Origin of the sequence: Hydrogenophaga sp. (assembly GCF_019264445.1) — a bacterium.
In the GTDB taxonomy this organism is placed as follows: domain Bacteria; phylum Pseudomonadota; class Gammaproteobacteria; order Burkholderiales; family Burkholderiaceae_C; genus Hydrogenophaga.
In genome coordinates this window covers 1-54,420 of the sequence record NZ_JAHVAB010000062.1, presented here as the reverse complement: position 1 = coordinate 54,420, position 54,420 = coordinate 1, and the positions used below count along the sequence as shown (strand labels likewise).

At 64.4% G+C, this 54,420-nt stretch carries 58 protein-coding genes, 1 tRNA gene, 1 pseudogene and 1 riboswitch (1 of these 61 only partly in view); of the genes and pseudogenes, 21 read left to right on the top strand and 39 right to left on the bottom strand.

The genetic code is table 11. The annotated features are described in order from the left end of the window. Positions 1-999: the 5' portion of a quinolinate synthase NadA gene (gene nadA / locus KXJ60_RS12910; RefSeq protein WP_291128105.1), read on the bottom strand. The gene continues 114 nt to the left of window position 1, outside the view; 999 of the gene's 1,113 nt are visible here — the first part of the coding sequence; the start codon lies at positions 997-999; its stop codon lies off the left edge, out of view. A gap of 27 nt (positions 1,000-1,026) precedes the next feature. Then, positions 1,027-1,890, bottom strand: coding sequence for a carboxylating nicotinate-nucleotide diphosphorylase (gene nadC / locus KXJ60_RS12905; RefSeq protein ID WP_291128102.1), 864 nt, complete (start codon positions 1,888-1,890; stop codon positions 1,027-1,029). Positions 1,891-1,963: 73 nt separating this feature from the next. Here nadC and panB point away from each other — a divergent pair, with 73 nt between their 5' ends. From panB to KXJ60_RS12890, 3 genes are read left to right on the top strand one after another with little or no spacing between them, the layout of a single operon-like run. Further along, on the top strand, positions 1,964-2,851 hold the full coding sequence (panB, locus tag KXJ60_RS12900) for a 3-methyl-2-oxobutanoate hydroxymethyltransferase (protein ID WP_291128099.1): 888 nt from the start codon (positions 1,964-1,966) through the stop codon (positions 2,849-2,851). 31 nt (positions 2,852-2,882) lie between these two features. Then, positions 2,883-3,734: a pantoate--beta-alanine ligase gene (gene panC / locus KXJ60_RS12895; protein ID WP_291128096.1), complete on the top strand. Its 852-nt coding sequence runs from the start codon at positions 2,883-2,885 to the stop codon at positions 3,732-3,734. A 15-nt stretch (positions 3,735-3,749) separates the two neighbouring features. Continuing rightward, a complete protein-coding gene (locus KXJ60_RS12890; protein ID WP_291128093.1) occupies positions 3,750-4,001 on the top strand; it encodes a DUF1272 domain-containing protein in 252 nt (83 codons plus the stop codon). Here KXJ60_RS12890 and KXJ60_RS12885 read toward each other — a convergent pair whose 3' ends face one another. The 4 genes from KXJ60_RS12885 to KXJ60_RS12870 form a co-directional block, all read right to left on the bottom strand. Beyond that, on the bottom strand, positions 4,002-5,033 hold the full coding sequence (locus KXJ60_RS12885) for an NAD(P)H-dependent glycerol-3-phosphate dehydrogenase (RefSeq protein ID WP_291128090.1): 1,032 nt from the start codon (positions 5,031-5,033) through the stop codon (positions 4,002-4,004). Between the two features lie 19 nt (positions 5,034-5,052). Further along, positions 5,053-5,511: a protein-export chaperone SecB gene (gene secB, locus KXJ60_RS12880; RefSeq protein ID WP_291128087.1), complete on the bottom strand. Its 459-nt coding sequence runs from the start codon at positions 5,509-5,511 to the stop codon at positions 5,053-5,055. A 111-nt stretch (positions 5,512-5,622) separates the two neighbouring features. Beyond that, complete coding sequence (grxC, locus tag KXJ60_RS12875) at positions 5,623-5,880, bottom strand: glutaredoxin 3 (RefSeq protein ID WP_291128084.1); 258 nt, start codon at positions 5,878-5,880, stop codon at positions 5,623-5,625. A 40-nt stretch (positions 5,881-5,920) separates the two neighbouring features. After that, entirely contained in the window at positions 5,921-6,331 is a 411-nt protein-coding gene (locus KXJ60_RS12870; protein ID WP_291128081.1) for a rhodanese-like domain-containing protein, read from the bottom strand. A 148-nt stretch (positions 6,332-6,479) separates the two neighbouring features. Between KXJ60_RS12870 and gpmA the strand changes: the two genes are divergently transcribed. From gpmA to KXJ60_RS12855, 3 genes are all read left to right on the top strand, one after another. Then, positions 6,480-7,223: a 2,3-diphosphoglycerate-dependent phosphoglycerate mutase gene (gene gpmA, locus KXJ60_RS12865; protein WP_291128078.1), complete on the top strand. Its 744-nt coding sequence runs from the start codon at positions 6,480-6,482 to the stop codon at positions 7,221-7,223. A gap of 151 nt (positions 7,224-7,374) precedes the next feature. Further along, positions 7,375-8,856 carry a S41 family peptidase gene (locus KXJ60_RS12860; RefSeq protein WP_291128206.1) on the top strand — a complete coding sequence of 494 codons (1,482 nt, stop codon included), beginning with the start codon at positions 7,375-7,377 and terminating at the stop codon, positions 8,854-8,856. 42 nt (positions 8,857-8,898) lie between these two features. After that, entirely contained in the window at positions 8,899-9,651 is a 753-nt protein-coding gene (locus KXJ60_RS12855; protein WP_291128075.1) for a HesA/MoeB/ThiF family protein, read from the top strand. Between the two features lie 9 nt (positions 9,652-9,660). Here the strand turns inward: KXJ60_RS12855 and KXJ60_RS12850 are convergent, their stop codons facing one another. From KXJ60_RS12850 to KXJ60_RS12730, 26 genes are all read right to left on the bottom strand, one after another. Continuing rightward, the gene (locus KXJ60_RS12850) at positions 9,661-10,218 is read right to left on the bottom strand and encodes a thermonuclease family protein (RefSeq protein ID WP_291128072.1); all 558 of its coding nucleotides are present in this window, start codon (positions 10,216-10,218) and stop codon (positions 9,661-9,663) included. Beyond that, the gene (locus KXJ60_RS12845) at positions 10,218-10,439 is read right to left on the bottom strand and encodes a hypothetical protein (RefSeq protein ID WP_291128069.1); all 222 of its coding nucleotides are present in this window, start codon (positions 10,437-10,439) and stop codon (positions 10,218-10,220) included. The genes KXJ60_RS12850 and KXJ60_RS12845 overlap by 1 nt, the downstream gene beginning before the upstream one ends. A gap of 102 nt (positions 10,440-10,541) precedes the next feature. Next, entirely contained in the window at positions 10,542-11,447 is a 906-nt protein-coding gene (locus KXJ60_RS12840; protein ID WP_366018455.1) for an MBL fold metallo-hydrolase, read from the bottom strand. 309 nt (positions 11,448-11,756) lie between these two features. Further along, positions 11,757-12,275: a 6,7-dimethyl-8-ribityllumazine synthase gene (locus KXJ60_RS12835; RefSeq protein WP_291128062.1), complete on the bottom strand. Its 519-nt coding sequence runs from the start codon at positions 12,273-12,275 to the stop codon at positions 11,757-11,759. Positions 12,276-12,365: 90 nt separating this feature from the next. After that, positions 12,366-12,535, bottom strand: a riboswitch (FMN riboswitch). A gap of 77 nt (positions 12,536-12,612) precedes the next feature. Continuing rightward, positions 12,613-13,458, bottom strand: coding sequence for a DUF429 domain-containing protein (locus KXJ60_RS12830; RefSeq protein WP_291128059.1), 846 nt, complete (start codon positions 13,456-13,458; stop codon positions 12,613-12,615). Position 13,459: 1 nt separating this feature from the next. Continuing rightward, the gene (locus KXJ60_RS12825; protein ID WP_291128056.1) at positions 13,460-14,341 is read right to left on the bottom strand and encodes a DMT family transporter; all 882 of its coding nucleotides are present in this window, start codon (positions 14,339-14,341) and stop codon (positions 13,460-13,462) included. Positions 14,342-14,423: 82 nt separating this feature from the next. Next, positions 14,424-14,849, bottom strand: coding sequence for a BLUF domain-containing protein (locus tag KXJ60_RS12820; RefSeq protein ID WP_291128053.1), 426 nt, complete (start codon positions 14,847-14,849; stop codon positions 14,424-14,426). 8 nt (positions 14,850-14,857) lie between these two features. Then, positions 14,858-15,568, bottom strand: coding sequence for a GTP cyclohydrolase I (gene folE, locus KXJ60_RS12815; protein ID WP_291128050.1), 711 nt, complete (start codon positions 15,566-15,568; stop codon positions 14,858-14,860). Positions 15,569-15,653: 85 nt separating this feature from the next. After that, complete coding sequence (locus tag KXJ60_RS12810) at positions 15,654-17,426, bottom strand: ATP-dependent DNA ligase (RefSeq protein WP_291128047.1); 1,773 nt, start codon at positions 17,424-17,426, stop codon at positions 15,654-15,656. After that, entirely contained in the window at positions 17,423-18,442 is a 1,020-nt protein-coding gene (locus KXJ60_RS12805; RefSeq protein WP_291128043.1) for a ligase-associated DNA damage response exonuclease, read from the bottom strand. The genes KXJ60_RS12810 and KXJ60_RS12805 overlap by 4 nt, the downstream gene beginning before the upstream one ends. Before the next feature lie 7 nt (positions 18,443-18,449). Further along, positions 18,450-19,709 (bottom strand): cardiolipin synthase ClsB, encoded by a 1,260-nt coding sequence (gene clsB / locus KXJ60_RS12800; RefSeq protein WP_291128203.1) that lies wholly within the window; start codon positions 19,707-19,709, stop codon positions 18,450-18,452. Positions 19,710-19,756: 47 nt separating this feature from the next. Next, a complete protein-coding gene (locus tag KXJ60_RS12795) occupies positions 19,757-20,485 on the bottom strand; it encodes an endonuclease/exonuclease/phosphatase family protein (RefSeq protein ID WP_291128040.1) in 729 nt (242 codons plus the stop codon). A gap of 60 nt (positions 20,486-20,545) precedes the next feature. Further along, positions 20,546-21,871 (bottom strand): DUF4347 domain-containing protein, encoded by a 1,326-nt coding sequence (locus tag KXJ60_RS12790; protein WP_291128037.1) that lies wholly within the window; start codon positions 21,869-21,871, stop codon positions 20,546-20,548. 178 nt (positions 21,872-22,049) lie between these two features. After that, a complete protein-coding gene (gene nudB, locus KXJ60_RS12785; RefSeq protein WP_291128034.1) occupies positions 22,050-22,493 on the bottom strand; it encodes a dihydroneopterin triphosphate diphosphatase in 444 nt (147 codons plus the stop codon). Between the two features lie 16 nt (positions 22,494-22,509). Beyond that, positions 22,510-22,806: a YqjK family protein gene (locus tag KXJ60_RS21685; protein ID WP_366018449.1), complete on the bottom strand. Its 297-nt coding sequence runs from the start codon at positions 22,804-22,806 to the stop codon at positions 22,510-22,512. Further along, complete coding sequence (locus KXJ60_RS12780; RefSeq protein ID WP_291128031.1) at positions 22,803-23,189, bottom strand: phage holin family protein; 387 nt, start codon at positions 23,187-23,189, stop codon at positions 22,803-22,805. Before KXJ60_RS12780 ends, KXJ60_RS21685 begins: the two co-directional genes overlap by 4 nt. A 13-nt stretch (positions 23,190-23,202) precedes the next feature. Beyond that, a complete protein-coding gene (locus KXJ60_RS12775) occupies positions 23,203-23,523 on the bottom strand; it encodes a YqjD family protein (protein ID WP_291128028.1) in 321 nt (106 codons plus the stop codon). 138 nt (positions 23,524-23,661) lie between these two features. Then, positions 23,662-25,464 (bottom strand): aspartate--tRNA ligase, encoded by a 1,803-nt coding sequence (aspS, locus tag KXJ60_RS12770; protein ID WP_291128025.1) that lies wholly within the window; start codon positions 25,462-25,464, stop codon positions 23,662-23,664. A 48-nt stretch (positions 25,465-25,512) separates the two neighbouring features. Next, a complete protein-coding gene (locus KXJ60_RS12765) occupies positions 25,513-26,190 on the bottom strand; it encodes a DUF502 domain-containing protein (RefSeq protein WP_291128022.1) in 678 nt (225 codons plus the stop codon). Between the two features lie 12 nt (positions 26,191-26,202). Further along, positions 26,203-26,544: an FmdB family zinc ribbon protein gene (locus tag KXJ60_RS12760; RefSeq protein ID WP_291128019.1), complete on the bottom strand. Its 342-nt coding sequence runs from the start codon at positions 26,542-26,544 to the stop codon at positions 26,203-26,205. Between the two features lie 142 nt (positions 26,545-26,686). Further along, positions 26,687-28,252, bottom strand: coding sequence for a ubiquinone biosynthesis regulatory protein kinase UbiB (ubiB, locus tag KXJ60_RS12755; protein ID WP_291128016.1), 1,566 nt, complete (start codon positions 28,250-28,252; stop codon positions 26,687-26,689). Next, complete coding sequence (locus KXJ60_RS12750) at positions 28,249-28,884, bottom strand: hypothetical protein (protein ID WP_291128013.1); 636 nt, start codon at positions 28,882-28,884, stop codon at positions 28,249-28,251. Before KXJ60_RS12750 ends, ubiB begins: the two co-directional genes overlap by 4 nt. A 42-nt stretch (positions 28,885-28,926) precedes the next feature. Continuing rightward, complete coding sequence (locus KXJ60_RS12745; RefSeq protein ID WP_291128010.1) at positions 28,927-29,910, bottom strand: Tim44-like domain-containing protein; 984 nt, start codon at positions 29,908-29,910, stop codon at positions 28,927-28,929. Between the two features lie 42 nt (positions 29,911-29,952). Beyond that, entirely contained in the window at positions 29,953-30,684 is a 732-nt protein-coding gene (ubiE, locus tag KXJ60_RS12740) for a bifunctional demethylmenaquinone methyltransferase/2-methoxy-6-polyprenyl-1,4-benzoquinol methylase UbiE (protein ID WP_291128007.1), read from the bottom strand. Positions 30,685-30,702: 18 nt separating this feature from the next. Then, positions 30,703-31,116 carry a DUF971 domain-containing protein gene (locus tag KXJ60_RS12735; RefSeq protein ID WP_291128005.1) on the bottom strand — a complete coding sequence of 138 codons (414 nt, stop codon included), beginning with the start codon at positions 31,114-31,116 and terminating at the stop codon, positions 30,703-30,705. A 23-nt stretch (positions 31,117-31,139) separates the two neighbouring features. After that, positions 31,140-35,018 (bottom strand): FAD/FMN-binding oxidoreductase, encoded by a 3,879-nt coding sequence (locus KXJ60_RS12730; protein WP_291128003.1) that lies wholly within the window; start codon positions 35,016-35,018, stop codon positions 31,140-31,142. Positions 35,019-35,193: 175 nt separating this feature from the next. Between KXJ60_RS12730 and ugpB the strand changes: the two genes are divergently transcribed. The 5 genes from ugpB (at position 35,194) to ugpQ (ending at position 40,154) form a co-directional block, all read left to right on the top strand. After that, positions 35,194-36,519 carry a sn-glycerol-3-phosphate ABC transporter substrate-binding protein UgpB gene (gene ugpB, locus KXJ60_RS12725; RefSeq protein ID WP_291128001.1) on the top strand — a complete coding sequence of 442 codons (1,326 nt, stop codon included), beginning with the start codon at positions 35,194-35,196 and terminating at the stop codon, positions 36,517-36,519. A gap of 116 nt (positions 36,520-36,635) precedes the next feature. Then, positions 36,636-37,517 carry a sn-glycerol-3-phosphate ABC transporter permease UgpA gene (ugpA, locus tag KXJ60_RS12720; RefSeq protein ID WP_291127999.1) on the top strand — a complete coding sequence of 294 codons (882 nt, stop codon included), beginning with the start codon at positions 36,636-36,638 and terminating at the stop codon, positions 37,515-37,517. A 1-nt stretch (position 37,518) separates the two neighbouring features. After that, a complete protein-coding gene (gene ugpE / locus KXJ60_RS12715; RefSeq protein ID WP_291127998.1) occupies positions 37,519-38,370 on the top strand; it encodes a sn-glycerol-3-phosphate ABC transporter permease UgpE in 852 nt (283 codons plus the stop codon). Positions 38,371-38,394: 24 nt separating this feature from the next. Beyond that, positions 38,395-39,399 (top strand): sn-glycerol-3-phosphate ABC transporter ATP-binding protein UgpC, encoded by a 1,005-nt coding sequence (gene ugpC, locus KXJ60_RS12710; protein WP_291127995.1) that lies wholly within the window; start codon positions 38,395-38,397, stop codon positions 39,397-39,399. Continuing rightward, on the top strand, positions 39,396-40,154 hold the full coding sequence (gene ugpQ / locus KXJ60_RS12705) for a glycerophosphodiester phosphodiesterase (protein WP_291127992.1): 759 nt from the start codon (positions 39,396-39,398) through the stop codon (positions 40,152-40,154). Before ugpC ends, ugpQ begins: the two co-directional genes overlap by 4 nt. 10 nt (positions 40,155-40,164) lie before the next feature. Here ugpQ and KXJ60_RS12700 read toward each other — a convergent pair whose 3' ends face one another. Next, positions 40,165-40,434 carry a hypothetical protein gene (locus KXJ60_RS12700; protein WP_291127989.1) on the bottom strand — a complete coding sequence of 90 codons (270 nt, stop codon included), beginning with the start codon at positions 40,432-40,434 and terminating at the stop codon, positions 40,165-40,167. A 48-nt stretch (positions 40,435-40,482) separates the two neighbouring features. Between KXJ60_RS12700 and hemA the strand changes: the two genes are divergently transcribed. From hemA to KXJ60_RS12675, 5 genes are all read left to right on the top strand, one after another. Further along, positions 40,483-41,781: a glutamyl-tRNA reductase gene (gene hemA, locus KXJ60_RS12695; RefSeq protein WP_291127987.1), complete on the top strand. Its 1,299-nt coding sequence runs from the start codon at positions 40,483-40,485 to the stop codon at positions 41,779-41,781. A 67-nt stretch (positions 41,782-41,848) separates the two neighbouring features. Beyond that, a complete protein-coding gene (gene prfA, locus KXJ60_RS12690) occupies positions 41,849-42,937 on the top strand; it encodes a peptide chain release factor 1 (RefSeq protein ID WP_291127984.1) in 1,089 nt (362 codons plus the stop codon). Next, the gene (gene prmC / locus KXJ60_RS12685; RefSeq protein ID WP_291127981.1) at positions 42,934-43,776 is read left to right on the top strand and encodes a peptide chain release factor N(5)-glutamine methyltransferase; all 843 of its coding nucleotides are present in this window, start codon (positions 42,934-42,936) and stop codon (positions 43,774-43,776) included. The genes prfA and prmC overlap by 4 nt, the downstream gene beginning before the upstream one ends. A 54-nt stretch (positions 43,777-43,830) precedes the next feature. Continuing rightward, positions 43,831-44,154 carry a Grx4 family monothiol glutaredoxin gene (grxD, locus tag KXJ60_RS12680; RefSeq protein WP_291127978.1) on the top strand — a complete coding sequence of 108 codons (324 nt, stop codon included), beginning with the start codon at positions 43,831-43,833 and terminating at the stop codon, positions 44,152-44,154. Between the two features lie 182 nt (positions 44,155-44,336). Next, on the top strand, positions 44,337-45,341 hold the full coding sequence (locus tag KXJ60_RS12675; RefSeq protein ID WP_291127975.1) for an AAA family ATPase: 1,005 nt from the start codon (positions 44,337-44,339) through the stop codon (positions 45,339-45,341). A gap of 7 nt (positions 45,342-45,348) precedes the next feature. Here KXJ60_RS12675 and KXJ60_RS12670 read toward each other — a convergent pair whose 3' ends face one another. Both KXJ60_RS12670 and KXJ60_RS12665 read right to left on the bottom strand, forming a co-directional pair. After that, a complete protein-coding gene (locus tag KXJ60_RS12670; RefSeq protein ID WP_291127972.1) occupies positions 45,349-45,978 on the bottom strand; it encodes a lytic transglycosylase domain-containing protein in 630 nt (209 codons plus the stop codon). Further along, positions 45,975-47,720: a proline--tRNA ligase gene (locus tag KXJ60_RS12665; protein WP_291127968.1), complete on the bottom strand. Its 1,746-nt coding sequence runs from the start codon at positions 47,718-47,720 to the stop codon at positions 45,975-45,977. Before KXJ60_RS12665 ends, KXJ60_RS12670 begins: the two co-directional genes overlap by 4 nt. A 177-nt stretch (positions 47,721-47,897) precedes the next feature. Here KXJ60_RS12665 and KXJ60_RS12660 point away from each other — a divergent pair, with 177 nt between their 5' ends. Together KXJ60_RS12660 and KXJ60_RS12655 are read left to right on the top strand one after the other, a co-directional pair. Beyond that, positions 47,898-48,539: an RNA pyrophosphohydrolase gene (locus tag KXJ60_RS12660; RefSeq protein WP_291127965.1), complete on the top strand. Its 642-nt coding sequence runs from the start codon at positions 47,898-47,900 to the stop codon at positions 48,537-48,539. Beyond that, positions 48,536-49,066 (top strand): CNP1-like family protein, encoded by a 531-nt coding sequence (locus KXJ60_RS12655; protein ID WP_291127962.1) that lies wholly within the window; start codon positions 48,536-48,538, stop codon positions 49,064-49,066. Before KXJ60_RS12660 ends, KXJ60_RS12655 begins: the two co-directional genes overlap by 4 nt. A 24-nt stretch (positions 49,067-49,090) precedes the next feature. Here the strand turns inward: KXJ60_RS12655 and proB are convergent, their stop codons facing one another. The 4 genes from proB to rplU all read right to left on the bottom strand — a co-directional run bounded on the left by proB (position 49,091) and on the right by rplU (position 52,081). After that, positions 49,091-50,236: a glutamate 5-kinase gene (gene proB, locus KXJ60_RS12650; protein WP_291128200.1), complete on the bottom strand. Its 1,146-nt coding sequence runs from the start codon at positions 50,234-50,236 to the stop codon at positions 49,091-49,093. A 55-nt stretch (positions 50,237-50,291) separates the two neighbouring features. Then, positions 50,292-51,365 (bottom strand): Obg family GTPase CgtA, encoded by a 1,074-nt coding sequence (cgtA, locus tag KXJ60_RS12645; protein WP_291127959.1) that lies wholly within the window; start codon positions 51,363-51,365, stop codon positions 50,292-50,294. Positions 51,366-51,498: 133 nt separating this feature from the next. Then, positions 51,499-51,756, bottom strand: a complete 258-nt coding sequence (gene rpmA / locus KXJ60_RS12640) for a 50S ribosomal protein L27 (RefSeq protein WP_291127956.1) — start codon at positions 51,754-51,756, stop codon at positions 51,499-51,501. A gap of 13 nt (positions 51,757-51,769) precedes the next feature. Next, complete coding sequence (gene rplU, locus KXJ60_RS12635; RefSeq protein ID WP_291127953.1) at positions 51,770-52,081, bottom strand: 50S ribosomal protein L21; 312 nt, start codon at positions 52,079-52,081, stop codon at positions 51,770-51,772. 258 nt (positions 52,082-52,339) lie between these two features. Between rplU and KXJ60_RS12630 the strand changes: the two genes are divergently transcribed. From KXJ60_RS12630 to KXJ60_RS12620, 3 genes and pseudogenes are all read left to right on the top strand, one after another. Continuing rightward, the gene (locus tag KXJ60_RS12630) at positions 52,340-53,269 is read left to right on the top strand and encodes a polyprenyl synthetase family protein (protein ID WP_291128197.1); all 930 of its coding nucleotides are present in this window, start codon (positions 52,340-52,342) and stop codon (positions 53,267-53,269) included. Positions 53,270-53,317: 48 nt separating this feature from the next. Continuing rightward, positions 53,318-53,394: transfer RNA gene (locus KXJ60_RS12625), tRNA-Pro, on the top strand. A gap of 177 nt (positions 53,395-53,571) precedes the next feature. Continuing rightward, positions 53,572-54,420: pseudogene (locus tag KXJ60_RS12620) on the top strand (site-specific integrase); the annotation flags it as partial.

The window sequence follows — 54,420 nt, the reverse complement described above, 5'->3', positions numbered from 1 at the left end:
ATCGACGTGGATTTCGTTGAGCCCTTTTTCCAGAATCTGCGCGACACCGGCCAGGCCGTTCATGGCCATCCAGGGGCAGTGTGCGCAGCTTTTGCAGGTGGCGCTGTTGCCGGCGGTCGGCGCCTCGATGAACACCTTGCCCGGGTTCTGCTGGCGCAGCATGTGCATCATGCCGTTGTCGGTGGCGACGATGAACTCGGGCGCGTCCAGCGTGCGCGCGGCCTTCAGGATGGCCGAGGTCGAGCCCACGGCATCCGCCAGCGCAATCACGTCGGCCGGGCTTTCCGGGTGCACCAGCACCTTGGCAAGGGGATGCTCCTTCTTCAGGGCCTCGAGCTCGAAGGCCTTGAACTCGTCGTGCACGATGCACGACCCGGTCCACATCACCATGTCGGCACCCGTCTCGCGCTGGATGTAGGCGCCCAGGTGCTTGTCCGGCGCCCACAGGATCTTGTGGCCCTTGTCCTTGAGCGCGCGCACGATGTCGAGCGCGCAGCTGGACGTGACCAGCCAGTCCGCCCGCGCCTTCACGGCCGCGCTGGTGTTGGCGTAGACCACCACGGTGCGGTCCGGGTGCGCATCACAGAAAGCGCTGAACTCGTCGATCGGGCAGCCCAGGTCCAGTGAGCAGTTGGCATCCAGGTCGGGCATGAGCACCGTTTTCTCCGGGCTCAGGATCTTGGCGGTCTCGCCCATGAAGCGCACACCCGAGACCACCAGCGTGGTGGCCGCGTGGTCGCGGCCGAAGCGGGCCATCTCCAGCGAGTCGCTCACGATGCCGCCGGTTTCAATGGCCAGGTCTTGCAGGTCCGGGTGCACGTAGTAGTGCGACACCATCACCGCGTTGCGCGCTTTGAGCAGCTGGCGAATGCGCTCCTTGAGTGCCGCGCGCTGCCTGGGGCCAGGCTCGACCGGCACGCGCGCCCAGGCGTGTTGCGTGGGGCACGCCGGCTGCTCGTATTCCACGTCAATGACGGCGCTGGAGTCGGGGGTGTTCATGTCGGTCAATCGTGGTGGTCCAGCGCTTCAGAGCGTCTGGAATCGCATGGAGAAGTCGGTGGCCTTGACGTCTTTGGTCAGGCCGCCGATGGAAATGCGGTCGACCCCGGTTTCTGCAAGGCCGCGCACGGCGTCCAGATTCACGCCCCCGGAGATTTCGAGCACCGCGCGCCCGGCGTTGCGCGCCACGGCGGCCTGCAGCGTGGGAATGTCCATGTTGTCCAGCAGCACCATGGTGGCGCCACAGGCCAGCGCTTCATCGAGTTGCGCCAGCGTTTCCACTTCAATCTCCACGAAGCGCGCCTGGGGTGCGGTGTCCCGTACGCGCTGCAGCACCTGGGCCACGCCACCTGCTGCCGCAATGTGGTTTTCCTTGATCAGCACGGCGTCATAAAGACCGATGCGGTGGTTCACGCCGCCGCCCGTCTTCACCGCGTACTTCTGCGCCAGGCGCAGACCCGGCAGCGTCTTGCGCGTGTCCACGATCTGTGCGCGCGTGCCGGCCACGGCATCGACGAAGGTCGCGGTCTTGGTGGCCACGGCCGTGAGCAGTTGCAGAAAATTCAGCGCCGTGCGCTCGGCGGTGAGCAGCGGCTGGGCACGCCCTTCGATGGTGAGCACGGTCTGGTCGGCGGTGCAACGCTGGCCTTCGCCCACGTGCCATGTCAACCGGGCCTGTGGATCCAGCGCGTGCACGGCCGCTTCCACCCATGGCGTGCCGCAGATCAGCGCGGCCTCGCGCGCCAGAATGCGCGCGCTCGCCGGGCGCTCCCCATCCACCAGCGCAGCGGTCAGATCGCCGCTTCCCACGTCTTCGGCCAGCGCCTGCACCACATCGCGCCGGGCCAGTTCCTGCACGTCGGCCAGGGTGAATTCAGAGAGGTGTTTCATGGGGCGCAAGCATAGCGGTTTGGACTATAGTCCCCGATTCTCACCCACCCCCCCAACCCTGCGGGATCCCCACATGAGCACCCCCACCACCTCTGCGCCCATGGCCACACCCTACGGCACGTTGCCTGCGGCATCGCCGTTGCCACAACGCAAGCCGGTGAGCCTGCCCCGGCTGAACGAGATGCGCGAGCGCGGCGAGAAGATCACCATGCTCACTGCCTACGACGCCACGTTTGCCGCTGTGGCCGATGCCGCTGGTGTGGAGTGCATCCTCGTGGGCGATTCACTGGGCATGGTGTGCCAGGGCCTGGCCAGCACGGCCGGCGTGACGCTGGAGACCATGGCGTATCACGTGGAGAGCGTGGCGCGCGGGCTTCGTCGGGTGCAAGGCACGGCATGGCTGCTGGGCGACCTGCCCTTTGGCAGCTACCACGAATCCAGAGAACAGGCGATGCGCAGCGCGGCCCAACTGGTCCACGCAGGTGCGCACATGGTCAAGCTCGAAGGCGGCGGCTGGACGGCGGATACCGTGCGCTTTCTCGTCGAGCGCGGCATCCCGGTGTGTGCCCACCTCGGGCTCACGCCGCAAACGGTGCACGCCCTGGGCGGCTACCGGGTGCAAGGGCGTGGCGACGCAGCGGCGCTCACGCTCAAGCGCCACGCGCTGGAGCTGCAAGATGCCGGCGCCACCATGCTGGTGCTTGAAATGGTGCCCGCCGCCCTGTCGGCCGAGATCACCCAGCAACTGCCGCACTGCCACACGATCGGCATCGGCGCCGGCAAAGGCACGGCGGGCCAGGTGCTCGTGATGCACGACATGCTGGGCGTCAACCTGGGCAAGAACCCGAAGTTCGTTCGCAACTTCATGGAGGGCGCCAGCAGCGTGCGGGACGCCATGGCCGCCTACGTGAGTGCCGTCAAGGACGGCAGCTTCCCCGACGACAGCCTGCACGCCTGGTGAACCGCTCACGCCTCAGAACAGCACGGCCCTCATGAAAATCGTCCACACCATCGAAGCGCTGCGTGAAACCCTGCAGCCCTTCAACGCGCCCACCCTCGTGCCCACCATGGGCAACCTGCACGAGGGTCATCTGGACCTGGTGCGCACCGCCAGGCCGCTGGGCGATGTGACCATCGCCAGCGTCTTTGTGAACCGGCTGCAGTTTGCGCCCCACGAAGACTTCGACACCTATCCCCGCACCCTGCAGGCCGACTGCGACAAGCTCGCCGCCGCGGGGTGTGACGTGGTGTTCGCGCCATCAGAAAAAGAGCTGTACCCCGAGCCTCAGGGCTTCAAGGTGCAGCCTCCCGGTGAGCTGGCCGACATCCTGGAAGGCCATTTCCGCCCGGGCTTCTTCACCGGCGTCTGCACCGTCGTGATGAAGCTGTTCCAGTGCGTGCTGACCGAAGCCAAGGGCCCGCGCCATGCGGTGTTCGGGCAGAAGGACTACCAGCAGCAAATGGTGATCCGGCGCATGGTGCAGCAGTTTGCGCTGCCCGTCGGCATCGTGAGCGTGCCCACGCGGCGAGCGGCCGACGGCCTGGCCCTGAGCTCGCGCAACGGCTACCTGAGCGACACCGAGCGCGCCGAAGCGGTGCAACTCTCGCTGGCGCTGCGCGCACTGGGGCGAGACGCGCTGGCCGCTGCAGACGGCCTGACTCGCCACCTGCCCGCGCTGGAGGAACGCGCCATGAAAGCGCTGGCCGCGCGTGGCTGGCAGCCGGACTACCTCACCGTGCGCCGTCGCGCCGACCTGCAAACTCCCCAGGCGGGTGATCCGCTCGTGGTGCTGGGCGCTGCGCGACTGGGCAAGACGCGCCTGATCGACAACTTCGAGATCTGATGCCTGGAGGCGACGATGCTGCAACTGCGACCGAACTGCGAATGCTGCAACCGCGATCTGCCCAACGAGAGCACCGAAGCGCGCATCTGCACCTTTGAGTGCACCTTCTGCAGCGACTGTGCGGACACGCGGCTGCACCACACATGCCCGAACTGCGGTGGTGAACTGGTGCGCCGCCCACGCCGGCCCGCCGCCGCGCTGGCTCGCCACCCGGCTTCTGCCGAACGCGTGTTCAAGCCAGCAGGCTGCGCCCCGACGGCGGCCTGACTACAGGCCCTCGTCCTTGGGATCGCGCCCCATGAGCGCGGCCACGGCCTGCGCAGGGCGAAGCCGGCCTTCCAGCAAGGCCACCACCGCCTCGCTGATCGGCATGTCCACACCCAGCAAGCGGGCGCGCTGCACCACCGTGCGGGCGCTGTACACACCCTCGGCCACGTGACCCAACGAGTCCAGCGCCTGCTGCAGTGTCATGCCCTGCGACAGCAACTGCCCCACGCGGCGGTTGCGCGACAGGTCGCCGGTCGCCGTGAGCACCAGATCGCCCAACCCGGACAGCCCCATGAAGGTGTCGGCGCGCGCGCCGAGCGCCAGGCCCAGACGCGTCATTTCCGCGAGCCCCCGCGTGACCAGGGCAGCACGGGCGTTCAAGCCCAGATCCAGGCCATCGCACAGGCCCGTGGCAATCGCCAGCACGTTTTTCACGGCGCCCCCCACTTCCACGCCCACGATGTCGTCGTTGGCGTACACGCGCAAGGCGGGTCCATGAAAAGCCGCGACGAGCACGTCGCGCACGCTCGCATGTTCGCTGGCAGCCACCAGCGCCGTGGGCTGGCCCCGCGCCACTTCCTGCGCAAAACTCGGACCGCTGAGCACGCCGGCCTTGAGGCGAGGCGCCACCTGTGCGCGGATTTCGTGGCCCAGCAAGCCGCCGCTGCCGGCATCACCGTGCACCGGCGCTTCAAAACCCTTGCAGAGCCACGCCACCGGCGCAGGGTGCGCCGCCAGCAGCGCCAGCATGCCGCGCAGGCCCGCCATGGGCGTGCCAATGATCACGAGGTCGGCTTGCGCCAGCACCGCGCCAGACGAAGTGGCATCCAGCGGACGGCTGTCAATCGTCACGGTGGGCGGCAAGGCAACACCCGGGAGATAGCGCCGGTTTTCGCGCTGCTCGCGCATCTCGGCAGCCTGTCGGGCGTCGCGCGCCCACAGCGTCACCTGGCGGAATTGACCGTCTTGCGACGCAGCGCCGATGGCCAGTGCGGTGCCCCAGGCGCCCGCTCCGAGCACAACGATGTTCATCGGTCCTGGGCGGGACGGCTTACTGCGTGACGATGCGCGGGGCGTCTTCGCCGGCCTGGGCCTGTTGCTGCTCGTACATGGCCTGGAAGTTGATTTCTGCCAGGTGCACGGGCGGGAAGCCGCCGCGCTGAACAATGTCCGCCACGTTGCTGCGCAGGTACGGATAGACGATCTGCGGGCAGGCGATGCCCATGATCGGACCCATCTGTTCCTGCGGCAGGTTGCGGATTTCGAAGATGCCGGCCTGCTTGGCCTCCACCAGAAACACCGTCTTGTCCTTGATCTTCGTCGTCACGGTGGCGGTCACACACACCTCGTAAACGCCGTCGGCCACCGGGCTGGCTTCCACGCCGAGCTGGATATCCACCGTGGGCTGCTCCTGCTCCAGCAGGATGGCCGGGGAATTGGGCTGCTCCAGCGAGGCTTCCTTGAGGTAGACGCGTTGAATCTGAAAGATGGGATCCTGGTTTTCTGCCATGGTGGTGTCTCGAATGGGTCGGGATAGAAAAAACAAACCCGCCGGGGGAACGAGTCCCTGCGGCGGGCGCTGGGCCGATTATGTCAGCCCGGCAAGACCGTACCCGGCCACTCAGGCCTGCAACATCGGCACCAGACCACCACGCCCATCCAGCGCGTGCAGGTCGTCGCAACCGCCCACATGGGTGTTGCCAATGAAGATCTGGGGCACGCTAGTGCGACCGGTGAGTTGGGTCATCTGGGCGCGCAACTCGGGCTTGCCGTCCACAAACACCTCTTCAAGATCCACCACGCCCCGCCGATCCAGCAAGGCGCGGGCCCGGCTGCAATACGGGCAGTACGCGCTGGTGAACATCTTGACCTTGGCCATGTGCAGTTCCTGTCAATCGGGTGGAAAGTAGCCCGAATGATCAGGTTTTTTCCACGGGCAGGTTGGCGGCGCGCCACGCACCCATGCCACCCGTCAGGGATTGCGCGTTGTCGTAGCCCAGCTTCTTGGCGATGGCCACGCCTTTGTTGGCAGAGGCGCCGTTTGCACAGACCAGGATCACCTGGGTGGCCTTGTTCTTGACGGCACCGGGCAGCTTAGCCTCCAGGTCGGCCAGCGGCAGGTTCTTGGCGCCAATGATGTGGCCCGATGCGAAGCCGGCGGCATCTCGCACATCCACCACCACGGCTTTTTCGCGGTTCATCAGCTGAACCGCCTGGGCTGCATTGAGAGAACCCGCCCGGGCCCCCGAAGAGGCCAGCGGCCACAACAGAAAGGCACCAGATGTGATGGCCACGGCGAACAGAACCCAGTTTTCGAGGAAGAAACTCACAGAGACACCTTTCGAGTAAGCCGGCGATTTTAGAATGCCTGACTGCGCAGCGCCGGCCACGTCTGGCCAGCACCCGCAGGACCGGCCCGATTGTGTGGCCTGTCGCCCCCCTTCCAGCCCTTTCCGACCCTCAACGCACGCCCTTCCCATGTACAAACTCGTCCTGATTCGCCATGGCGAATCCACCTGGAATCTGGAAAACCGCTTCACCGGCTGGACCGACGTCGACCTCACGCCGACGGGGCTGGAGCAGGCCAAAAATGCGGGGCGCCTGCTCAAGGCCGAGGGCTACGACTTCGACCTGGCCTACACGAGCGTGCTCAAACGCGCCACGCGCACCCTGTGGCACGCCCTGGACGAAATGGACCGCACCTGGCTGCCCGTGGTGCACAGCTGGCGCCTCAACGAAAGGCACTACGGCGCCCTGCAGGGCCTGAACAAGGCCGACATGGCCAAGCAATACGGCGACGAGCAGGTGCTGGTCTGGCGCCGCAGCTACGACACGCCGCCACCCGCGCTGGAACCGACCGACCCCCGCAGCGAGCGCGGTGACCGCCGCTACGACCGCCTCAAGCCCGAGGAAGTGCCTTTGACCGAGTGCCTCAAGGACACCGTGGCACGTGTCTTGCCCTTCTGGAACGAAGCCATGGCGCCGGCCATCAAGGCCGGCAAGCGCGTGGTGGTGGCCGCACACGGCAACAGCATTCGCGCCCTGGTGAAGTACCTGGACGGCATTTCCGACAACGACATCGTGGGCGTGAACATCCCCAACGGCATTCCGCTGGTCTACGAACTCGACGCGAACCTGCAGCCCATCCGCCACCACTACCTGGGTGACGCCGAGGCTGCTGCCAAGGCCGCTGCCGCCGTGGCCGCGCAGGGCAAGGCCTGAAACCGTCGATTCGTCACGGCATCCCGGGAAACCCCGCGGTGAGCCTGGGGAACCGAAGCCGTTGGCGATGCTCCAAGGTGTATATTGGCCCGACAGGGTCACGCAGGCCCTGCACGGGCTTTTTTACTGGGGTATTTCGATGGCAAAACTGGTGAGTCACAAGCTGAAAATTGCAGGCTGGGTGGCGATTGGCGCGGTGGCTGGTGCACTGACCACGGTCCAGGTGCAGGCGGTCGCACGCGGCGCACTGGCACCCTTGCCCCTTGAGGAGCTGCAGCAGCTCGCCGCCGTTTTTGGCATGGTCAAGAGCGACTACGTCGAGCCGGTGGACGAGAAGAAGCTGATCTCCGAAGCCATCACCGGCATGGTGGCCAGCCTCGATCCGCACTCGCAGTATTTCGACAAGAAGTCCTTCAAGGAATTCCGCGAAGGCACCAGCGGGCGTTTCGTGGGTGTGGGCATCGAAATCACCATGGAAGACGGCCTGGTCAAGGTGGTCTCGCCCATTGAGGATTCCCCAGCCTTCCGTGCGGGCCTGAAGACCGGCGACCTGATCACCAAGATCGACGACACGCAAGTCAAGGGCCTGAGCATCAACGACGCCGTCAAGCTGATGCGCGGCGAACCGCGCACCAAGGTGCTGCTGAGCATCTTCCGCAAGGACGAGAACCGCACGTTCCCCGTGACCATCACGCGCGAGGAAATCAAGACGCAGAGCGTGAAGTCACGGGTGGTGGAACCCGGTTACGCGTGGGTGCGCGTATCCCAGTTCCAGGAGCGCACGATTGAAGACTTCGCTCGCAAGATGGAAGACATCTATAAGGCCGACCCGAATCTCAAGGGCCTCGTGCTGGACCTGCGCAACGACCCGGGCGGCCTGCTCGACGCCGCCGTGGCACTCTCCGCAGCCTTCCTGCCCGAAAACGTGACCGTGGTGTCCACCAACGGCCAGCTGGAAGACAGCAAATTCACTTACAAGGCCATCCCGCAGCACTACCTGCGCCGCGGTGGTACAGACCCGATCAAGCGCCTGACCGACAACACGCAGGGTGCCCTCAAGCGCGTTCCTCTGGTGGTGCTGGTCAATGAAGGCTCTGCCTCTGCCAGCGAAATCGTTGCTGGTGCACTGCAGGACCACAAGCGCGCAACCGTGCTGGGCAGCCAGACGTTCGGCAAGGGTTCGGTTCAAACGGTCCGCCCCCTGGGTCCGGACACCGGGCTCAAGCTCACCACGGCGCGCTACTACACCCCGTCGGGCAACTCCATTCAGGCCAAGGGCATCGTGCCCGACGTGATGGTGGACGAGACGCAGGAAGGTAACGTGTTTGCCGCACTGCGCACCCGGGAAGCCGATCTGCAGAAACACCTGAACAACGGCACCGAGGCTGCCAAGGGCGCTCAAGGCATGACCGACGCAGAGCGCGCGGCTTCCCAGCAACGGGAAGAGGCACGCGAAGCAGCCCGCAAGCGACTCGAAGAAGAGGCCAAGAAGAACCCGAACCAGCGCCTGGTGCCCGAGTTCGGCACCGACAAGGACTTCCAGCTGCAGCAGGCCCTCAACCAGCTGAAGGGGCGCCCTGTGATGGTGAGCAAGACGCTGTCGGTGCGCGAAGAAGAAAAGAAAGAAAACTGATCTGACGGAACGCTGCGGGCACAGCCCCGCAGCGCGCGCCCCTTGGACGACGCCCAGCTCCTGCGCTACTCGCGCCACATCCTGCTCGATGAACTGGGCGTTGAAGGCCAGGCAGCCTTGCTGGCATCGCATGCGCTCGTGATCGGCGCTGGCGGTTTGGGCTCTCCGGTGGCGCTCTACCTGGGCAGCGCAGGCGTCGGACACATCACGCTGGTCGACCACGACACCGTTGACGAAACGAACCTGCAGCGGCAGATCGCGCACAGCCTGGCCCGTGTGGGCCACTTCAAGGCCGAATCCGCGCGCGAGGCCATCGCGGCCATCAACCCGGATGTGCAAGTCACCACCGTCACCGAACGAGCCGACGCTGCGCTGCTGGACAGCCTGGTGGCGCAGGCCGATGTGGTGCTTGATTGCACCGACAACTTCGCGACACGCCACGCCATCAACCAGGCCTGCGTGACGCACCGAAAGCCACTGGTATCGGGCGCGGCCATTCGCATGGACGGCCAGCTCAGCGTGTTCGATGCCCGCACCCCGGGCAACCCGTGTTACGCCTGCGTGTTCCCGCCCGACTCGGGCGTTGAAGAAGTGCTGTGCGCGACCATGGGCGTGTTCGCGCCGCTCGTGGGCATCGTGGGCACGATGCAAGCTGCCGAGGCGCTCAAGCTGCTCTGCGGCATGGGCTCGCGCATCACGGGCAAGCTGCTCATGATCGATGGCCGGGACCTCGCGTTCACTGCTGTTTCACTGCCGCAGAACCCGCATTGCTCGGTGTGCGGCAAGGCACACTGAATCGGCCCGTCAGGGCAAAGGCATCGGGCACGGCCCGTGACGCTTGCGGAAATCGCGCGGCAACTCGACCGAGCCGTCGGCAAACAAGCCTTTGCGCGCCCGTCGCGCCCCCGCCTCTTCGTCCTTGAAGGGTCCTGGACGCCGGCCCCAGCGATACGACCAAGCGTGGCCCTGACCCACCATCCATGCCGCGACATCGTCGCCCTGATGGGTCAGCTTTGCCAACCCCCGACCGTAGTCATCTCGCTGGCGCACGCCCACCGCCACCACCTGGTTCAATACCCGTGCGGCCAACGCATCGCGCGAGGCCACGCCGCCGCGCTGGCAGATCTCCGGGGCATCGATACCGTCGATGCGCAGCTTGCGATAGCGCCCACCCTCCAGGGGCTTGACCCACAGGGTGTCGCCGTCGAACACGCGCGTGACCTTCGCGGCATACGCCTCGCGCTCAGGCGGGTGGCCAGCTGCTTTCGCAGACGCTGCGAGGCCGGGTGATACCGACACCCACAGCGCGGTGGCCAGCAGCAGGGCCGTCAGTGGATGCGGGCGAACACGTCGTGCCTGCATCAACCCTTCTTGCCGCCCAGCAACAGCAGCGCAGCACCCACCACGATGGCGCCAACGCCAGCCCAGACGGGCACGTTGACGGTTTCCTTTTGCTTCACGGACAACTCCAGCGGCCCCAGCTTCACGGCCTCGGTGTCCTTGGTGTAGCTGAAGCTGCCGTACACCAAGCCGAGCACGCCGGCCACGATAAGAACCACACCGACCAGCTTGGCTGCGTTCATGGGAATTCCCTCCAGAGTTTGCGCTTCCACCGCACGGCCCGAGTGCCAGCGACGCAGCGCAGACCGCGATGATGCACCAAGCGCAGGCGGGCTGGCCTCCCGTCAGTGCAGGTCCTTCCACCAGCGTTCGTTCTGCCGTGAACGCCCGAGCGTCAGCACCTCGCCCACTTGCGGTGTGGCCAGCGCAAGGCCTTCTCGCTCTGCCCGGTCGGCGACGCGATCCATGGGAGCGCGCCAGCGGTGAAATGCAAGGTCGAACGTGCTGTTGTGCACCGGGTACAGCAGCCGTGCGCCCAGGTCTTTGAAGGCACGCACGGTTTCTTCGGGGGACATGTGGGCCGATGGCCAGTCGCTGTCGTAAGCGCCGTTTTCCATCAAGGCGATGTCGATGGCACCAAAGCGCTGCCCGATGGTCTTGAATGCATCGAAGTAGCCCGAATCGCCGCTGAAGAAGATGCGTTCGCTGCCGCTCTGGATCAGCCAGGACGCCCACAGCGTGCTGTTGCGATCCCATGGCATACGCCCCGAGAAATGGTGGGCTGGCGTGGCCGTGAGCTGCACGCCCGCGTGACTCGCCCCTTGCCACCAGTCGAATTCCTCAATGCGCGCCGCATCGACACCCATGCGCTGGAGGCGGGCGCCCACGCCCAATGGCACGAAAAAGCGCTGCACGCGCTCGCGCAAGTGCTCAATGGTGGCGCGGTCCAGGTGGTCGTAGTGGTCGTGAGAAAGGATCAAGCCTTCGATAGGCGGCAGCTCGTCCAGCGACAGCGGTGGCGCATGAAAGCGCCGGGGACCGAACCACTGGACGGCTGACGCCCGTTCGCTGAACACCGGATCGATCAACCAGTAGCGGCCACGCAGCTTGAGCAGATGCGAAGAGTGGCCCAGCCGCACGATGTGGTTGGCCGCGGGATCGAGTGCGTCGAGCGTGGCCCGGTCGATCCTGCGCACCGGGATCGCATCGCGCGGCACTGCACCGGGCTTGGCCTCCAGCACAAATCGCATCCAGATCTTCCAGGCGCTCTGGGTAGGCCGGGCGTGCCTGTCGGGTGGATTCTGAAAACGACCGTCATCACCCCGTTGGGGCGAGATCACGCGGTCGGACTGCCCCCCACGCGCTGCGGCACAACCAGCCACCAGCAGGCCTGCGGCCAACAAGACACAGACAGAACTGAAAAGATGCGGCAAGGTCATGGCGGAGCCCAAGGTTCGGCGGAATCGACAACGACTGGACATGTTGCCGATCCAGTGCGCACGCGTCGATACCCCCAATGCAGCACACGGTGGCGCTGCGCCGCCGGGCCCACGCCGTGATCAGCGGCCGGCCATCACCGCGCTTGGGCTCAGCAAGGCGTCCAGGCGGCGCAGCCCCGCCACGGTCTGCAGGCAGGCTTGTGCGGCCTCGGTTCCCTTGACCGCAAAGTGCCGCAAGAAGTATTTGCGGTGTTCAGCGTGCTCATGAAAGTGGTGCGGCGTGAGCACCGCCGAGATCATCGGCACGCCGGTGTCGAGTTGCACGTCCATGAGCGCCTGCACGACGGTTTGTGAAACAAAGTCGTGGCGGTAGATGCCGCCATCGACCACCAGTGCACTGCCCACAATGGCGGCGTAACGGCCGGAGCGCGCCAGGCGCTGCGCGTGCAGCGGAATCTCGAACGCGCCCGGTACGTCGAACACATCGATGGCATCGGCGTTGAAGCCGCCTTGTGCCATTTCAGCGAAGAACGCATCGCGCGCCTGGTGCACGATGTCGGCGTGCCAGGACGCCTCGACAAAAGCGAAACGCAGGCCCGCAGGCAGGTGAAGGTGGTGGGAAGACTCGGTCTGATTCATGGTGTCCTCAAGGAGTGGGAGGGCCAAAAAATCAGGGCGCACAAGCGCACGCGCCACCGCGACGCATCCCGGCGCACGGTGGTACATGGCTCGCGCTCTCTTGCATCCGGACTGTGACCGTCGGTCCCGGAGTCTCACCGGGTCTGCTGACCCCATGCGCCAGGCTTGCTGGCGCATGGGCGCTCGCGGCACTTGTGCGGTCGCGTTGCCACGCCGCCATCACCGCCGGTGGGGAGTTTCACCCCGCCCTGAGAACGCTTGTGTCCGGCACAAGGCCCGACACGCCACATTCTAGGCAGTGCCACGGTCGGCCGCTGTCGCCTGGGCACATGCCCTTTCAGGCCGTGACGATCCAGCCTTCGAGGGGATCGAATTCAGGCAGGCCCCAGCGCGGCAGGCCTGCCAGGTGTTGCCGCTCGGCCCAGGCGGCCTGCAGCAGGCAGAGCACCGCGTCCAGGCTGTCGCCACTGGGATCGTCGGCCAACGCGTCGCGCTGGGTGTTGGTGAGCTTCAGGCGCAGCCCGGCTGCCTGCAACAACGGCACCTGCCCGTTTTCCAGCGCGTTGATCAAGGTCTTGCGCGCGATGAGGCGGTCGGGCGTCTGCTTGGCTTTGTCGTCGCTCTTGTAAGACGCCGAGCCCAGCACGCTGCGCGCGAGCAGCCCCGGGTACGCCTCCAGGCCCACGCGCGTGCCGTCGCCGTCCAGCAGCCCGGGCAAGGTGACGCCCGCCGCCATCAGGCGCGGCACACCGGCATGCAACATGAACGCCACCGGCGGGTTGACCCACTTCATGCTCGGGCTGGAGCCGGCGGGCCCATCGGTGGCGCGGTGGGCGAACTTGCCACCGACGGGGCGCGCATCGCAGAAGGCAGCGAACGCCTCGCGAATCTCGCTGCGCTCCAGCCCCGCGTAGTGCGCCATGCACTCGGCCCATGCCGTGGGCCAGCCCAACGCGGTGACGAGCTCGCGGGGCAGGCCAAACGGCAGATCGAACCCGCCCACCCAGCAGCCCGGTGCTGCCAAGCGCTGGCTCCAGGCATCCAGCGTCTCGAAACGTTCCACCGACTCGATCAGCACACGGCCGCGGTCGGCACGGCCCACCGCGAGCGTGATGGGCTTGCGCCGGGTGGGTGCGCTGGAGAAGTCGCAACCCAGCAAGCTGCGGGAGGTGGCTTCGCTCATGTCATCCCAAAGCCAGCGCAGTCACGCCGGCTGCAATGCACAGCGCCCCCAGGATGCGGGCCACGCGATCGCCCTCGCCCAGCAGATGTCCGCCGATGAGTGCGGCAAACAGCATCGACACCTCGCGCGCCGGGGCCACATGGGACAGCGGCGCCTCGCGCATGGCATACAGCACGAGCACATAGGCCACAGGGCTCACGGCGGCCACCAGCAGCGCATAGCGCCACTGCAAGCGCCAGAGTTGCGCGGCGGTGGGCAGGTCGCGCAGCACACTGGGGGCGAGCAGCGCCACACGCACGAAGTTGCCCATGTAGTCCACCAGAATGGGTGACATCAGCAGCACCTTGACGGCGTAGCCATCGACCACCGTGTACGAAGCGATGAAGACACCCGTGAGCACGCCATAGAACATGCCTTTGTGCACGCGCTGCCGTGCCGCCGGGTCGTGCGTCGCGCGCAGCAGGCCGGGCCCGCCAGCAATGAGGAACACGCCGCCGACCACCCCCACAATGCCCAGCGCCCCCAAGGCAGAAATGCGTTCGCCCAGCAGCGCGATGGCCACCAGCGACGAGAGCAGAGGCCCGGAGCCCCGTGCCATCGGATACACCACGGTCAGGTCGGCTTTGCGGTAGCCGCGCAGCAGGATCACGTAGTAGAAAACGTGCAACACGCCACTGGCGACCACGAAGGCCCACTCCGTCACGCCCCACGCCGGGACCTCCGTGCGGCCGATCCACCAGCCCAGCGGCGCCCAGATCAGCATCATGAGGAAGGCGCTGAAAAAGGCAAAGCGCGCATCGCCCGCTGCCTTTTTGGCCGCGATGTTCCAGCAGGCATGGATCAGGCCGGCCAGCACAATCAGACAGAACGCGGTCAGCGACATGCAGGTTCAGAAGAAGGCAGGCGGCCTGCTCGCCTGAGCACCGCCAGGCGCTTGGCGATCGCGCGGTGCAGGTGGGAGAGCGTCAGGCCCTGCCGATGATGCTGGCGGTGGCCATGAGCTCTTCGAGCAAGGCCAGCGATACCCGACCCGACACCGCGTAGGGATCGAATTCGGGGCGCTCGGAATACTTCAGCACGATGGACGTGTTGAGTTTGGACAGGTTGACCTGGCCCATCGTCCATCCACCGAAGCGGCGCTCGGTGATTTCCTCGTAGTGCAGCAGCACCACGTCGGTGTGCCGCGCGTCGGCCACGATGTGGTTGTAGAGGGTGTTGACGGCACCGCGCCCACCCTCGATGGCCTGCAGAAAGACACCGCCGCCATAGCACAGCACACCGGTGATGCCGTTGCCCATGTTGTGCGAGCGGGAGGCCTCCAGGATGGATTCGATGACCTTGGCGCTGTCCTTTTCAACAGCGCGGCTGACGTAGAGCAGGCGTACGAGCATGTTGAGCCTCAGGGTTGACGGGGGATGAGCGCGAGGAATTCACGCCGCAGGTTGGGGTCCTTGAGGAACACGCCGCGCATGACCGAGTTGATCATCTTGCTGTTCATGTCCTTCACGCCACGCCAGGACATGCAGTAGTGGCTGGCCTCCATCACGAGGGCCAGGCCATCGGGCTGCGTTTTTTCCTGAATCAGGTCGGCCAGCTGCACCACGGCTTCTTCCTGGATCTGGGGGCGGCCCATGATCCATTCGGCCAGACGCGCGTACTTCGACAGGCCGATCACGTTGGTGTGCTCGTTGGGCATAACGCCGATCCAGATGCGCCCGATGACGGGGCAGAAGTGGTGGCTGCAGGCGCTGCGCACCGTGATCGGGCCGACGATCATCAGCTCGTTGAGGTGCTCGGCATTGGGAAACTCGGTGATGCTCGGGCCCTTCACGTAGCGGCCGTTGAACACCTCCTTGAGGTACATCTTGGCCACGCGGCGGGCGGTGTCGCCGGTGTTGTGGTCGTTCTGGGTGTCGATGACCATGGCATCGAGCACGCCCTGCATCTTCTCGGCCACTTCGTCGAGCAGCAGGTCCAGCTCGCCTGGCCGGATGAACTCGGAGATGTTGTCGTTGGAGTGAAAGCGCTGGCGGGCGGCCTTCACACGCTCGCGGATCTTGACGGACATGGGCACGCCATGATCGTCATCAGGGGAGGCGTCAGAAGTCATGTCGGATGCGGTTTTCGTCGGAGTGGCGCATGCTAACACCGCACCCCCGGGGGACCTGACGCATGGGGGCTTTCAGGGCATCGGCTCAAGCGCGCAGCAACAGCTCCAGATCCTGCAGGGTGCTGGCCTCGTGCAGTGGCTTGTCGTGCCGCACGCGGGCGATGCGCGGAAACCGCAGCGCGACGCCGCTCTTGTGCCGTGTGCTGCGCGCGATGCCTTCAAACGCCAGCTCGAACACGAGGGTGGGTCGCACGCTGCGCACCGGGCCGAACTTCTCCAGCGTGTGGCGGCGCACCACCGCATCCACGGCCTTGAACTCTTCGTCGGTCAGACCCGAGTAGGCCTTGGTGAACGCCACCAGCTGCAACGCACCGGGTTCGGCTGGGCGGCGTTGCGCAATGGCTTCAACCACCGCCTGCGCCTCGGCCGCATCTGCGGGGGCACGGTTCCAGACCGCAAAGGTGTAGTCGGTGTAGACCGACGCGCGCCGACCGTGACCCGCCTGCGCGTAGATGAGCACGCCATCGATGCTCATGGGATCGATCTTCCACTTCCACCAGGCCAGCATGCCGGTGCCATCGCCGCGCCTCTGGCGGCCGGTCCCGTAGGTGCTCAGGCGGTGCTTGAGCATCAACCCTTCGACGCCCAGCGCACGCGCCTGCGATCGCTGCGCTGCCAGCGTGTCCCAGGCGTCGGCCATGAGCACCGGCGAGAGCCACAGGCGCGGCCCGGGCGTGGCGTCGAGCAGCACAGCGAGCGCTTGCAACCTGGCTCGGCGTTCGTGCTGGGGGCACTGGCGCAGGTCCTCGTGGTCGGCCTCGAGCAGGTCGTAGGCCATGAAGCTCACAGGTGCCTCGGCCAGCACCTTGGGGCCCAGCGTCTTGCGACCGATGCGCTGCTGCAGCACAGCGAAGGGCGCCGGACCACCGGGGCGATCGCTGCCGGGCAGCTTGGGGGTCGCTGACCCGTCGTGCCAGACGAGGATCTCGCCATCGACCACGGTGCCGTCGGGCCAGCGCTGTGCGAGGGCCTGCAACTCGGGAAAGCGCTCGCTCATCAGCTCCTCGCCCCGCGACCACACCCACACCTGCCCGGCGCGCTTGACGATCTGGCCGCGGATCCCGTCGAACTTCCATTCGGCGATCCAGTCGCTGGCGGGGCCCAGAGCGGCAGGCGCGTCAGGCGCCCCCGCCTCCAGTGGGCTGGCCAGAAAGAAGGGGTACGGCTGGCTGGGGTCGCCATGCGCCTCACCCGCCAACGGGAGCGGCGCCACCAGCGCGCGGAAGGCGGCGGGCGTGGGCACACGCTTGCCGTCGGTGAAGCCCATCATGCGCGCGGCCACCTGCTTGGCATCCAGCCCGGCGTGTGCCGCCAGCGCGCGTTGCACCAGCAACTTGCTCACCCCCACCCGAAAGCCGCCTCCCACCAGCTTGACCAGCAGAAAGCGGCCGGTGGTGTCGAGTTCGCGCCACCAGGTGGCCAGGGCCTGCGCCACCACGTCGTCGCCCTGGCCGCGCAGGGGCAACAAGCGCTCCTCCATCCAGGCGCTCAGCCGGGTGTTCATGCCGGCATCGGTTTGTGGCGGCGGCAGCACCAGTGAAATGGTTTCAGCCAGGTCGCCCACAGCCTGGTAGCTGGCTTCGAACAGCCACTCGGACAGGCCCGACTCGGCGATGGCCTGCGCGCGCAGCTGCGCCGTCTTGATGAGCTGGCGCGGCTTGCCTCCCGCGAGAAAGTAGACGGCCCAGACCGCGTCGGCATCGTCCACCTCGGCCAGATAGCGGCGCAGCGCCGCCACCTTCGCGTTGGTGGCCGTGGTCGCGTCCAGCTCGTCGAAAAGCGCGGCAAAACGTCTCATGCCGCCGCCTCCGGCTCATCGCCGTACTCGGTCTCGAAGCTGTCCGCCTGCAGGCCTTGTTCGCGCAGATGGCGCACCAGCACCGGCACGCTGCCGTGGGTGACGATCACGCGTTCGGCGCGGCTGGCCTCGATGGCGCTCAGCAGCCCGGGCCAATCGGCGTGATCGCTGAGCACGAAGCCACGATCCAGACCGCCCCGGCGGCGCCAGCCGCGCACCTGCATCCAGCCACTGGCAAAGGCATCGGAGATCTCGCCAAAGCGCTGTATCCAGGGCGACCCGAGCGCAGAACCCGGGCACAGCACCAGCGCCCGGCGCAAGGTGGCAGCGTCGCCGACATCGCCCACCTGCAGCGTCTCGGGCAGCGCAACGCCGGCGGCACGGTACGCGCGGTTCAGCGGCTCCACGGCGCCGTGGCACACGATGGGCCCGATGGACGCGTCCACGCCGGCCAGGATGCGCTGCGCCTTGCCCAGGCTGTAGCAGGTCAGCACGCTGGCCCGCCCCAGCTCGGCGTTGGCCTGCCACCAGCGGTTGATCTCGGCAAACACGTCGGCATCGGCCCGCCAGCGGTAAATGGGCAGGCCGAAGGTGGACTCCGTGATGAAGACATCGCAGCGCACCGATTCGAAAGGCGCGCAGGTGCGGTCGGGCACTGCGCCGGCGGGGGTGGTGCGGTAGTCGCCACTGGCCACCCACACCCGCCCCTCGTGTTCGACCCGCACCTGCGCCGAGCCCAGAACGTGCCCTGCCGGGTGCAAGGACAGGCGCACGCCGTGGTGCTCCACCACTTCGCCATACGCCAGCCCCTGGAGTGAAATGCCCGCACCCAGACGGGCACGCAGCAAACCCTCTGACACGGCGGTGGCGAGGTAGTGGGCATGGCCTGTGCGTGCGTGGTCGGCGTGCGCATGCGTGATGACGGCCCGATCCACCCGGCGCCAGGGATCGATGTAGAAGTCGCCTGGCGGGCAATAGAGCCCTTCAGGGCGCTGGACGATCAGGTCGCCGGACATGGGTGGGTCAGTACCTGTGACCCGTCACAAACAGGATCGTGCGCATCACCGCGAAAGCCACGCGGTCGAGTTGGCGCTGCAGCCAGGGACGCTGCCCCAGCGCATCCGTGTCCAGCAACGTGCCGGCTTGCTGCACCAGACCGTCCAGGTGGCTGTGGAGCAGACCGGAGAAGCGCCGGTCGGTGGTCATCACGTTGGCCTCGCGCGCCAGCAGCATGGACAGCGGATCCAGATTGGTCGAGCCCACGGTGGACCAGCGCCGGTCCACCACCGCCACCTTGGCGTGCAGCGCGCTGGGCGCGTATTCGTGGATCTGGATGCCTGCATCCACCAGCCGCTGGTACACCGGACGAGCCGCGCGGTACTGCAGGAAATGCTCGTAGCGGCCCTGCAGCAACAGGCGCACGCGCACACCACGCTGGGCTGCCAGGGTAAGCGCACGGCGCAGCTTGCGCCCCGGAATGAAATACGCGTTGGCAATCACGATCTCCTGACGTGCCTCGCCAATCGCCTTCAAGTACGCGCGCTCAATGTCGTGCCGGTGGCTGACGTTGTCGCGCAGCAGCAGCCGGGCGCGCGCGCCGTCCACGCCCAGCGGCGAGGGAGCGCTTTCGCCAAAACGGCTGTCGGCGGGCGCATCGGGGTCCAGCCCCGACTCGATCTTCTGCAGCAATCGCGAAAAATCGCCCACCGGGCGCGCTTGCCGCAACGCATCCCAGGCCGCCTTGAATTCGCGCTGACGCGCACGCCGCGCGGCCAGCACCCGCCACCAGAGTTGCTCCATCGTGTCGACCATGTGCTCCACCAGCGGGCCAGCCACGCGAAGCGCGAAATCCAGCCGGGGCGCAGCCAGGCGGCCCAGCGCCACGTCGTCCTGGTCGTCGATGATGTTGATGCCACCACAGAAGCCGACCACGCCATCGACCACGCACAGCTTGCGGTGCAACCGGCGCCAGTTGCGCGGCAGCAGCAGACCCAGACGCCCAAGCGGCGCATAGATGCGCAGCGTCACGCCGGCCTCGGCAAAGCGCTGTTTCCACTCGTCTGGCACATGCGGCGTGCCCACGCCATCGATCAGGAGGCGCACCACGACGCCACGGCGCGCCGCGCGCTCCAGCGCCTCGGCCACGCTCAGCGCCGACCCCGCAAACTCGAAGATGTAGGTCTCCAGGTGCACCACAGCGCGCGCCGTGTCCATCGCATCCACCAGCGCGGGGAAGAACTCGGCACCGCCCTGCAACAGCAGCAGTTGGTGCCCACCTTGCATAGCGCCCGGATGGGCAAGCGAGCGCTGGTGGGGTGCGGGCGAGGTGCTCACAACTCGAGTTCGGCGATCAAGGGCAGGTGGTCCGACATGCGAGCCCACACACGGCCGTGGGGCACGTGCGCCGAGACAGGGCGCAGTCCCCGCACGAAGATGCGATCCAGATGCAGGAGCGGCAGCCGCGACGGATAGGTCGCGAGGCGAATGCCTTCAAAAGTGCGCAGGTCCAGCGCGGCCATGGGGCGCAGCAGTTGCGCGCCCCAATCGTTGAAGTCGCCCGCCACCACCAGCGGCGCACCGGGCGGCACAGCGGTGCCGATGTACTCGCCCAGTCGTTGCACCTGCCGCTCGCGGCTCGCGTGAATCAAGCCGAAGTGCACCACCACGACATGCACCTCCTTGCCTTCCACGAGCAACTGCACATGCAGCAAGCCGCGCTGCTCGAAGCGGTGATCGGACACATCGGAATGCCGGGTGTCGATCACCGGCCAGCGCGAGAGCAACGCGTTGCCGTGCTCACCGTGGCGCGTGATGGCATTGGTGCGGTACACCGACTCATAGCCTTCTGGCGACAGATAGCCCGCCTGGTCCAGGTCTGGCCACCGGGTGAACTGCTTTTCCAGCTTGCGGTGGTGGCGGCGGACTTCCTGCAGGCAGACGATGTCGGCATCGAACTGCTCCACCGCATGCGCCAGGTTGTGAATTTCCAGCCGGCGTGCGGGACCCATGCCCTGCACGCCCTTGTGAATGTTGTAGGTGGCAACCCGCAAAATGCTCATGCGGGGGATGATCGCATGGGCGCTGGATTCTTCGCGGCCGCGCCGCGCAAGACCAGGAAATCAGTGGGTGACGTCGGGCGCGCCAGGCGGCATGGCCAACGGCGTCAGGCGCATGCCATCGGCGGCCGTGATCGGGGCCATGAAGCCCACCGAGTGGCCAGGGCTGGCCTGTTCGAAAGCCCTGAGCAGCGCGGCACGCAACATCGCTTCTTCCCGCGCATCTGAACGGACCACCGTGGGCGCGCCGGTCCACGATTCGGCCAGATCGTCCAGGGTTTCCACCTGCACCTGCACTTCGGTACATCCCCCCAGACCGTCCGACACCGTGCATGCAAATGTTGTGGCACCGATAAAGCCCGGCGCTGGCAGGAAGGCCAACGCGCCGCCGACGCCAGCCACCACCTGCCCCCGGTTCACGCTCACGATGTCGTCCGGCTTCACCTGCTGACCGTCCACGGCGGTGACGAGCCGCACGATGTCCGGCTCAACCGCAGCACCGACGTCGATGTCGATACACGCAAGCGCCGGAGCTTCGCCCAACACCTCCACCTGCACGTTCACCGTGTCCTTGATGCGCCGCCCTTCCAGCACCACGATGCTGAAGCCGTCCTGCCCATGGAACCCTTCGTCGGGCGTGTACATCCACGCGCCATCGGCATGCACCAACAGCATGCCGTTCAGGGGAATCGCCCCGATGCAAAAAGTCTGATGCGCCTGGGCACGGTCGGACCCCACCGACGTGCCATGCACCGCGTTGCCCTGGGACGTGCTCACGGACACATCGCGCATCGACCCATCGCTTGCGGCAGCGCGGCCATGCTCCGAAGCGTGCACGTGAGCACCCGTGATGGATGCCAATGCGTGCATCAGCGCCTCGCCGGCGGCATCCGCGTTCAAGTCGGCACCATGCACATGGAACTGCGCCTCGGGCGACAGCGCCCCTGCGATCACGGCCAACGCCTCCGCATGCTGATCGCTCAGGCTGTGCGCATCGAGAACCGAGGACCCCAACGTCATCACGCCAGCCGACCCGCTGGTGAGCAGGTGAATCGCCTGGACATCGTTTTGCCCATGGAGCCAGCCCGCCACTTGCTCAAGCCCATGGCGCGACGGATCCAGGTGAACCACCTCGCCTTGCAGCGATGCCAGCCAGCCTTCCGCGCCGCTCAGACTGGGATCGAGAAAAATCCAGGAAAGAGGCAGCCCGCTTTCAGGCGCCTGCGTGTCTTGCCATGGAAAGCCCGAAGGAACCCCCTTGGAGGCCGGCTTGGCGCCCAGGCTGTGCACGCGGTGGCCGGCCTGTTTGCCGCGCGATTTGATCCCGCCAGTGGCGCCTCGGCCCACGACAGCAGTGCGTTTGATTGATGTGCGATGCGACCTGTTCATGGCATTTCCGGAGCGCGAAGCCTGAACACGCAGGCTGAAACGGTAGGGAAATTATTTGAAGAGGACCCGAAAAACACCGACTCGGCGTTGCGCTCACGCCGCGCTTCAGACGTGAGTTATTTCACGAAAAGTGGCCATCGCGCGCCAAAATAGTGCAGATGCAGTAGCCATCGACGCATCATCTGGCAAACTTTCGGAGCCATGTGATCGCCTCAGCGTTCGAAGGCGAAAAGCACCGATCCGCTGCTTCTTGCCAAGGCAACCAGATTTGATCGCGATGCTCCCGGGCGCTCAGCCGCACGGGCAGGGGGTGCGGAATGCACAGTCCAAACAGATGTTCGGTGTTCTGGACGACCCCAGGCGCATACCGGTGGCGCCACTGCGGGTAAATCTCGTACACATTCTCCAGCGCCCAGTCGGTCAACACATGGTCCGGCGCATGTGCGTCGATGCCGGTCTCTTCCCACACCTCGCGCACCGCTGTCGCCTCAAAGGGCTCGTCTTCCGTGTCCTTCGAGCCGGTGACCGATTGCCAGAAGCCTGGCGCATCGGCGCGCTCGATCAGCAGTACGTCCAGCGCCGGCGTGTGAATCACCACCAGCACCGACTGCGGGATCTTCATGAGCGAAGCGGCCGGTTCAACGAGAAGGCTTGTCGCCCGGCGCACGCAACCGCTGAAACAGGCGCCACGCCGACCAGGCCCGAAGGCCCCAGCCCAACCAGCGCCGTGGGCGCGACGCCGCCAATGCCATGCTCCCCGCCACCGCCATGACAGGATTGCCGCGCAACCAGAGCCACACGTCCTGCAGCCGATCAGCCCACGCCAACACGGGTTGTGCCGCCCTGATTTCCCGCGTCAGTGTCCGGCGCAGGTTCCCGGAGCGCTGCACAAGCCGTTCACGCCGACGCGCCAGCACCGCCGCTCGGGGATTCATGCGTCCACCTGGCTCGATCGCAGGACCTCGCGGTCTTGCTTGAGTTCGTCAACGCTGGCAGAGAACAGACGGGTGCCGGAGCGGACACGCTCGCGCGCGAGCCAGGCGGCCACACCACCGGTGGCCAGGAAAAGCCCGGTGAACACCCCCAACGCGAGCAGGCGGTGGGTGTCCCACAGCGCCACAGTGATCAACAGCGCCAGCAGCACCACCCCCAGGCTGAGAAAGGCGACCGCGATGGCGCCGTAAACCAGCAGCGCGCCCACGCGAAGCACTTCCTCCTGGGCTTCAATACTGAACAGTTCCAGACGGATCTGCACCAACTCCAGCAGTGTCGAAGCCATGCCTTTGACGGAGGAAGACAGGCGCGGGGGCGTGCTCATGGGGTACCAGGCCTCAGCGACGGCTGATCAGCAAACCCACCACCAGGCCGAGACCTGCGGCCGCACCAATGGCAGACCAGGGATGCTCATGCACGTAGTCGTCTGTGGCGCGGGCGACTTCCCTCGTCTTTTCCTTGATGGCGTCTTCCGCGTCGGCCAGCTTGTGGCGCGCGTCGCGCAGGTTGTCGCTGATGCGCTCGCGCAACTCGGCCACCTTGCCCTCCGTCTGGTGGGCGGTCGCCTGCATCAATTCCTCGGCATCCGCAATGACGCGTTGCAGGTCGGCCACGAGCTTTTCCTTACCAGGCAGGGTGTCTTGACGAATCTTGGGCATGAAGAACTCCTTTGCAAAAGGGCATGGTAACAAACCCATCCGAATGCTGAAAATTGCCAGCAGATAACCGCACAAAACGCTTTGATACAAGAAAAAAGGGCGCCAACGGGCGCCCTTTGAGCAATGACCGCTGCGCGATCAGGCGGATTTCGCGAGGTCCACGTTGCGCAAGCGGATGTGCAGTTCGCGCAGCTGCTTCTCGTCCACCAGGCTCGGAGCCTGCGTCAGCAGACACTGGGCGCGCTGGGTTTTCGGGAAAGCGATGACGTCGCGGATGGAGTCTGCACCGGTCATCAAGGTCACGATGCGGTCGAGGCCGAACGCAAGCCCGCCGTGCGGAGGCGCACCGTATTGCAGGGCATCGAGCAGGAAGCCGAACTTGATCTGGGCCTCTTCTGGCGTGATCTTGAGGGCATCAAACACCTTCTGCTGCACGGCGGCAGTGTGAATACGCACCGAGCCGCCACCGATTTCCCAGCCGTTGAGCACCATGTCGTAGCCCTTGGCAATGCACTTCTCGGGCGCGGTGACCATCCAGTCCTCGTGCCCATCTTTGGGCGCCGTGAAGGGGTGATGAACGGCGGTCCAGCGGTCGGCCTCTTCATCGTGCTCGAACATCGGGAAGTCCACCACCCACATCGGGGCCCAACGGTCTTCAAAAAGACCATTTTTCTTGCCCAGAGCGCTGTGGCCGATCTTCAGGCGCAGCGCGCCAATGGCGTCGTTGACGATCTTGGCCTTGTCGGCACCGAAGAACAGGATGTCGCCGTCCTGCGCACCGGTGCGGGCCAGGATCTCGGCAATCGCCTTGTCGTGCAGGTTCTTCACGATCGGCGACTGGAGGCCATCCTTGCCCTTGGCCAACTCATTGACCTTGATCCACGCCAGGCCCTTGGCGCCGTAGATCTTGACGAACTCCGTGTACGCGTCGATCTCGCTGCGCGGCATTTCGGCACCGCCGCGAACGCACAGCGCGACGACCCGACCGCCCTTCATCTGGGCCGGGGCGCTGAACACCTTGAAGTCCACATCGGCCATGACATCGGTCAGCTCGGTGAATTCCAGCTTCACGCGCAGGTCGGGCTTGTCGGAGCCGAAACGCTGCATGGCCTCGCTGTAGGCCATGACAGGGAACTCGCCCAGGTCCACACCGAGCGTGTTCTGAAAGACCGTCTTGATCATCCCCTGAAACATGTCGCGGATGTCTTCTTCGGTCAGGAAGGAGGTTTCGATATCGATCTGCGTGAACTCGGGCTGACGGTCAGCGCGCAGATCTTCGTCGCGGAAGCACTTGGTGATCTGATAGTAGCGGTCGAACCCCGCCACCATCAGCAACTGCTTGAACAGCTGGGGCGATTGCGGCAGTGCAAAGAAGTGGCCATCGTGCACGCGGCTGGGCACGAGGTAGTCGCGCGCTCCTTCTGGCGTGCTCTTGGTGAGCATGGGCGTCTCGATGTCGATGAACCCATGGGCATCCAGAAACTTGCGCACCTCCATGGCCACGCGGTAGCGCAGCATGAGGTTGTTCTGCATGTACGGGCGGCGCAGGTCCAGCACTCGGTGCGTCAGGCGCGTGGTTTCCGAGAGGTTTTCGTCATCCAGCTGGAACGGCGGCGTGACCGACGGGTTCAGCACTTTCAGCTCGTGGCACAACACCTCGATCTGGCCGCTCTTGAGCTTGTCGTTCGTTGTGCCTGTGGGACGCGCACGCACCAGGCCCGTCACCTGCACGCAGAACTCGTTGCGCACATCTTCAGCCGTCTTGAACATCTCGGCGCGGTCGGGGTCGCAGACCACCTGCACGTAGCCTTCACGGTCGCGAAGATCGATGAAGATGACGCCGCCGTGATCGCGCCGCCGATTCACCCAGCCACACAGCTGAACGGTTTGGCCCAGTTGGGCTTCGGTCACCAGACCGCAATAGTGGGTACGCATCGCCATTTCGACTCTTCTTTCAACAGGTTCGCGGAACAGTTCCGCCAGGGAACATCAGGATTGGGGGGTGATGGCGCCGTCAGCGGCGACCTTGATCTGGGCATTCTTTGGGCCGCCGGGCACGATCACGCCCATGGACACGATGTACGTGAGCGCTTCGTCCACGCTCATCTGCAGCTCGACGCAGGCGCTTTTGCGCACCATCACGAAGTAGCCGCCTGTGGGATTGGGTGTGGTGGGCACATACACACTGTGAAACTCGTCGTGCTCCGCACCGCCTGGCATGGACTGAAGGTGATCCAGCACGTCGCCCGCTGGTGAGCCGGTGAGAAAGGCAATGGTCCACATGCCCTCGTGCGGCCACTGCACCAGCAAAGCCTTGCGAAAGGCATTGCCCTTTTCGGAAAACAGCGTGTCGGAAACCTGCTTCACACCCGAGTAAATGGAACGCACGACAGGGATGCGGTGCAGCATGGCGTGCCACCAGCTCACCAGCTTGTTCCCGATGATGTTGGACGCCAGCGCGCCGATGGACAACACAACCAGGAGTGCGAACACCACGCCCAGGCCAGGAATGTGCACACCCAGAAGCTGGTCGGGCTGCCAGCTTGTGGGCAGGATGCGCAGCGTCTGGTCCAGCGTGCTGATGACCCATTCGATCACCCACAAAGTGATGATCAGGGGCACCAGAACCAGAAGGCCCGAGAGCAGCCATTTGCGCAAGGAAGGCATGGACGATGCAGCTCAGGTGGAAGTGGTCGGCGTGCTGGATGGCGTGGCCACAGCAGGTGCGGCCGCCGGTGCGGGCGATGCCGCAGGGGCGCTGGCAGCGTCCGCTGGCTTGGAGGCAGCGGCAGGCGCGGCGTCCGCGGTGGCGGAGGGCGCTGTAGCGGCAGGCTTGTTGCCTTCGCGAAAATCCGTGACGTACCAGCCCGAACCCTTGAGCTGGAACCCCGCCGACGTCAGTTGCTTCTTGAAGCTGGCCTGGCCGCAGGCCGGGCATACGCTGAGCGGATCGTCGGACATTTTCTGCAACACGTCCTTGGCATGGCCGCAGGACTCGCACTTGTAGGCATAGATGGGCATGGCGTTGACCTGAAAGTTGGCAAAGGCGCCCCGCTTGGACCGGCATCGCTGGACGCCAGACGTTCCTGCGTGGGCCGCGGAACAAAACCGGCCATTATAAATTGAGGGTGCCCGACACTGACCGAGCGCGGGCGGCAGGCCGCTACCAGAGACGTATGCGCAGCAGCACCTGCATCACGATCAGCCCCAGAACAAAGCCCACACCGCTGTAGATGATGCCCTGCAGCAGCCGGTTGGTTCGGCGCTGTTCCGACACAAGGGCATCGAGCTCGCGGCGCAGCTCGTGTGGCTTGTGTTGCAGGTAGTCGTGCAACAGGCGCGGCAGCGCAGGCAACAGCTTGGCGTACTGCGGCGCCTCGGCCTTGAGTTGTTGCAGCAGCTTTTGTGGGCCGACCTGCTCGACCATCCATTTCTCGAGAAACGGCTTTGCGGTGCTCCAGAGATCGAGCTCAGGGTCGAGCTGGCGCCCCAGACCTTCGATATTGAGCAGCGTCTTCTGCAGCAACACGAGCTGCGGCTGAATCTCCACGTGGAACCGGCGCGAGGTCTGAAACAGGCGCATGAGCACCATCCCCAGCGAAATTTCCCGCAAAGGCCGATCAAAGTACGGCTCACACACAGCCCGGATGGCAGATTCGAGCTCGTCCACCCGCGTTTCTGCCGGCACCCAGCCCGATTCAATGTGCAGCTCGGCCACACGCTTGTAGTCGCGGCGGAAGAAGGCCGTGAAGTTCTGCGCCAGGTATTCCTTGTCGAACTCCGTGAGCGTTCCGACGATCCCGAAATCAAGGGAGATGTAGCGGCCGAAGGTGGCGGGCGACGTGCTGACCTGAATGTTGCCCGGATGCATGTCGGCGTGGAAGAAACCGTCGCGGAAGACCTGCGTAAAGAAGATCGTGACACCGTCACGCGCCAGCTTCGGGATATCCACACCCAGCGCCCTCAGCTCGTCGACCTTGTTGATGGGGATGCCGTGCATGCGCTCCATCACCATCACCTCGGTGTGGCAATAGTCCCAGAGCATCTCGGGAATCAGGACGAGATCGAGCCCCTGCATGTTGCGTCGGAGCTGCGCAGCGTTGGCCGCCTCGCGCAACAGATCCAGCTCATCGTGCAGATATTTGTCGAACTCCGCGACCACTTCACGCGGCTTGAGCCGCTTGCCATCGGCCGACAGGCGCTCCACCCACCCGGCCATCATCCGCATGAGGCTCAGGTCCTTGTCGATGACGGGCCCCATCTGGGGTCGCAGCACCTTCACCGCGACTTCGCGCCCCCCATGCCGGCCGTCCAGCAGGGTGGCAAAGTGCACCTGGGCGACAGATGCACTTGCCACGGGCACTTGATCGAAGTGCGAGAACACCTCGGTCAATGGTTTGCCAAAGGCGCGCTCGATGGTGGCCACAGCCACGGCGCTGGGAAACGGGGGTACCCGATCCTGCAACAGCGCGAGTTCATCAGCGATGTCGGTGGGCAGCAGGTCGCGCCGAGTCGAGAGCACCTGGCCAAACTTCACGAAGATCGGCCCGAGGCGCTCAAGCGCCTCGCGCAGCCTCACGCCCCTGGGCGCATCCAGATTGCGGCCCAAGGAGACGATGCGTGTGAGCAACCGGATGGCTGGGCGCTCAAAGCTGGAGAGAACGAGTTCGTCCAGGCCGTACCGCAGCACGACCCAGACGATGAAGAAGCCGCGAAACAGCCGGCTCATGCCGACGGTCCGTCAGCGCGCGGAGGCACTGACGCGTCACCCGTTGACTTGCGCGAAGGGAAGGCAGCGGGCATGCGCGCGGCAAACGCCTTGATGGCCTGGCCAGCTGACTGAGCAGCGCGTGCGAGCGTGTGCGCAGTTGCATCGCCCACCACACGAGACAGGTCTTCCTCGACATCCCAGCGCACGTTGTCAACCAGCCAGGCCACTTCGGCCGCCAGCTGCACATCGCCCTGAATGTCCACACCCGGCTTCTCTCCCGCCAGCACGCTCTGGGCAAGATCGAAAGCAGAACGCTGCGTGAGCGTCACACTCAACTCCGGCTTTGCATCCGGCTCACAACGCTCCAGCAACCCGGCGGCCGTGGGGGCCAGCGTGAGATGGAAGTCGCCCCATTGAACGCGCACCGGTTTGCCCTTCTGACGGCGAAGGCGATCCTGGGCGGACTTTTCCTGCATCAGGACGTGATTGAGAAACAGCACCACGCGGTTCTGGATCTCGTCGACCAGCCAATCCGGCGGACGGATGGACCCCAGCAACGACTGAAGGAAGTTCAACGGAGCGGTTGCGCCGGACGAAAAAACGGGTGGTTCATTTTTCATGACCACCCGATTTTGACGGATAAAGCCCAAGCCACGGGCGATGCGGGTTGCACACAGGCAACCCGCTGCGGGTCATTGCAGGGCCTGCACGCCCGCTACCAGCCAGCCGCCCGGACCTTCCTTGGGGCGGGTGATGTTCCAGACCTCACGGAACGGGTTGGGGCCGGCAGACGCTTCCTCGCGGATCAGGCCGGAGAACTCCACGCTGGCCATGTACTCGGTTTGCAGCTCCTCGATGCCCAGCAGCTGTGCGTCGAGCATGACGACCTCGGTTTTGTTCGAGCCGCCCGCCTGCTCGCGCTCTGCGAGCTGGCTGCGGATCTGCTCCAGCATGTCATCGGTCATCATGGCGCGCAGTGCAGGTATGTCAGAGCGATCCCAGGCGTCCTGCAGGCTCACAAAGTTGGCCTTGGATGCCTTGAGGAATCCATCCACATCGAAGCCAGCCGGCACACCCCAGCCCTGGCTGCCGCTCAACGCCGAGCCAATCAGCGAGCCGCCGTTGGGCCGCGGGTCCAGCGCGGCGGGACCGCTGCGCTCCCAGGGCCGCGCAGACGCGTCGTTGCCGACATTCTGCGGACTGTAGGTGCGAGGCGTTGCAGGGTCGAACTGGGAGTTGCCCGTCTGGCCGGCAGCCTGATAGGCCAGGCCACCTGCCTGGGACGCGGGTGAACGGCGGCGCATCACCATGCCGATGACCGCCACCACGGCCACGGCCAGAAGGGCAAACATCAGAAACTGGGCAAAGCCTTCGCCAAAACCCAGCGTCGAAGCCAACCATGCCAGGCCCAGACCGGCGGCCAGGCCACCCAGCATGGCACCCCAGGGGCGCTTGGGCGCTGCGGCGGCTGGGTTCGCGGTGGCAGGACGTGCAGCCGCATTTTGCGTGGGCGCCTGTTGCGGTGCGGCCTGCTGGGCAGGCGGCGTGCTGCTGCGCTGCGTCACGTTGCCCGACTGCTTGCCGAACGATGTGCCACCGCCCATGCGTTTCGCCCAGACCTCCTGGGAACCCAGCGCCATGGCGCAAACCAACAAAACCGACCACAACCTGTTCATGCTTTTGCCTCCTTCAAAACAACAGACTCTTCAAAACCCGTGTCAACACTTGATGCCCATGTGCAGCGCAACCACGCCGGCGCTGAGGTTGTGCACGTCCACATGACCAAACCCTGCCTTGCGCATCATCTGCCTCAATTCTTCCTGCCCCGGGTGCATGCGGATGGACTCTGCGAGGTAGCGATAGCTGGCCTCATCGTTGGCCACCAGCTGCCCCAACTTGGGCAGCACGTTGAACGAATACCAGTCATAAGCTTTCTCCAGCGGTTTCGCCACCCGGGAAAACTCCAACACCAGCAACTTGCCGCCCGGCTTGAGCGTCCGATGCATCTCAGCCAGTGCAAGTTCCTTGTGCGTCATATTGCGCAGACCAAACGCCACTGACACGAAATCGAACGAATCGCTGGCAAAGGGCAATTTCTCGGCATCGCACACCAAGGTGGGCAGGACCACGCCCAGATCGAGCAGGCGCGCACGGCCTTCACCGAGCATCGCTTCGTTGATGTCGGTGTGCACAACACGACCCGTGGGTCCCACCTTGCGGGCAAACGCCAGCGAGAGGTCACCCGTGCCGCCCGCAATGTCCAGCACCTGGTCGCCCGGCTGGGGATTGGCCACGGTGATCGTGTAGCGCTTCCACAGACGATGCAGCCCGGCCGACATGAGGTCGTTCATCACGTCGTACTTGGGCGCGACAGAGTCGAACACGCTGCGCACGCGTTGCGCCTTCTCGCGCTCGTCTACCGTCTTGAATCCGAAATGGGTCGAGGCCATGCGGGGTTCCCCGGGGTGTCAGTGGCTGCCGCAGGCGTGACCGCCCTTTTCCGGCATGGGTGCGTCGCGATCCACGCCGGCGGACTGCAGGCGGGCGGTGTAGTCGGCCCAGAGATCGGGCTGTTTGGAACCGAGAAAGTACAGGTAGTCCCAAGAAAAAATGCCCGAGCTGTGGCCGTCAGAAAACAGGGGCTGAACCGCGTAGTTACCCACCGGCTCCAGCCCCACGATGCCGACCTCGCGTTTGCCGGTCTGCAGCACTTCCTGCCCCTTGCCATGGCCCTGCACTTCTGCCGACGGCGAGTAGACGCGCATCAGCTCGAACGGGATCTTGAAGACGTTGCCGTCGGAAAAGCCCACTTCCAACGTGCGCGACTGCTGGTGGAGCGTGATCGACTCCGGTGAAGGCGTGTGCTTGTCGAGTCCGGCCATGGGGGTCTCCGTTGGGGGTGCGCTCAAACGAGCACTCGTTCGATGCCGCCTTCGTTGGCCTTGGCCACGTATTCCGGCAGCCACTGCTCGCCGAGGATCTGGCGGGCCATTTCCACCACGATGTAATCGGCTTCCAGCAGGCCCGACTTGAGGTCGTCGCCGTAGCGGCTCAAGCCCTGGAGGCAACTGGGGCAGGACGTGAGGATCTTGACGTTGTCCTGCGCGCCCACGGTCCCCGCTGCGCGCAACGCGGCTTCGCCCTTCTGCAGCTCCTCTTCCTTGCGGAAGCGGATCTGGGTGGAGATGTCCGGCCGTGTCACGCCCAGCGTGCCGGATTCGCCGCAGCACCGCTTGCTCTCCATGACGTTGTCACCCACAAGTGCCTTCACCGTTTTCATCGGCTCCTGCAGCTTCATGGGGGTGTGGCACGGGTCGTGGTAGAGGTAGCCGCCCTGCCCGGCCGGCAGCGTGACGCCTTTCTCCAGCAGGTACTCGTGGATGTCGATGATGCGGCAGCCGGGGAATATCTTGTCGAACTCGTACCCCTGGAGCTGGTCATAGCAGGTGCCGCAACTCACCACCACCGTCTTGATGTCGAGGTAGTTCAACGTGTTGGCCACGCGGTGGAACAGCACCCGGTTGTCGGTGATGATTTTTTCCGCCTTGTCGAACTGCCCACTGCCGCGCTGTGGGTACCCACAGCACAGGTAACCGGGCGGCAGCACGGTCTGCACGCCCGCATGCCACAGCATCGCCTGCGTCGCCAAACCCACCTGCGAGAACAGGCGCTCCGAACCGCAACCCGGGAAATAGAACACCGCTTCCGTCTCTGCCGTCGTGGCTGAGGGGTTGCGGATGATCGGCACGTAATCCTTGTCCTCAATGTCCAGCAGGGCGCGCGCGGTCTTCTTGGGCAGACCACCAGGCATCTTCTTATTGATGAAGTGGATCACCTGCTCTTTGATCGGCGCGGCACCCAGCGTGGCCGGCGGTGCACTGGTCTGCTTTCGCGCCAGGCGCTGCAGCAGCTCATTGGCCAGGCGCTGGGCCTTGAAGCCCACGCCCACCATCGCGCTGCGCATGAACTTGATGGTTTCGGGGTTGGTCGCGTTCAGGAAGAACATCGCGGCTGCGTTGCCGGGACGGAAGCTCTTTTGCCCCATCTTGCGCAACAGGTTGCGCATGTTCATGGTCACATCGCCAAAATCGATCTTCACCGGGCAAGGCGAAAGGCACTTGTGGCACACCGTGCAGTGGTCGGCCACGTCTTCAAACTCTTCCCAGTGCTTGATGCTGATGCCGCGGCGCGTCTGCTCCTCATACAGGAAGGCCTCGATCAGCAACGAGGTGGCCAGGATTTTGTTGCGCGGGCTGTAGAGCAGATTGGCACGTGGCACATGCGTCGCGCACACCGGTTTGCATTTGCCACAGCGCAGACAGTCCTTGACGCTGTCGGCAATCGCGCCAATGTCGCTGCGCTGCATGATCAGCGACTCGTGACCCATCAGCCCAAAGCTGGGGGTGTAGGCATTGGAGAGGTCGGCGCGACGCAGGCTGTCGTCGCCCGCCGGGCCTTCGCGCAGCAGCTTGCCTTTGTTGAAGCGGCCTTGCGGATCGACCCGCTGTTTGTATTCGGCGAAAGGGCGCAGCTCTTCGTCGGTGAGGAACTCCAGCTTGGTGATACCGATGCCGTGTTCGCCCGAGATCACCCCATCGAGACGGCGTGCCAGCACCATGATGCGGGCCACCGCTTCGTGCGCGGTCTGCAGCATTTCATAGTCGTCGCTGTTGACCGGGATGTTGGTGTGCACGTTGCCGTCACCTGCGTGCATGTGCAGCGCGACCCACACGCGGCCCTTGAGCACGCGCTGGTGGATGGCGTTGCATTCGGCCAGCAGGGGGCCGAAGGCCGCACCGGTAAAGATGGCTTGCAAGGGCGCACGGATCTGCGTCTTCCAGCTGGCGCGCAGGCGGTGATCCTGCAGCTCGGCAAACAGCGAGTCCACGTCGCGCAGCCAGCCCGCCCACAGCGCGCGCACTTCGCGCACCAGCGCCACGGCCTGCTGCACCCGGTCTTCCAGCAACTCGGCACTCGGAATGTCGCTGGCGTCGTCGGTTTTGCCCAGCGGCAGGTTGCCCTTGGTGAAGAAGCTTTCCAGCGCGTCCGCCAGCTTGATCTTGTTGCGCAGCGACAGCTCGATGTTGATGCGCTCGATGCCTTCGGTGTACTCACCCATGCGCGGCAGCGGAATCACCACGTCTTCGTTGATCTTGAAGGCGTTGGTGTGCTTGCTGATGGCGGCAGTGCGCTTGCGGTCAAGCCAGAACTTCTTGCGCGCTTCGGCGCTGATCGCCACGAAACCTTCTCCGCTGCGCGAGTTCGCCAGGCGGATGACCTCGCTGGTGGCGCGCGCCACCGCATCGGCATCGTCTCCGACGATGTCACCAATAAGCACCATCTTCGGCAAGGTACCGCGCTTGCTCTTGGTGGCGTAGCCCACGGCCTTCAGGTAGCGATCGTCCAGATGCTCCAGACCGGCGAGGATGGCGCCACCAAGCCGCTTCATCTCGCCGAACATGAAGTCCTTGATGTCCACGATCGATGGCACGCAGTCGCGCGGATTGCCGAAAAATTCCAGGCACACCGTGCGCACGTGGTCGGGCATGCGGTGCACGATCCAGCGCGCGCTGGTGATCAAGCCGTCACAGCCCTCTTTCTGAATCCCCGGCAGGCCGCTGAGGAACTTGTCGGTCACGTCCTTGCCCAGGCCTTCCTTGCGGAACGTCTTGCCCGGAATGGCGAGCTGCTCGGTGCGCACCGGCGTCTTGCCATCGGCCTCGTAGTACTTCAACTCGAAGGTGGCCACCTCAGCGTCGTGGATCTTGCCAAGGTTGTGGTCAAGACGGGTGACCTCCAGCCACTGCGCCTGCGGCGTGACCATGCGCCACGACACGAGGTTGTCCAGCGCGGTGCCCCAGAGCACCGCCTTTTTGCCCCCCGCGTTCATGGCAATGTTGCCGCCAATGCAGGACGCCTCGGCCGAGGTCGGGTCCACCGCGAACACATGCCCGGCGCGGTCGGCCGCGTCAGACACCCGCTGCGTCACCACGCCGGCTTCGGTCCACACCGTGGGCAGCGGCTGTTCGTGGCCAGGCACCTTGACCCACTCCACCTCGGTCATGGCTTCGAGCTTCTCGGTGTTGATCACCGCGCTCTTCCACGTGAGCGGAATGGCGCCCCCCGTGTATCCGGTGCCACCGCCGCGCGGAATGATGGTCAGACCCAGCTCGAAGCAGCCTTTGACCAGCAGAGCCATCTCGGCCTCGGTGTCCGGCGTAAGCACAACGAAGGGGTACTCGACGCGCCAGTCCGTTGCATCCGTCACGTGGGACACGCGGGAGAGCCCGTCGAACTTGATGTTGTCCTTGGCCGTGAGCTTGCGCAGCGCCTTGGTGGTACGCTGGCGCAGCGCGGCCATGTCCTCAAACGAGCGGGCAAACTGGTCGACCGCAGCGCGCGCTGAGGTGAGCAACTCGGCCACCAGGGCATCTCGCACCGCGTCGTCGTTGGGTGTGCGGCGTTTCTGGACTTCACCCAGCCGGTGGTGCAAGGCGTCCACCAGTTGCTGGCGGCGCTTGGCACTGTCCAGCAGGTCGTCCTGCAAATAAGGATTGCGCTGCACGACCCAGATGTCACCCAGCACTTCGTACAGCATGCGCGCAGAGCGACCGGTGCGACGCTCGCCCCTCAACTCGTCCAACAGGCCCCACGCGCGCTCGCCGAGCAGGCGCAGCACGATCTCACGGTCCGAGAAGGAGGTGTAGTTGTAGGGAATCTCGCGCAAACGCGGCGCATCGTCGGTGGCGGTAGCGAGCAACGAGAGCGGTGTGGGTGCGTTCATGTGTGTGGCAGTCGCCAGCATGACAGTAAAGAACCCAAGATGGTACCGCAGCGCAACATACCCCCCGCCCCCCTGTGGAAACCCCTGTTGTCATGCCCGGGAAACGCGTGTGCAATCGTTTTGTCACAAGCGGCACTTACCCTAGCCGCTCCCGATCTGCCCAAAAGGAGCCTTTATGCACAAGCGTTTTCTTCCCCTGACCGGCGCCCTGGCGTTTGCCGCCCTGATGAGCGGCCCCGTGCAGGCTCAAGCTCAAGCCCCGACCGAAATTCAATGGTGGCATTCGATGAGCGCCGCCCTTGGCGAATGGGTCAATGACCTCGCCAAGCAGTACAACGCCAGCCAGTCCACCTACAAGGTGGTGCCCACTTACAAGGGCACGTACGACGAATCGATGGCAGGCGCCATCGCCGCGTTCCGCGCCGGCAACGCCCCCCACATCCTGCAGGTGTTCGAAGTGGGCACCGCCACGATGATGGCCAGCAAGGGCGCCGTCGTCCCCGTGACGAAGGTGCTCAACGATGGCGGCTTCAAATTTGATCCGACACAGTATGTGTCTGCCGTGGCGGGGTACTACACCGCGCCCAACGGCCAGATGCTGAGTTACCCGCTCAACAGCTCGACCACCATTTTTTATTACAACAAGGACGCCTTCAAGAAGGCCGGTCTGGATCCGGAAAAGGCGCCCAAAACCTGGCCCGAAGTGTTCGCAGCCGCATCCAAGCTCAAGGCCAGCGGCCACAGCTGCCCCTTCACCACCAGCTGGATCAGCTGGACGCAGCTGGAGAGCTTCTCGCTTTGGCACAACACGCTGTTTGCCTCCAAGAACAACGGCTTCGACGGCAATGACGCGCAGTTGCTCATCAACACGCCGCTGCATGTGCGCCATTTCGAAAACCTGGCTAAAGCGTCCAAGGAAGGCAGCTTCGTCTACAAAGGCCGCGGCAATGCACCCGACGCCTCTTTCCCGTCGGGCGAATGCGCCATGATCACCGGCTCCTCCGGCTTGTATGCGCGCGTCAGCAAGGACGCCAAGTTCGCCTATGGCATCTCTGCCCTGCCCTACTACGAAGACGTCAAGGGCGCGCCCCAGAACACCGCCATCGGTGGTGCCAGCCTGTGGGTGATGGCTGGCAAGAAGCCGGCGGAGTACAAGGGCGTCGCTGACTTCCTGAACTTCCTGAACGACACCCGGGTGCAGGCGGCCAGCCATCAGCGCACCGGCTACCTGCCTGTGACCACCGCCGCGTACAAGTTGACCGACGCGTCCGGCTTCTACAGCAAGAACCCCGGTACCGATGTGGCTGTGACCCAGATGATCCGCAAGGCCACCGACAAGTCGCGCGGCATCCGCTTGGGCAACTTCCTGCAGATTCGCGCCATCATCGATGAGGAAACCGAACAGATCTGGGCCGGCAAGAAGACGCCCAAGGAAGCCCTGGACACCGCCGTGACCCGAGGCAACGAACAGCTCGTTCGGTTCGCGCGCGCCAACAAGTAAGCGCCCGACAAGCACTGGATAATGCCGCCTGCCTTTATGGCGCGGCATCGGTAGCCCGCCACTTTGAGCAACCAACCGGTTGGCAAAGGGCGGGTTCTCCTTTTGAAAGTCTGGATATGGAAAAGCGCGTTCTCTTTCGCTCAGCGTGGCTGCCCTGGGTGCTGCTGGCACCGCAGCTGGCGGTGATCAGCATCTTCTTCTTCTGGCCGGCAGGTCAGGCCCTGGTGCAATCGTTCCAGGTGCAGGATTCGTTCGGCTTCTCCCGGGAGTGGGTCGGCTTTGAGAACTTCAAGGCACTGTTCGAAGACCCGAGTTATCTCGCCTCGTTCAAGACCACCGCGTTCTTCTCCGTGATGGTCGCCGTCAGCGGCATCAGCATCTCGCTGGTGCTCGCCATCTTCGCCGACCGCATCATCAAAGGCGCGCTCGCCTACAAGACGGCCTTGCTGCTCCCCTACGCGGTGGCGCCTGCTGTGGCCGGCGTGCTCTGGATGTTCATGTTCTCCCCCTCGCTCGGCGTGGTGGCCTACCTGCTGCGCCAGTCCGGCTTCGACTGGAACCACATGCTCAATTCCGACCACGCCATGGCGCTGATCGTGATTGCGGCCGTGTGGAAGCAGATTTCCTACAACTTCCTGTTTTTCCTCGCCGGGCTGCAGTCGATCCCCAAGTCGCTGATCGAGGCCGCAGCAATCGACGGCGCCGGTCCCTGGCGGCGGTTCTGGAGCATCCAGTTCCCTCTGCTCTCACCCACCACCTTCTTCCTGCTGGTGATCAACGTCGTCTACGCGTTCTTCGACACCTTCGCCATCGTGGACGCCACCACACAAGGTGGCCCGGGGCGCGACACCGCGATCCTGGTCTACAAGGTCTACCACGACGGATTCAAGGCCATGGACATGGGCGGCTCGGCTGCGCAGTCGGTGGTGCTGATGGCGATCGTCATCGTGCTCACCGTAGTCCAGTTCCGTTACGTCGAAAAGAAAGTGCAGTACTGAGATGGTCGAAAGAAGTCCTTATCTGAAGCTCCTCTCGCACCTCATCATGGTGCTGGGCGTGCTCATCGTCGGCTTCCCGCTGTACCTGGCGTTCGTGGCCTCCACGCACACGGCACAGGACATCGTGCAGGTGCCCATGCCCTTGCTGCCCGGCAACAACTTCTGGCAGACCTACCACGACACGCTGTTTGGCGGCGGCAGCGGCCCGGGCTCGAGTGCGCCCGTGGCACGAATGATGTGGGTGAGCCTGGTCACGGCGCTTGTGATCACCTTCGGCAAGATCGCCATCTCGCTGTTGTCGGCCTTCGCCATCGTGTACTTCCGCTTCCCGTTCAAGGGCATCTGCTTCTGGCTGATCTTCATCACGCTCATGCTGCCCGTCGAAGTGCGCATCGGACCCACCTACCAGGTGGTGTCAGACCTTGGCATGCTCAACACGTATGCAGGCCTGACGATCCCGCTGATCGCATCCGCCACTGCCACGTTCCTGTTTCGCCAGTTCTTCCTCACGGTGCCGGACGAGCTCGTCGAAGCGGCCCGCGTGGACGGCGCCGGCCCGATGCGCTTCTTCAAGGACATCCTGGTGCCGCTCTCGCGCACCTCGATTGCAGCGCTTTTCGTCATCCAGTTCATCTACGGCTGGAACCAGTACCTCTGGCCCCTGCTGGTGACCACCTCGGAAGAGATGTACCCCGTGGTGATTGGCATCAAGCGCATGATCGCCGGCGGCGACGCGGGCAACGAATGGAACATCGTGATGGCAACCGCCTTGCTGGCCATGCTGCCGCCCGCCCTCGTCGTGATCTTCATGCAGCGCTGGTTCGTCAAGGGCCTGGTGGACACCGAGAAGTAACTACAAACCGATCACAACACAGTCATGGCTTCCCTCTCACTTCGCAACATCGTCAAGCGCTACGGCATCGGTCCCAAGGCCAATCAGGTCATCCACGGGGTCAATGCCGAGATCCACAACGGCGAATTCGTCGTCATCGTCGGTCCCTCGGGCTGTGGCAAATCCACCCTACTGCGCATGGTCGCGGGCCTGGAAGAAATCTCTGGCGGCGAGCTCTACATCGGCGACCGCATGGTCAACAACCTGGAGCCTGCCCAGCGCGACATCGCCATGGTGTTCCAGAACTATGCGCTGTACCCGCACATGACGAACTTCGACAACATGGCCTACGGCCTGAAGATCGCCAAGGTGCCCAAGGAAGAAATTCGCGCGCGCGTCGACAAGTCCGCGAAGATCCTCGAACTCGGCCATCTGCTCACGCGCAAGCCGCGCGAACTCTCGGGCGGTCAGCGCCAGCGCGTGGCCATGGGCCGCGCCATCGTGCGCCAGCCGCAGGTCTTCCTGTTTGACGAACCGCTGTCCAACCTGGACGCCAAGCTGCGCGCACAGACCCGCCTGGAAATCCAGAAACTGCACCGCGAACTGGGCATCACTTCGCTCTTCGTCACACACGACCAGGTCGAGGCCATGACACTGGCCGAACGCATGATCGTGATGAACGCTGGCAACATGGAGCAGTTCGGCACACCCGAGGAGGTGTACTCCCGCCCGGCGACGACGTTTGTGGCCAGCTTCATCGGCTCGCCACCCATGAACCTGCTGAAAAACGCGCCGGGCGGACGCCCCGGCAGCATCCTCGGCATTCGTCCCGAACATCTGGATGTGGGCGATACCGGCTGGAGCCTTCAGGTTGAAACCGTCGAGCTGCTGGGCGCCGAGCGACTGGTCCATGCGCGCCTGGGCGACGAGACGCTGATCATCCGCACACACGAAGACCAGGGCGCCCCCGCCATCGGGAGCACCATCCGCGCCCAGCCGCGCGAGGACCGGTTGCATTGGTTTGACGCCGAGACCGGCAAGCGCAAATGAGCGCTGGCGGCCAACCGGGCCACTGGCCCTACCCACGATGGATCGCGCATCGGGGCGCCGGCAAACTGGCGCCTGAAAACACCCTCGCGGCCTTCCGGCTCGGTGCCGAGCGCGGCTACCGCATGTACGAATGCGACGCGAAGCTCAGCGCGGATGGGGTGGTGTTCCTGCTGCACGACGCCACACTGGACCGCACCACGAATGGCTCGGGTGTGGCTGGCGACCAAGCGTGGGCAACGCTGAGCCAGCTCGATGCTGGCGGCTGGCACTCGCACGCCTTCGCGGGTGAAGCGCTGCCCACGCTGGCCGCGTTGGCCCGCCACTGCCAGGCGCATGGCCACTGGCTCAACATCGAGATCAAGCCCACGCCGGGCACCGAGCTGGCCACTGGCCGCGCGGTGGCACAACTGGCCGCCCATGAGTGGGCGCGCGATCCCGGGCGCACGCCTTTGCTGACGTCGTTCCAGCCCGATGCGCTCCGTGGTGCGATGGAAACGGCCCCCCACCTGCCTCGGGGCTTGTTGCTCGACACCTGGTGGGACGGCTGGATGGACGTTGCGCGATCGCTGGAGTGTGTGGCGCTCGTCTGCAACCACGCGCTGTGGGACGCCAGCACGGTAGCGCTCGCACAAGAAGCCGGCTTGCGCACGCTGGCTTACACGGTGAACGACGAATGGGCCGCGCAGCGGCTGCTGGACCTGGGGCTGGACGGCATCATCACCGACCGCATCGACCTGTTCCCGCCCAGCCGTTGACGGGGAGCGTTCAGCGTTTCCGGTGCAGCCACCAACCCAGGGTGCCCTGCACCAGCACCAGCGCCGCGTAGGTGGCCATTTTTCCGTCGCGGCCAAACACCAGCAGCCCGGCCAGCAACACCACCACCCCCGCCACGACCAGCAAAAACGCCTCCAGGCCGGCGCCTGACGCCGAGCGCCCCGCACGGGTCAGGCGCGGCACGATCCAGAGCACCAGGGCAACGAAAACAGCGGGGGCAATGAACCCCGCGAGGTGCGCCAGAAAGGCCAGAGGCGTCATTCGCGGAGAGAAGCTGCGTTCATAGGGGTTCAATTTTATAATCTCGTCATGTCTGTCTGGACCCTCGGCATCAACCACAACACGGCTCCGCTCGATTTGCGGGGCCGTTTTGCGTTTGCGCTGGACCAGATTCAGCCCACGCTGCATGGCTACCGGCAGAGCCTGGCGCGCCAGCCCGAAGCCACACTGCTGTCCACCTGCAACCGCACCGAGCTGTACGGCGCAGGCGATCAGTCGGCCGTGGACCCGACGCTGGACTGGCTGGCCCAGACCGGCGGCGTCAGCCTCCAGGTGCTGCGGGATCACGCCTATGTTCTGCGCGACGACCAGGCTGCGCGGCACGCATTCCGCGTGGCCAGCGGCCTGGACAGCATGGTGCTGGGCGAAGCGCAGATCCTCGGTCAGATGAAAGACGCGGTGCGCGCCGCCAGCGATGCGGGCGCTCTCGGCACCACGCTGCACCAGCTCTTTCAGCGCTCGTTTGCCGTGGCCAAGGAGGTGCGCACCTCCACCGAAATCGGCGCCCACTCGATCAGCATGACCGCTGCAGCCGTGCGCCTGGCCTCGCAGCTGTTTGAAGACCTGCGCGACATCAAGGTCCTGTTTGTCGGCGCGGGCGAAATGATCGAACTCGCCGCCACGCACTTCGCCGCCAAAACCCCCAAAAGCATGGCGATTGCCAACCGCACGCTGGAGCGCGGTGAAAAACTCGCCGGCCGCTTCGGGGCGCAAGTGATGCGCCTGGCCGACGTGCCCGACCGCTTGCATGAGTTCGATGCCGTCATCAGCTGCACGGCCAGCACGCTGCCCATCATCGGGCTGGGTGCTGTCGAGCGCGCCCTCAAAAAGCGGCGTCACAGGCCCATGTTCATGGTCGATCTGGCCGTGCCGCGCGACATCGAGGTCGAGGTGAAAGCCCTCCACGACGTCTACCTGTACACCGTGGACGACCTCGCCTCCGTGGTGCAGACCGGCAAGGACCATCGCCAGGCGGCAGTGGCCCAGGCCGAAGCCATCATCGACGCAGGCGTGCTCAGCTTCATGCACTGGATGGATCAGCGCGACCCCGCGAACGGTGTGGTGCCCTTGATCCAGCAGATCAACGCGCAAGCCGACGAATGGCGAGCCGCTGAAATGGCGCGCGCCCGCCGGCTGCTGGCAAAGGGAGAGCCCGTCGAGGCCGTGCTTGAAGCCCTGTCGCGCGGGCTCACGCAGAAGATGCTGCACGGCACGCTGGCCGAGTTGCACACCGGTGACAGCGCCACACGCGCGGCGACCGCGCAAACCGTCTCGCGCCTTTTCCTGCGGGACGAGCCCACCAAATCCCCGCGCAAAGCGCAAAACTAGCGGCGCGAGCCGGTCGACCGAAGGGGTGCCGTACCCCCGTCGGCTGCCGGGCTGTCTTTGCTTCACCATGAAAACCTTTGTCCGTGACACCCTGCTGCGCCAGCGAACGCGATTGCACGAGCTCGATGCCTTGCTGTCTGCACCCGATGTCGTCGACCAGATGGACCGGTTTCGCGCGCTGAGCCGCGAGCATGCAGAGGCTTCCATCGTCGTCGGGGTGTTCAACCGCTACCTGCAGCGCGAGGCGGACATGACCACCGCGCGGGAGATGCTGAGCGATCCCGACATGGCCGAGATGGCCCAGGAGGAAATCCAGAGCGCAGAAGCCGACATCGCGCTGCTGGACCAGGAGCTGCAACAGCTGCTGCTGCCCAAAGATCCGGACGACGAACGCAATGCCTTTGTGGAAATCCGCGCGGGCACGGGTGGCGACGAATCCGCGCTGTTTGCGGGCGACCTCGCGCGCCTCTACACGCGCTATGCGGAAAAGCAGCGCTGGCAGGTCGAGACAGTGAGCGAGTCGCCCAGCGAGCTCGGCGGCTACAAAGAAGTGGTGCTTCGCGTGGCTGGCCAGGGCGCGTACGGACGTCTGCGATTCGAGTCGGGTGGGCATCGCGTGCAGCGCGTGCCGGCGACCGAAACGCAGGGCCGCATCCACACGAGCGCGGCCACCGTGGCGGTGATGCCCGAGCCCGATGAAACCCAGGCGGTGCAGCTCAACCCCAGCGAACTGCGCATCGACACCTACCGCGCCAGCGGCGCCGGCGGCCAGCACATCAACAAGACGGATTCCGCCGTGCGCGTGACCCATCTGCCCACCGGCATCACGGCGGAATGCCAGGACGGTCGCTCGCAACACAGCAACAAGGCCAAGGCCCTGCAGGTGCTCACCGCGCGCCTGCAGGAAAAAGACCGCAGCGAACGCGCCGCAGCAGAAGCCGCCACCCGCAAAGGCCTGATTGGCAGCGGCGACCGAAGCGACCGCATCCGCACCTACAACTTCCCACAGGGCCGCCTCACCGACCACCGCATCAACCTCACTCTGTACAAAGTGCTGCAGGTCATGGAAGGCGACCTGGACGAAGTGATCCATGCCCTGCAAGTGGCGCGCGGCACCGAGTTGCTGGCTGAACTCGAACAGCGCAACGGCGCATGACGATGAACACGCTTCGAGCCGCGCTCGACCAGCTGCAGCGCGAAGGGCTGGAGCGACTCGATGCACAGATGCTGCTGCTGCTCGCCCTGCAACGCCCGGCATACGACCGCGCGTGGTTGCTCGCACACGATGGCGACGCTCTCGATACCGACGCCCGCGCGCGCCTGGATGCGCTGCGACAACGCCGGGTGCGTGGCGAACCCATGGCCTACCTGCGCGGCGACCAGGAGTTCTTTGGGCTGCAGCTGCAGGTCGACGAGCGCGTGCTGGTGCCGCGGCCCGACACCGAGACGCTGGTGGCCTGGGCGCTGGAGGTCATTGACAGTTGCAGCCACGCGGCTCACGTGCTCGACCTGGGCACAGGCAGTGGCGCCATCGCGCTGGCCCTCAAGTCTCAACGCCCGAGGTCCCACGTATCGGCATCAGACGCCAGCCACGCAGCGCTGACGGTGGCGCAAGCCAACGCCAAGAGGCTCGGGTTGCCTGTGGATTTCCATGCAGGCCACTGGCTCGATGCAGTCCCACAGCAGCGCTTCGATCTGCTGGTCACCAACCCCCCCTACATCGCAGAAGGCGACCCCCACCTTGCAGTGCTAACCCACGAGCCCCGCTCGGCCCTGACCGCCGGTCCGGACGGTCTGGACGACATCCGCACACTGGTCACGACCGCACCCGGTTCGCTCCATCCAGGCGGCTGGCTGCTCATCGAGCATGGCCACGACCAGGCAAACGCCGTGCGCGCGCTGCTGCACGCCGCCGGGTTCGACAAGATCGGCAGCCGCACCGACCTCGCGGGCATTGAACGCTGCAGCGGCGGCCAATGGCCTCTGCGGCGATAATGCAAGCCGTTTCCGGGTCAGCCCAGACCCACTCCGCAGAAGGACATTTCAGCCATGAGCGACGCGCAATCCCGAATCGACCAACTCGTCAAATCCCATGACATCGTGCTGTTCATGAAGGGCAATGCGAGTTTCCCCATGTGCGGCTTCTCCGGCCGTGCCATCCAGATCCTCAAGGCCTGTGGCGTCGAAACCAAAACGCTGACCACCGTCAACGTGCTCGAAGACGACGGCATCCGCCAGGGCATCAAGGAATACAGCAACTGGCCAACCATTCCGCAGCTGTACGTCAAGGGCGAGTTCATCGGTGGCTCCGACATCATGATGGAGATGTACCAGTCTGGCGAACTGCAGCAGGTCATCAACGGTCAAGCCTGAATCCGCACGGCCGGCACGACACGAGCCACCTTCGGGTGGCTTTTTTACGTCTGTGCCGCGCGGTTGTGCACAAGGTCTGCGGATCCTTCGGTCTGAGGCCCGATTGCCGGGCTTTTCGGCATTGAGGGCGGGCACGTCTTGTGCTTGAATGAATGCGTCGCCGAACCTCCAAGGAGAATCGCATGAGCTCACGCAGCCTGGTCGCTTCACCCTCTCTCGGTCTGCCCATCGCCCAGATGCGCAGCGTTTTCAGCGCCGACGATGTCGAGCGCAAGCTGGCCCACCTGCAGGCCAGCGGCAACGAACGCGACTACGAAAGCCTTCGCAATACCTGGCAACGCATGCTCGAACGCGGGCCACAGCGGTTCGCGGTCAAGCCGTCCGGCGTTCCCGACATGGCACCGCTTTACGACCTCCTGCCCAACTTTGGTGAAGTGCTCGACGACGTGAAGCGCCACGTCGCACTGAGCCAGGACAGCCGCGACAGCCTGGAGGTCACGCCCATCCTGCTGCTGGGGCCGCCAGGCGTCGGCAAAACCCATTTCGCCCGCCAGCTTGCCGACCTGCTCGGCACCAGCATGAGCCTGGTGCCCATGAGCTCCATGACCGCAGGCTGGCTGCTTTCGGGTTCATCGTCCCAGTGGAAAGGGGCCAAGCCCGGCAAGGTGTTCGAAGCACTGGTGGACGGCCAGTATGCGAATCCGGTGATCGTGGTCGACGAGATCGACAAGGCCGCCGCCGATGCCCAGTACGACCCGCTGGGCGCGCTGTACAGCCTGCTGGAGCACGACACGGCGCAGAGCTTTGTGGACGAGTTTGCCGAAGTGCCGATCGACGCCAGCCAGGTCATCTGGGTGACCACCGCGAACGACGAGCGTGCCATTCCCGAGCCGATCATGAACCGCATGAACGTGTACGAGATTGCGCCGCCCTCCATGGATGCGGCCCGAAAGATCGCCGCCCACCTCTACCGGGGCATCCTGAACGAGCACGACTGGGGTCAGCGTTTCGATCCCGAGCCTGCATCGGATGTGCTCGATCAACTCGCCTTGCTCGCACCACGCGAGATGCGGCGTGCACTGGTCACGGCCTTTGGCAACGCCAGGCTGGACAACCGCTACCGCGTTGAGCCGGATGACCTGCCCCGCGCGGGCACGGGCAAGAGCCGCATCGGCTTCCTGCAATAGCTTCGGCTCAGGCGTCGGGGTGAGCCCAGTTCCGGGCAGCGGCGTACACCGCATTCGGGTACTCGGCCCTGCCCCGGCTGCCGTTGTAGCGACCCAGCGCGAGGAAGGTGTCGCCTCGCTCGCGGTCGAGGTAATGGCGCAGGATCACACAGCCAAAGCGCAGGTTCGTCTGCATGTTGAAGAGACGGCTCGCGTCACCGTCCCCGATCAGGCGCGACCAGAACGGCATGATCTGCATGTAGCCACGCGCACCGACGCGCGAGATGGCGAACTTTCGGAACGCGCTCTCCACCTGCACCAGCCCGAGCACCAGGGTGGTGTCGAGCCCGGCGCGGCGGGTTTCGTACCAGATGGTCTGCAGAAACTCGATGCGCGTCTGAAAGTCGGGTTTGCGCCGCTGCAGCCGATCACTGCTCGCACCCAGCCAGCGCAGGTAGGCCAGCCGCTTGTTGAGATCGGTGAATTCGGGCACCGGCGGCGCGCTGTTGGCGATGGCCGCGCTCAGCGCACCGCGCACGGAGTCCGCCAGCGGCTCTTCGAGCTGCCCCCCGGCCATCGCTAAAGAAGGCCACGACCCCAGACCCAACGAGCCCGCCGCCAGCAGGCAATCGCGGCGCGACCAGGCCAGCGGCCTCATGCCTGGAGCTTGCCCCTCAAGAGGGCCACCACATCCGCTACAGCCACCTGAGTAGCTGCCGCATCACGGCGGTGCTGGTACTCCACCTGCCCCGCCTTGAGACCACGGTCGCCAATCGTCACGCGGTGCGGAACGCCGATGAGCTCCCAGTCGGCGAACATGGCGCCCGGGCGCTCACCGCGATCATCGAGGATGACATCCACCCCATGCGCCGACAGCTCGGCGTAAAGCTGCTCCGCAGCAGCCTTCACTTCGGGACTGCGGTCCATGCCGATAGGGCAGATGACCACCGTAAAGGGCGCCAGCGCGTCGGGCCAGATGATGCCGCGCTCGTCGTGGTTCTGCTCGATGGCAGCAGCGGGCAACCGCGTGATGCCGATGCCGTAGCAGCCCATTTCAAAGTGGGCAGGCTTGCCGCCTTCGCCCAGGAAAGTGGCGTTCATGGCCTTGCTGTACTTGGTGCCGAGGTAGAACACGTGTCCCACTTCGATGCCACGCTCAATCGCCAGGCGCCCCTTGCCATCTGGCGAGGCGTCGCCCTCGAGCACATTGCGAAGGTCGGCCACCAGCGCGGGCTCGGGCAGGTCACGCCCCCAGTTCACGCCAGTCATGTGGAAATCCACCTCATTGGCGCCGCAGATCCAGTCGCCCATCACCGCCACCTCGCGGTCCACCACCAGGTTCACCGGCTTCTTCAACCCGATGGGACCGAGGTAGCCCGGCTTGCAGCCAAAGTGCGATTCGATCTCCGCCCCGGTCGCAAAGCGGAACCCCACATGCAGTCCGGGCACCTTGCCTACCTTGACCTCGTTCATGTCGTGGTCGCCGCGCAGCAACAACAGCCACACCTGGCTTTTGACAATGGCCCCCGTGTCATCGAGCTCATCGGTGGCCAGCACCAGCGATTTCACCGTGGTGGCCAAGGGCACACCCAACAACGCGGCGACATCGGCGCACGTGCTCTTGCCGGGCGTGGGCGTTTTCGCCATCGGATTGACCGGCGCCGGCCGCGGGCCCACGGGCGCCAAGGCTTCCGCCTTCTCCATGTTGGCTGCGTACTCGCTCTCCGGGCAATACACGATGGCGTCTTCCCCGGTGGCGGCGATCACCTGAAACTCCTCGCTCAAGTCCCCGCCGATGGCGCCGCTGTCCGCCGCCACCGCGCGGTAACGCAGGCCGAAACGGTCGAAGATGCGTCGATAGGCAGACGCCATGACCTGGTAGCTCATCTTGGCGGCCGCTTCGTCGCGATCGAAGCTGTACGCGTCCTTCATGATGAATTCACGGCCTCGCATCAGACCGAAGCGCGGGCGCCGCTCATCCCGAAACTTTGTCTGGATCTGATACAGGTTTTTGGGCAGCTGCTTGTAGCTGCGCAGGTCCTGACGCGCGATATCGGTGACCACCTCCTCGCTCGTGGGCTGCACCACGAAATCGCGATCGTGGCGATCCTTGATGCGCAAGAGCTCAGGCCCCATCTTGGTAAATCGCCCCGTCTCCTGCCACAGTTCCGCCGGCTGAATGACTGGCATGGTGAGCTCCACGGCTCCTGCGCGATTCATTTCCTCGCGAACAATGGCCTCGACCTTGCGAATCACACGCAACCCCATGGGCATGTAGCTGTAGATGCCAGCGCCAAGCTTCTTGACCATGCCGGCGCGCATCATGAGTTGATGGCTGACCACCTCGGCATCTGCAGGCGCTTCCTTGAGGGTAGAGATCAGGAACTGTGAGGCTTTCATGGACGGAGAGGTGCTGTCGAAGACAGAGTGAAACAACCAAAGAAGGGGGACAGGTGACAGAACGTCGCTGCCCCGGAAGGGGTGACTGCCACAAGAAGATGCAACAGGTGTGTGATCACTTCGCAACTCGCATGACGCGATGCATAATGAACACAGTTTAAAAATTTGGGGTTGATTATGCTTGACAGAGAAGGCTTCAGGCCCAATGTCGGCATCATTCTGCTCAACCAGCGAAACCAGGTGTTCTGGGGCAAACGCATCCGCTCACACTCCTGGCAGTTTCCGCAAGGTGGCATCGACAGAGGCGAGACACCTGAGCAGGCGATGTACCGCGAGCTGCATGAGGAAGTGGGCCTCATGCCCGAGCACGTGAGCATCGTGGCACGCACTCGCGACTGGTTGCGCTATGAAGTGCCTGACCGCTTCATCCGCCGGGATGCCCGCGGACACTACAAGGGACAGAAACAGATCTGGTATCTGCTTCGCCTCGTTGCACAAGACTGGAACTTGAATCTGCGCGCCACCAGCCATCCTGAGTTCGACGCATGGCGGTGGCATGACTACTGGGTGCCACTGGATGTGGTGGTGGAGTTCAAACGCGGCGTCTATGAAATGGCGCTGACCGAGCTCGCGCGCTACCTGCCCAAAAGCGACACCCGCAACCGCTACTTGCGCGGCGGTTCCCGCCCACGTCACGATGAATCAGCGGAGTCCTCGTCTGTGTCGATGCCCCCCATCGGCCTGGAGTTGCCACCAGGCGCCAGCTTCGACCCCGACCCTCAAAGCGATACGCGCTCTGCGCACAGCAACCACAAATGACAGTTCTCCTCTCAAAAGCGTCTCGTGGCCTGCGATCAGCGAGCCTGATGATGTTGCTCGCAGGCTGCGGCTTGGGCGCGCACGCGCAACTGCGTGATACCGACCCCGAGCCCTGGAAGGAAGCGGTGGCGGCACCACCCGCGTCATTCAGCACGGACCAGCTGCAAACGTTCGATGTGGCTCAAGGGACTTCTTTGACGTATGGGATCGACCCCAATACGTTGAGCGTGGGCGCAGATCGAGTCGTGCGTTACGTGCTCGTGGCCAAGAGCAGCAGCGGAGCGCTCAATGTGCTGTATCAAGGCATTCGCTGCGAGACGGCCGAGGTGAAGACGTATGGTCGCTGGGACAACCAGACCCGCTGGAACACGAGCACCAAAGACGCCTGGCAAGAGTTGTCGTTCCGAGGCCAGAGCCGCCCTGCAATGATGTTGGCGCGCAGCGGTGTGTGTGACGGCCGCACCATCAACGGCACCCCCCAGAAAATTTTGCACACCCTCAAGAACGGCCGGCCGGACGTTCGATGAAAGCGCTGAGGGCGCTGCCAGCCCTCAGCCGCGCGCCAGCACCAGGTTGTCGCGATGGATCATCTCGGGTTCCGCTGCGTAGCCGAGCAAACGCTCAAAGTCCTGCGACGACTTGCGGCAGATCAACCGAGCCTCGCTGCTGGCATAGTTGGCCAGACCGCGGGCCACCTCAATCCCACGCGCGTCGCGCACGGCAATGACATCGCCGCGCGAGAACTCCCCCTCAACGCCCGTCATGCCGATGGGCAACAGGCTTTTACCCTCGCCGACGATCTTGCCCGCAGCACCGTCGTCCACCAACACCGCGCCCCGCATTTGAAGGTGGTCGGATATCCAGCGCTTGCGCGCTTGATGTTTGGCGGTTTGCGCCACCAGGCACGTACCAATCGACTCCCCCTTCACCAGCCGCAACAACACATCGGGCTCGCGGCCCCACGCAATCACGGTGGAGGCACCTGAGCCAGCCGCTCGCTTGGCAGCGAGGATCTTGGTAATCATCCCGCCCTTGCCAATCCCACTGCCTGCACCTCCAGCCATGGTCTCCAGGCGCACATCACCTGCGCGGGCGACATGCACAAACTCTGCTGCCGGATCGCGGCGAGGATCTGCCGTGTAGAGCCCCTTCTGATCGGTCAGGATGACCAGCACGTCTGCCTCCACCAAGTTCGCGACCAACGCACCCAACGTATCGTTGTCCCCAAACTTGATTTCATCGTTGACCACCGTGTCGTTCTCATTGATCACGGGCACCACACCCAGCCGCAGCAAGGTCAGCAAGGTCGAACGCGCGTTGAGATAGCGTTCCCGGTCGGCCAGATCGGCATGGGTCAGCAAGACCTGCGCGCTGCCCACACCGCAACCCCGCAGCTTCGTCTCGTACATCTGCACGAGCCCCATTTGTCCGACCGCTGCCGCCGCCTGAAGCTCGTTGATCTCCTTGGGCCTTGCGGTCCAACCGAGTCGCTTCATGCCTTCGGCCACAGCGCCGCTGCTCACCATGATGACTTCAAGTCCTTGCCGCACCAAAGCGGCCAACTGCTGGCTCCAGTGACCAATCGCCTCTTCGTCCAGTCCCCGCCCTTCGTTGGTCACAAGGCTGGAGCCGACCTTGACGACGATACGCCGCGCGGACTTGAACACCGAGGCTGGCTCGATGTCGCTCGGGGTCATCGAATCACCAATCGCAGAGTTTGAGAAGTTGTCCATGTGTCGGCAAAAGCTGGGATCAATGTCCGTCCGGCCCGCTCAGAAAACGCGGATCCACTTCGACTGGCGCCTGCTGCGATTGGTGAACCTGGGCAATGTGCTGATACACCTTCTGCACCAGAAACTCGCAGCCTTCACGTGTGAGTGCAGAAATTTCAAACACCGGCCCTTTGTATTTCAACCGCTTCACAATGTCCTTGACAAGCGCTTCACGCCCTTCGGCGGGCACCATGTCAAGCTTGTTCAGCACCAGCCAACGCGGCTTCTCGTACAGCTTCTGGTCAAACTTCTTCAGCTCGGCGACGATCGCCTTGGCTTGCGCCACTGGGTCAACACCCTCATCGAAGGGCGCGACATCCAGCATGTGCAGCAACAACCTCGTGCGCTGAAGGTGCCTCAGAAACTGATGCCCCAGGCCGGCCCCCTCCGAAGCGCCTTCGATGAGACCCGGCACATCGGCGACCACGAAGCTTTTCTCGGGACCAACGCGCACCACACCGAGATTGGGATGAAGCGTGGTGAACGGGTAATCGGCAATCTTCGGGCGCGCGTTGGAAATGGCTGCGATCAGCGTGGACTTGCCGGCATTGGGCATGCCCAGCAGACCCACGTCTGCCAGCACCTTGAGCTCCAGCTTCAGGCTGCGCTTTTCGCCCGGCCAGCCAGGCGTCTTTTGGCGCGGCGCCCGGTTGGTCGAGCTCTTGTAATGCATGTTGCCAAAGCCACCATCACCCCCCTTGGCAATCGTGACCTGCTCACCGGGCTGCAGCAGTTCGAACAACACCTCGCCCGTTTCCGCATCGCAAATGATCGTGCCCACAGGCATTTTGAGCAAGATGTCGTCACCCTTGACGCCAAACATGTCCGAGCCTTTGCCGTGCTCACCCCGATGCGCCTCAAAGCGGCGCGTGAAGCGAAAGTCAACGAGTGTGTTCAGACTGGAATCTGCTACAGCAAACACATGGCCACCTCGGCCACCGTCACCGCCATCGGGGCCCCCAAACTCTTTGTACTTCTCATGCCGGAAAGAAGCGCACCCGTTGCCTCCGTCTCCGGCGGCAACCTCGATCGTGGCTTCGTCCACAAATTTCATGACATGTATTCCAGAGAGGACGCCGACCGGCGAAAAAAACAAAAAGCCCGCACAGGCGGGCCTTTTGCTATCGAAACATCACTCATGGCACGCCGGAGAAACTTTCGTATCCCGCGGCCTCCATAGCGCCCGATCAAACGGGGGTGATGCTGACGATTTGACGGTTCAACGCGCCCTTGACGCCGAAGGTCACATGACCGTCGACCGTTGCAAAAATGGTGTGGTCCTTACCGACACCGACATTCAAGCCCGGGTGAAATTTGGTACCGCGCTGGCGCACGATGATCGAGCCAGCACTCACCAATTCACCACCAAATGCCTTGACGCCGAGCATCTTTGGCTTGGAATCGCGCCCGTTTCGCGTGGAGCCGCCGCCTTTTTTCTGTGCCATGTTGACTTACTCCTCAGGCTGCGATCGAAGCAATCTGCAGTTCGGTGAAATTCTGACGGTGCCCTTGACGCTTCTGGTAGTGCTTGCGACGGCGCATTTTGAAAATGCTCACCTTCTCGTGCCTACCATGTGCCAACACCGTGACCGTGACTGTTGCGCCGGATACCAAGGGAGTGCCAACCTTGATTTCGGTGCCGTTGCCGACAGCGAGAACCTGGTCAAACACGATCTCTTGGCCCACATCCGCAGCAATCTGTTCTACTTTAATTTTTTCGCCAGCAGCAACACGATACTGTTTGCCACCGGTTTTTATGACCGCGTACATATGAACCTCTTTGAAAATTCCACGAATGGAAGCACGGCGAACCCAATTCCGCCGAGCCGAGTATTCTAGCACGCAGCGCAGGCTGCGGGCAAATTAGAAAGGCCGGCCCTAAAGCCGTACAGAGCGCACGTGCGCTGTGACCGCCTTCAGCAGGGTGCTTTCTATAATCCGCTGCCGCCTTGGCGCATCCACCAACACCCGACCTTGACCCACGCAGACACCCGAACCGCCAGCCCACTGGGGCTGATCCAGCCAGACATGCAGCGGGTGGACGATGTCATCAGTGAACGGCTCACGACCGAGGTGCCTCTGGTCAAGGAGGTGGCTCAGTACATCATTTCGGCGGGTGGCAAGCGGTTGAGGCCTGCCTTGCTTTTGCTGATGAGCGGCGCCATCAACAGCAATGACCCCCGCAGGCACACTCTGGCTGCGGTTGTGGAGTTCATTCACACCGCCACATTGCTGCACGACGATGTGGTGGACGAATCCACCCTGCGCCGCGGACGCGAGACAGCAAACGAGCGGTTCGGCAATGCCGCCAGTGTTCTGGTGGGTGACTTCTTGTATTCCCGCGCATTCCAGATGATGGTCGACATCAACGATATGCGTGTGATGCAGGTTCTCTCGGATGCCACCAATGTGATTGCCGAGGGAGAAGTGCTTCAGCTCATGAACATGCATGACGCGACGATTGATGAGGCTGCGTACTTGCGCGTGATTCGCTCCAAAACCGCCAAGTTGTTCGAGGCGAGCGCACGACTGGCCCCTATCCTGGCTGGCGCTGACGCACACACAGAGGCGCTTTGCGCTCAATACGGTCAGGCGCTGGGTACGGCTTTCCAGGTGGTCGACGACGTCCTTGACTATGAAGGGAGTCCGGATGAGCTAGGGAAAAACCTGGGGGATGACCTGCGCGAAGGCAAAGTTACGCTGCCGATCATCTGCGCTTTGCGTGCTGGATCCAAAGAGCAGAAAGCACTGATCTGTGAGGCCATCGAGCAAGGCAATGTCGAACATCTGGAGACCATCCGAGATGTTATTGTTCAAACAGGTGCGCTAGAAGCAGCGAGAGTGAGTGCACACAATGAAGCTCTGCGGGCGATAGATGCCGCGAAGCAATTGCCCGTCAATAGCTACAGTGCAGCTTTGCTACAATTGGCGTCTGGCCTGCTGGAGCGACGCTCTTGATGGGCCTCCAGTGGCCATCGGCCACTGTTCGATTGACCACGGGTCCATCGGGGTGTAGCTTAGCCTGGTAGAGCGCTACGTTCGGGACGTAGAGGCCGGAGGTTCGAATCCTCTCACCCCGACCAGAAATCTCCTTGTAAATCAAGGATGTATGAGCCCCTGATGCAGGGGCTTTTGTTTTTTCGGCGGACCTAGTGGCAATTTGGTGGCAAACGCCGCCGCTTGGCATATCTAAAACGTAAAACGCCGGAGACTAAAGCCCCGTTCCTAGACCTTGCTCCACAACTCACGGAGCAAACGTCATGGCGTCCATTGAGAACCGCTCGCGGTTCAAAGTCGCGGTCCAGAACCGCGACGACCTCACCCTCACCTTCACCCACAGCGCCGTCAAGGCGGTGAAGTCCTACGTCGAAGAGCTGAAATCCCAGGGCTTTAAGCCCAAGGTGTCGCGGCTGAACGACTCGTTCGCGGTGCGCGTGCGCCAAGTCGGCTACCCCGACCAGACCCTGTTCGCCGCCTCCGAGGACGAGGCCGTCGAAATCCAGCAGCGCATCGAGTCCGAGCGCCGCCAAGGCCTGTTCGTCGACTATGGCAAAGCTCGGCGGTTCTCATTCGGCGACCTGCTCGCCCGCTACCTGCGCGAGGAATCGCCGCGCCACAAGGGCTTCGAGGTCGAGGGCTACATCATCAACGCCATCCTGGAAGACGCTGGGCTGCCCCGCGTGGACACCGCCGCCGCCTACGCCGCGCACAAGAATCCGCACCCCAGCCTGGCCAGCAAGAAGTTCCGCAAGCCGACCGGCAAGAAGATGCGCGAGGCGTCGGTCACCTCGCGCTTCATCCTCAAGAGCTTCGCCGAACTGGAGCCCACGGACTTCAACGACTACATCGACGACCGCTGCCAGTCCGTCGCGGCTTCAACCGTGGACCGCGAAGTAGACATCTTCTCGGCAGCGTGCCGCATTGCCATCGACACCTGGCGCATCCCCGTCGCGCAGAGCCCGATGGCCGGGGTCAAGCGCCCGAGCTACTTCAACGAACGCGACCGCCGCCTGAAGGGCGACGAAGAGCAGCGCCTGCTGGATGCCGCGCATGCCGAGGATGCGAGGCAGTCCATCGCGGTACGACTCGAAGAGCTGATGGGCTCCGAG

Excerpts from the sequence above, each read along its gene's own strand:
- KXJ60_RS12760 (WP_291128019.1), bottom strand. The coding sequence starts at position 26,544 with ATGCCCATCTATGCCTACAAGTGCGAGTCCTGCGGCCATGCCAAGGAC.
- secB (WP_291128087.1), bottom strand. The coding sequence starts at position 5,511 with ATGGCAGAAAACCAGGATCCCATCTTTCAGATTCAACGCGTCTACCTC.
- KXJ60_RS12825 (WP_291128056.1), bottom strand. The coding sequence starts at position 14,341 with ATGTCGCTGACCGCGTTCTGTCTGATTGTGCTGGCCGGCCTGATCCAT.
- ugpB (WP_291128001.1), top strand. The coding sequence starts at position 35,194 with ATGCACAAGCGTTTTCTTCCCCTGACCGGCGCCCTGGCGTTTGCCGCC.
- panB (WP_291128099.1), top strand. The coding sequence starts at position 1,964 with ATGAGCACCCCCACCACCTCTGCGCCCATGGCCACACCCTACGGCACG.
- prmC (WP_291127981.1), top strand. The coding sequence starts at position 42,934 with ATGACGATGAACACGCTTCGAGCCGCGCTCGACCAGCTGCAGCGCGAA.
- KXJ60_RS12810 (WP_291128047.1), bottom strand. The coding sequence starts at position 17,426 with ATGAGACGTTTTGCCGCGCTTTTCGACGAGCTGGACGCGACCACGGCC.
- KXJ60_RS21685 (WP_366018449.1), bottom strand. The coding sequence starts at position 22,806 with ATGAATCCCCGAGCGGCGGTGCTGGCGCGTCGGCGTGAACGGCTTGTG.
- KXJ60_RS12665 (WP_291127968.1), bottom strand. The coding sequence starts at position 47,720 with ATGAAAGCCTCACAGTTCCTGATCTCTACCCTCAAGGAAGCGCCTGCA.
- prfA (WP_291127984.1), top strand. The coding sequence starts at position 41,849 with ATGAAAACCTTTGTCCGTGACACCCTGCTGCGCCAGCGAACGCGATTG.
- KXJ60_RS12745 (WP_291128010.1), bottom strand. The coding sequence starts at position 29,910 with ATGAACAGGTTGTGGTCGGTTTTGTTGGTTTGCGCCATGGCGCTGGGT.
- ugpA (WP_291127999.1), top strand. The coding sequence starts at position 36,636 with ATGGAAAAGCGCGTTCTCTTTCGCTCAGCGTGGCTGCCCTGGGTGCTG.
- ubiB (WP_291128016.1), bottom strand. The coding sequence starts at position 28,252 with ATGAGCCGGCTGTTTCGCGGCTTCTTCATCGTCTGGGTCGTGCTGCGG.
- KXJ60_RS12780 (WP_291128031.1), bottom strand. The coding sequence starts at position 23,189 with ATGAGCACGCCCCCGCGCCTGTCTTCCTCCGTCAAAGGCATGGCTTCG.
- KXJ60_RS12790 (WP_291128037.1), bottom strand. The coding sequence starts at position 21,871 with ATGAACAGGTCGCATCGCACATCAATCAAACGCACTGCTGTCGTGGGC.
- rplU (WP_291127953.1), bottom strand. The coding sequence starts at position 52,081 with ATGTACGCGGTCATAAAAACCGGTGGCAAACAGTATCGTGTTGCTGCT.
- grxD (WP_291127978.1), top strand. The coding sequence starts at position 43,831 with ATGAGCGACGCGCAATCCCGAATCGACCAACTCGTCAAATCCCATGAC.
- KXJ60_RS12840 (WP_366018455.1), bottom strand. The coding sequence starts at position 11,447 with ATGCGATTTGTGCTGGAGGCCAAGCCCGGTGCAGTGCCGCGCGATGCG.
- gpmA (WP_291128078.1), top strand. The coding sequence starts at position 6,480 with ATGTACAAACTCGTCCTGATTCGCCATGGCGAATCCACCTGGAATCTG.
- KXJ60_RS12835 (WP_291128062.1), bottom strand. The coding sequence starts at position 12,275 with ATGAATCAGACCGAGTCTTCCCACCACCTTCACCTGCCTGCGGGCCTG.
- KXJ60_RS12630 (WP_291128197.1), top strand. The coding sequence starts at position 52,340 with ATGCAGCGGGTGGACGATGTCATCAGTGAACGGCTCACGACCGAGGTG.
- KXJ60_RS12830 (WP_291128059.1), bottom strand. The coding sequence starts at position 13,458 with ATGAGCGAAGCCACCTCCCGCAGCTTGCTGGGTTGCGACTTCTCCAGC.
- proB (WP_291128200.1), bottom strand. The coding sequence starts at position 50,236 with ATGACCCCGAGCGACATCGAGCCAGCCTCGGTGTTCAAGTCCGCGCGG.
- KXJ60_RS12700 (WP_291127989.1), bottom strand. The coding sequence starts at position 40,434 with ATGACGCCTCTGGCCTTTCTGGCGCACCTCGCGGGGTTCATTGCCCCC.
- ugpQ (WP_291127992.1), top strand. The coding sequence starts at position 39,396 with ATGAGCGCTGGCGGCCAACCGGGCCACTGGCCCTACCCACGATGGATC.
- KXJ60_RS12885 (WP_291128090.1), bottom strand. The coding sequence starts at position 5,033 with ATGAACATCGTTGTGCTCGGAGCGGGCGCCTGGGGCACCGCACTGGCC.
- panC (WP_291128096.1), top strand. The coding sequence starts at position 2,883 with ATGAAAATCGTCCACACCATCGAAGCGCTGCGTGAAACCCTGCAGCCC.
- aspS (WP_291128025.1), bottom strand. The coding sequence starts at position 25,464 with ATGGCGATGCGTACCCACTATTGCGGTCTGGTGACCGAAGCCCAACTG.
- KXJ60_RS12845 (WP_291128069.1), bottom strand. The coding sequence starts at position 10,439 with ATGAACGCAGCCAAGCTGGTCGGTGTGGTTCTTATCGTGGCCGGCGTG.
- grxC (WP_291128084.1), bottom strand. The coding sequence starts at position 5,880 with ATGGCCAAGGTCAAGATGTTCACCAGCGCGTACTGCCCGTATTGCAGC.
- cgtA (WP_291127959.1), bottom strand. The coding sequence starts at position 51,365 with ATGAAATTTGTGGACGAAGCCACGATCGAGGTTGCCGCCGGAGACGGA.
- nudB (WP_291128034.1), bottom strand. The coding sequence starts at position 22,493 with ATGAAGATCCCGCAGTCGGTGCTGGTGGTGATTCACACGCCGGCGCTG.
- ugpC (WP_291127995.1), top strand. The coding sequence starts at position 38,395 with ATGGCTTCCCTCTCACTTCGCAACATCGTCAAGCGCTACGGCATCGGT.
- KXJ60_RS12655 (WP_291127962.1), top strand. The coding sequence starts at position 48,536 with ATGACAGTTCTCCTCTCAAAAGCGTCTCGTGGCCTGCGATCAGCGAGC.
- KXJ60_RS12730 (WP_291128003.1), bottom strand. The coding sequence starts at position 35,018 with ATGAACGCACCCACACCGCTCTCGTTGCTCGCTACCGCCACCGACGAT.
- folE (WP_291128050.1), bottom strand. The coding sequence starts at position 15,568 with ATGACTTCTGACGCCTCCCCTGATGACGATCATGGCGTGCCCATGTCC.
- KXJ60_RS12670 (WP_291127972.1), bottom strand. The coding sequence starts at position 45,978 with ATGAGGCCGCTGGCCTGGTCGCGCCGCGATTGCCTGCTGGCGGCGGGC.
- KXJ60_RS12660 (WP_291127965.1), top strand. The coding sequence starts at position 47,898 with ATGCTTGACAGAGAAGGCTTCAGGCCCAATGTCGGCATCATTCTGCTC.
- clsB (WP_291128203.1), bottom strand. The coding sequence starts at position 19,709 with ATGCAAGGTGGGCACCAACTGCTGCTGTTGCAGGGCGGTGCCGAGTTC.
- nadC (WP_291128102.1), bottom strand. The coding sequence starts at position 1,890 with ATGAAACACCTCTCTGAATTCACCCTGGCCGACGTGCAGGAACTGGCC.
- KXJ60_RS12775 (WP_291128028.1), bottom strand. The coding sequence starts at position 23,523 with ATGCCCAAGATTCGTCAAGACACCCTGCCTGGTAAGGAAAAGCTCGTG.
- KXJ60_RS12890 (WP_291128093.1), top strand. The coding sequence starts at position 3,750 with ATGCTGCAACTGCGACCGAACTGCGAATGCTGCAACCGCGATCTGCCC.
- hemA (WP_291127987.1), top strand. The coding sequence starts at position 40,483 with ATGTCTGTCTGGACCCTCGGCATCAACCACAACACGGCTCCGCTCGAT.
- KXJ60_RS12675 (WP_291127975.1), top strand. The coding sequence starts at position 44,337 with ATGAGCTCACGCAGCCTGGTCGCTTCACCCTCTCTCGGTCTGCCCATC.
- KXJ60_RS12805 (WP_291128043.1), bottom strand. The coding sequence starts at position 18,442 with ATGTCCGGCGACCTGATCGTCCAGCGCCCTGAAGGGCTCTATTGCCCG.
- ubiE (WP_291128007.1), bottom strand. The coding sequence starts at position 30,684 with ATGGCCTCGACCCATTTCGGATTCAAGACGGTAGACGAGCGCGAGAAG.
- KXJ60_RS12765 (WP_291128022.1), bottom strand. The coding sequence starts at position 26,190 with ATGCCTTCCTTGCGCAAATGGCTGCTCTCGGGCCTTCTGGTTCTGGTG.
- rpmA (WP_291127956.1), bottom strand. The coding sequence starts at position 51,756 with ATGGCACAGAAAAAAGGCGGCGGCTCCACGCGAAACGGGCGCGATTCC.
- KXJ60_RS12850 (WP_291128072.1), bottom strand. The coding sequence starts at position 10,218 with ATGCAGGCACGACGTGTTCGCCCGCATCCACTGACGGCCCTGCTGCTG.
- KXJ60_RS12795 (WP_291128040.1), bottom strand. The coding sequence starts at position 20,485 with ATGAGCATTTTGCGGGTTGCCACCTACAACATTCACAAGGGCGTGCAG.
- ugpE (WP_291127998.1), top strand. The coding sequence starts at position 37,519 with ATGGTCGAAAGAAGTCCTTATCTGAAGCTCCTCTCGCACCTCATCATG.
- KXJ60_RS12820 (WP_291128053.1), bottom strand. The coding sequence starts at position 14,849 with ATGCTCGTACGCCTGCTCTACGTCAGCCGCGCTGTTGAAAAGGACAGC.
- KXJ60_RS12735 (WP_291128005.1), bottom strand. The coding sequence starts at position 31,116 with ATGGCCGGACTCGACAAGCACACGCCTTCACCGGAGTCGATCACGCTC.